General features: G+C 58.8%; 55 protein-coding genes, 1 tRNA gene and 2 pseudogenes (1 of these 58 only partly in view). 17 read left to right on the plus strand and 41 right to left on the minus strand.

What is annotated here, in order from left to right; genetic code table 11:
* Positions 1–94: 94 nt before the first annotated feature.
* The 9 genes from IU397_RS23970 to IU397_RS16355 form a co-directional block, all read right to left on the minus strand.
* Positions 95–517, minus strand: a complete 423-nt coding sequence (locus IU397_RS23970; protein ID WP_370541712.1) for a Panacea domain-containing protein — start codon at positions 515–517, stop codon at positions 95–97.
* A 123-nt stretch (positions 518–640) separates the two neighbouring features.
* Positions 641–2,836 carry an excinuclease ABC subunit UvrB gene (gene uvrB / locus IU397_RS16320; protein ID WP_204415790.1) on the minus strand — a complete coding sequence of 732 codons (2,196 nt, stop codon included), beginning with the start codon at positions 2,834–2,836 and terminating at the stop codon, positions 641–643.
* 53 nt (positions 2,837–2,889) lie between these two features.
* On the minus strand, positions 2,890–3,114 hold the full coding sequence (locus IU397_RS16325) for a hypothetical protein (RefSeq protein ID WP_204415792.1): 225 nt from the start codon (positions 3,112–3,114) through the stop codon (positions 2,890–2,892).
* 260 nt (positions 3,115–3,374) lie between these two features.
* Positions 3,375–3,998: an SCO family protein gene (locus tag IU397_RS16330; RefSeq protein ID WP_204415794.1), complete on the minus strand. Its 624-nt coding sequence runs from the start codon at positions 3,996–3,998 to the stop codon at positions 3,375–3,377.
* Complete coding sequence (locus IU397_RS16335; protein WP_204415796.1) at positions 3,995–4,561, minus strand: hypothetical protein; 567 nt, start codon at positions 4,559–4,561, stop codon at positions 3,995–3,997. Before IU397_RS16335 ends, IU397_RS16330 begins: the two co-directional genes overlap by 4 nt.
* A gap of 12 nt (positions 4,562–4,573) precedes the next feature.
* A complete protein-coding gene (locus IU397_RS16340; protein ID WP_204415798.1) occupies positions 4,574–5,044 on the minus strand; it encodes a hypothetical protein in 471 nt (156 codons plus the stop codon).
* A gap of 204 nt (positions 5,045–5,248) precedes the next feature.
* Positions 5,249–5,410, minus strand: a complete 162-nt coding sequence (locus IU397_RS16345) for a hypothetical protein (RefSeq protein WP_204415800.1) — start codon at positions 5,408–5,410, stop codon at positions 5,249–5,251.
* Positions 5,411–5,540: 130 nt separating this feature from the next.
* The gene (locus IU397_RS16350) at positions 5,541–5,909 is read right to left on the minus strand and encodes a hypothetical protein (protein WP_204415802.1); all 369 of its coding nucleotides are present in this window, start codon (positions 5,907–5,909) and stop codon (positions 5,541–5,543) included.
* Between the two features lie 6 nt (positions 5,910–5,915).
* Positions 5,916–6,191, minus strand: coding sequence for a hypothetical protein (locus tag IU397_RS16355; protein WP_204415804.1), 276 nt, complete (start codon positions 6,189–6,191; stop codon positions 5,916–5,918).
* A gap of 114 nt (positions 6,192–6,305) precedes the next feature.
* Here IU397_RS16355 and IU397_RS16360 point away from each other — a divergent pair, with 114 nt between their 5' ends.
* The 4 genes from IU397_RS16360 (at position 6,306) to IU397_RS16375 (ending at position 9,392) form a co-directional block, all read left to right on the plus strand.
* On the plus strand, positions 6,306–6,617 hold the full coding sequence (locus IU397_RS16360) for an ETC complex I subunit (protein ID WP_204415806.1): 312 nt from the start codon (positions 6,306–6,308) through the stop codon (positions 6,615–6,617).
* The gene (locus IU397_RS16365) at positions 6,574–7,428 is read left to right on the plus strand and encodes a hypothetical protein (protein ID WP_204415808.1); all 855 of its coding nucleotides are present in this window, start codon (positions 6,574–6,576) and stop codon (positions 7,426–7,428) included. Before IU397_RS16360 ends, IU397_RS16365 begins: the two co-directional genes overlap by 44 nt.
* The gene (locus IU397_RS16370) at positions 7,425–7,922 is read left to right on the plus strand and encodes a GNAT family N-acetyltransferase (protein ID WP_204415810.1); all 498 of its coding nucleotides are present in this window, start codon (positions 7,425–7,427) and stop codon (positions 7,920–7,922) included. Before IU397_RS16365 ends, IU397_RS16370 begins: the two co-directional genes overlap by 4 nt.
* Positions 7,923–8,180: 258 nt before the next feature.
* Positions 8,181–9,392, plus strand: coding sequence for an MFS transporter (locus tag IU397_RS16375; protein WP_204415812.1), 1,212 nt, complete (start codon positions 8,181–8,183; stop codon positions 9,390–9,392).
* Between the two features lie 39 nt (positions 9,393–9,431).
* Here IU397_RS16375 and IU397_RS16380 read toward each other — a convergent pair.
* The 6 genes and pseudogenes from IU397_RS16380 to IU397_RS16400 form a co-directional block, all read right to left on the minus strand.
* Positions 9,432–9,508, minus strand: a tRNA-Arg gene (locus IU397_RS16380).
* 302 nt (positions 9,509–9,810) lie between these two features.
* Positions 9,811–9,952, minus strand: a pseudogene (locus IU397_RS23975) (IS3 family transposase); the annotation flags it as partial.
* Between the two features lie 36 nt (positions 9,953–9,988).
* Positions 9,989–10,135, minus strand: a pseudogene (locus IU397_RS16385) (IS30 family transposase); the annotation flags it as partial.
* 453 nt (positions 10,136–10,588) lie between these two features.
* Positions 10,589–13,078: a heavy metal translocating P-type ATPase gene (locus tag IU397_RS16390; protein WP_204415814.1), complete on the minus strand. Its 2,490-nt coding sequence runs from the start codon at positions 13,076–13,078 to the stop codon at positions 10,589–10,591.
* Between the two features lie 83 nt (positions 13,079–13,161).
* The gene (locus IU397_RS16395; protein ID WP_204415816.1) at positions 13,162–14,238 is read right to left on the minus strand and encodes an ABC transporter ATP-binding protein; all 1,077 of its coding nucleotides are present in this window, start codon (positions 14,236–14,238) and stop codon (positions 13,162–13,164) included.
* Positions 14,239–14,250: 12 nt separating this feature from the next.
* Entirely contained in the window at positions 14,251–15,273 is a 1,023-nt protein-coding gene (locus tag IU397_RS16400) for a substrate-binding domain-containing protein (protein WP_204415823.1), read from the minus strand.
* A gap of 257 nt (positions 15,274–15,530) precedes the next feature.
* Here IU397_RS16400 and IU397_RS16405 point away from each other — a divergent pair, with 257 nt between their 5' ends.
* The 4 genes from IU397_RS16405 to malG are packed head-to-tail and all read left to right on the plus strand — an operon-like array spanning position 15,531 to position 20,871.
* Entirely contained in the window at positions 15,531–17,207 is a 1,677-nt protein-coding gene (locus IU397_RS16405) for an alpha-glucosidase (protein ID WP_239479875.1), read from the plus strand.
* A gap of 24 nt (positions 17,208–17,231) precedes the next feature.
* Complete coding sequence (malE, locus tag IU397_RS16410; protein ID WP_204415832.1) at positions 17,232–18,398, plus strand: maltose/maltodextrin ABC transporter substrate-binding protein MalE; 1,167 nt, start codon at positions 17,232–17,234, stop codon at positions 18,396–18,398.
* A gap of 50 nt (positions 18,399–18,448) precedes the next feature.
* Positions 18,449–19,984 (plus strand): maltose ABC transporter permease MalF, encoded by a 1,536-nt coding sequence (gene malF / locus IU397_RS16415; protein ID WP_370541713.1) that lies wholly within the window; start codon positions 18,449–18,451, stop codon positions 19,982–19,984.
* Positions 19,981–20,871, plus strand: a complete 891-nt coding sequence (gene malG, locus IU397_RS16420; protein ID WP_204415836.1) for a maltose ABC transporter permease MalG — start codon at positions 19,981–19,983, stop codon at positions 20,869–20,871. Before malF ends, malG begins: the two co-directional genes overlap by 4 nt.
* On the opposite strand, the gene malQ is transcribed toward malG, so the two are convergent.
* The 6 genes from malQ to IU397_RS16450 all read right to left on the minus strand — a co-directional run bounded on the left by malQ (position 20,788) and on the right by IU397_RS16450 (position 28,223).
* The gene (gene malQ / locus IU397_RS16425; protein WP_204415838.1) at positions 20,788–22,368 is read right to left on the minus strand and encodes a 4-alpha-glucanotransferase; all 1,581 of its coding nucleotides are present in this window, start codon (positions 22,366–22,368) and stop codon (positions 20,788–20,790) included. The two genes, malG and malQ, sit on opposite strands and share 84 nt — an antisense overlap.
* Positions 22,369–22,403: 35 nt before the next feature.
* Entirely contained in the window at positions 22,404–23,144 is a 741-nt protein-coding gene (locus IU397_RS16430) for a glucodextranase DOMON-like domain-containing protein (RefSeq protein ID WP_204415840.1), read from the minus strand.
* 10 nt (positions 23,145–23,154) lie between these two features.
* The gene (locus tag IU397_RS16435; protein WP_204415846.1) at positions 23,155–24,612 is read right to left on the minus strand and encodes an alpha-amylase family glycosyl hydrolase; all 1,458 of its coding nucleotides are present in this window, start codon (positions 24,610–24,612) and stop codon (positions 23,155–23,157) included.
* A gap of 73 nt (positions 24,613–24,685) precedes the next feature.
* The gene (locus IU397_RS16440) at positions 24,686–25,870 is read right to left on the minus strand and encodes a carbohydrate porin (protein ID WP_204415847.1); all 1,185 of its coding nucleotides are present in this window, start codon (positions 25,868–25,870) and stop codon (positions 24,686–24,688) included.
* Positions 25,871–26,034: 164 nt separating this feature from the next.
* Entirely contained in the window at positions 26,035–27,099 is a 1,065-nt protein-coding gene (locus tag IU397_RS16445; protein ID WP_204415848.1) for a LacI family DNA-binding transcriptional regulator, read from the minus strand.
* Positions 27,100–27,260: 161 nt separating this feature from the next.
* Complete coding sequence (locus tag IU397_RS16450; protein ID WP_204415849.1) at positions 27,261–28,223, minus strand: AraC family transcriptional regulator; 963 nt, start codon at positions 28,221–28,223, stop codon at positions 27,261–27,263.
* A gap of 136 nt (positions 28,224–28,359) precedes the next feature.
* On the opposite strand from IU397_RS16450, the gene IU397_RS16455 reads away from it, so the two are divergent.
* Positions 28,360–28,650 (plus strand): putative quinol monooxygenase, encoded by a 291-nt coding sequence (locus IU397_RS16455; RefSeq protein ID WP_204415850.1) that lies wholly within the window; start codon positions 28,360–28,362, stop codon positions 28,648–28,650.
* Positions 28,651–28,698: 48 nt separating this feature from the next.
* On the opposite strand, the gene IU397_RS16460 is transcribed toward IU397_RS16455, so the two are convergent.
* From IU397_RS16460 to IU397_RS16525, 14 genes are all read right to left on the minus strand, one after another.
* The gene (locus IU397_RS16460; RefSeq protein WP_204415851.1) at positions 28,699–29,679 is read right to left on the minus strand and encodes an AraC family ligand binding domain-containing protein; all 981 of its coding nucleotides are present in this window, start codon (positions 29,677–29,679) and stop codon (positions 28,699–28,701) included.
* A 21-nt stretch (positions 29,680–29,700) separates the two neighbouring features.
* Positions 29,701–30,477, minus strand: a complete 777-nt coding sequence (locus IU397_RS16465; protein WP_204415852.1) for an SDR family NAD(P)-dependent oxidoreductase — start codon at positions 30,475–30,477, stop codon at positions 29,701–29,703.
* Positions 30,464–31,498, minus strand: coding sequence for a LacI family DNA-binding transcriptional regulator (locus IU397_RS16470; RefSeq protein ID WP_204415854.1), 1,035 nt, complete (start codon positions 31,496–31,498; stop codon positions 30,464–30,466). Before IU397_RS16470 ends, IU397_RS16465 begins: the two co-directional genes overlap by 14 nt.
* Before the next feature lie 100 nt (positions 31,499–31,598).
* Entirely contained in the window at positions 31,599–32,918 is a 1,320-nt protein-coding gene (hisD, locus tag IU397_RS16475; protein WP_204415856.1) for a histidinol dehydrogenase, read from the minus strand.
* A gap of 60 nt (positions 32,919–32,978) precedes the next feature.
* Positions 32,979–33,221, minus strand: coding sequence for a hypothetical protein (locus IU397_RS16480; RefSeq protein ID WP_204415858.1), 243 nt, complete (start codon positions 33,219–33,221; stop codon positions 32,979–32,981).
* Positions 33,222–33,240: 19 nt separating this feature from the next.
* Complete coding sequence (locus IU397_RS16485; RefSeq protein WP_204415860.1) at positions 33,241–33,564, minus strand: hypothetical protein; 324 nt, start codon at positions 33,562–33,564, stop codon at positions 33,241–33,243.
* Positions 33,564–33,950, minus strand: a complete 387-nt coding sequence (locus IU397_RS16490; protein ID WP_204415862.1) for a hypothetical protein — start codon at positions 33,948–33,950, stop codon at positions 33,564–33,566. Before IU397_RS16490 ends, IU397_RS16485 begins: the two co-directional genes overlap by 1 nt.
* A gap of 71 nt (positions 33,951–34,021) precedes the next feature.
* Positions 34,022–35,851, minus strand: a complete 1,830-nt coding sequence (locus IU397_RS16495; protein ID WP_204415969.1) for an ABC transporter ATP-binding protein — start codon at positions 35,849–35,851, stop codon at positions 34,022–34,024.
* A 187-nt stretch (positions 35,852–36,038) separates the two neighbouring features.
* Positions 36,039–36,782, minus strand: coding sequence for an SDR family NAD(P)-dependent oxidoreductase (locus IU397_RS16500; protein ID WP_204415864.1), 744 nt, complete (start codon positions 36,780–36,782; stop codon positions 36,039–36,041).
* Positions 36,783–36,803: 21 nt separating this feature from the next.
* A complete protein-coding gene (locus IU397_RS16505; RefSeq protein WP_239479876.1) occupies positions 36,804–39,152 on the minus strand; it encodes a DUF4962 domain-containing protein in 2,349 nt (782 codons plus the stop codon).
* A gap of 50 nt (positions 39,153–39,202) precedes the next feature.
* Positions 39,203–40,753 carry an extracellular solute-binding protein gene (locus IU397_RS16510; protein ID WP_239479877.1) on the minus strand — a complete coding sequence of 517 codons (1,551 nt, stop codon included), beginning with the start codon at positions 40,751–40,753 and terminating at the stop codon, positions 39,203–39,205.
* A 32-nt stretch (positions 40,754–40,785) separates the two neighbouring features.
* A complete protein-coding gene (locus tag IU397_RS16515; RefSeq protein ID WP_239479878.1) occupies positions 40,786–41,658 on the minus strand; it encodes a carbohydrate ABC transporter permease in 873 nt (290 codons plus the stop codon).
* A gap of 22 nt (positions 41,659–41,680) precedes the next feature.
* Positions 41,681–42,637, minus strand: a complete 957-nt coding sequence (locus IU397_RS16520) for a sugar ABC transporter permease (protein ID WP_204415867.1) — start codon at positions 42,635–42,637, stop codon at positions 41,681–41,683.
* A complete protein-coding gene (locus IU397_RS16525; RefSeq protein WP_204415869.1) occupies positions 42,634–43,737 on the minus strand; it encodes an ABC transporter ATP-binding protein in 1,104 nt (367 codons plus the stop codon). Before IU397_RS16525 ends, IU397_RS16520 begins: the two co-directional genes overlap by 4 nt.
* Before the next feature lie 141 nt (positions 43,738–43,878).
* On the opposite strand from IU397_RS16525, the gene IU397_RS16530 reads away from it, so the two are divergent.
* Together IU397_RS16530 and IU397_RS16535 are read left to right on the plus strand one after the other, a co-directional pair.
* On the plus strand, positions 43,879–45,129 hold the full coding sequence (locus IU397_RS16530) for an enolase C-terminal domain-like protein (protein ID WP_204415871.1): 1,251 nt from the start codon (positions 43,879–43,881) through the stop codon (positions 45,127–45,129).
* Positions 45,130–45,216: 87 nt separating this feature from the next.
* A complete protein-coding gene (locus tag IU397_RS16535; RefSeq protein ID WP_204415873.1) occupies positions 45,217–45,900 on the plus strand; it encodes a GntR family transcriptional regulator in 684 nt (227 codons plus the stop codon).
* Between the two features lie 116 nt (positions 45,901–46,016).
* On the opposite strand, the gene IU397_RS16540 is transcribed toward IU397_RS16535, so the two are convergent.
* The 4 genes from IU397_RS16540 to IU397_RS16555 form a co-directional block, all read right to left on the minus strand.
* Positions 46,017–47,027, minus strand: a complete 1,011-nt coding sequence (locus IU397_RS16540; RefSeq protein ID WP_204415875.1) for a hypothetical protein — start codon at positions 47,025–47,027, stop codon at positions 46,017–46,019.
* A complete protein-coding gene (locus IU397_RS16545) occupies positions 47,027–47,821 on the minus strand; it encodes a hypothetical protein (protein WP_204415877.1) in 795 nt (264 codons plus the stop codon). Before IU397_RS16545 ends, IU397_RS16540 begins: the two co-directional genes overlap by 1 nt.
* Positions 47,799–48,398, minus strand: a complete 600-nt coding sequence (locus IU397_RS16550; RefSeq protein WP_204415879.1) for a hypothetical protein — start codon at positions 48,396–48,398, stop codon at positions 47,799–47,801. Before IU397_RS16550 ends, IU397_RS16545 begins: the two co-directional genes overlap by 23 nt.
* A gap of 134 nt (positions 48,399–48,532) precedes the next feature.
* Positions 48,533–49,963 (minus strand): Glu/Leu/Phe/Val dehydrogenase, encoded by a 1,431-nt coding sequence (locus IU397_RS16555; protein ID WP_204415979.1) that lies wholly within the window; start codon positions 49,961–49,963, stop codon positions 48,533–48,535.
* Between the two features lie 300 nt (positions 49,964–50,263).
* Between IU397_RS16555 and IU397_RS16560 the strand changes: the two genes are divergently transcribed.
* From IU397_RS16560 to IU397_RS16570, 3 genes are read left to right on the plus strand one after another with little or no spacing between them, the layout of a single operon-like run.
* Positions 50,264–52,054 (plus strand): Tad domain-containing protein, encoded by a 1,791-nt coding sequence (locus IU397_RS16560; RefSeq protein ID WP_204415881.1) that lies wholly within the window; start codon positions 50,264–50,266, stop codon positions 52,052–52,054.
* A 4-nt stretch (positions 52,055–52,058) separates the two neighbouring features.
* Complete coding sequence (locus IU397_RS16565) at positions 52,059–52,598, plus strand: TadE/TadG family type IV pilus assembly protein (RefSeq protein WP_204415883.1); 540 nt, start codon at positions 52,059–52,061, stop codon at positions 52,596–52,598.
* Complete coding sequence (locus IU397_RS16570) at positions 52,595–53,257, plus strand: TadE/TadG family type IV pilus assembly protein (RefSeq protein ID WP_204415884.1); 663 nt, start codon at positions 52,595–52,597, stop codon at positions 53,255–53,257. Before IU397_RS16565 ends, IU397_RS16570 begins: the two co-directional genes overlap by 4 nt.
* A 6-nt stretch (positions 53,258–53,263) precedes the next feature.
* Here IU397_RS16570 and IU397_RS16575 read toward each other — a convergent pair whose 3' ends face one another.
* Positions 53,264–53,743: a hypothetical protein gene (locus tag IU397_RS16575; RefSeq protein ID WP_204415885.1), complete on the minus strand. Its 480-nt coding sequence runs from the start codon at positions 53,741–53,743 to the stop codon at positions 53,264–53,266.
* Positions 53,744–53,871: 128 nt separating this feature from the next.
* Between IU397_RS16575 and IU397_RS16580 the strand changes: the two genes are divergently transcribed.
* The 3 genes from IU397_RS16580 to IU397_RS16590 all read left to right on the plus strand — a co-directional run bounded on the left by IU397_RS16580 (position 53,872) and on the right by IU397_RS16590 (position 56,850).
* A complete protein-coding gene (locus IU397_RS16580) occupies positions 53,872–55,698 on the plus strand; it encodes a M3 family oligoendopeptidase (protein WP_204415886.1) in 1,827 nt (608 codons plus the stop codon).
* 112 nt (positions 55,699–55,810) lie between these two features.
* Complete coding sequence (locus IU397_RS16585; RefSeq protein WP_204415887.1) at positions 55,811–55,963, plus strand: hypothetical protein; 153 nt, start codon at positions 55,811–55,813, stop codon at positions 55,961–55,963.
* A gap of 410 nt (positions 55,964–56,373) precedes the next feature.
* Complete coding sequence (locus tag IU397_RS16590; RefSeq protein WP_204415888.1) at positions 56,374–56,850, plus strand: hypothetical protein; 477 nt, start codon at positions 56,374–56,376, stop codon at positions 56,848–56,850.
* On the opposite strand, the gene IU397_RS23980 is transcribed toward IU397_RS16590, so the two are convergent.
* On the minus strand, positions 56,800–56,982 hold the 3' portion of the coding sequence (locus IU397_RS23980; RefSeq protein WP_204415981.1) for a Gfo/Idh/MocA family oxidoreductase. The gene runs 33 nt beyond the window's last position; the window shows 183 of its 216 coding nt (coding positions 34–216); its start codon lies off the right edge, out of view; it ends in the stop codon at positions 56,800–56,802. The two genes, IU397_RS16590 and IU397_RS23980, sit on opposite strands and share 51 nt — an antisense overlap.

Consider the following 56,982-nt stretch of genomic DNA (forward strand, 5'->3'; position numbering starts at 1 on the left):
ATGTTCGGCAGGCTGAAAGACTGGAGGCGAGTCGCAACACGCTATGACCGCTGTCCCAAGGTCTTCCTGTCCGCAATCGCTCTTGCCGCAACCGTCATCTATTGGTTATCAGTCCTGACCCTAGCTTGAGATAGTGTTCGGCAATTTCATCATCATGAAGCTCAGTATTTCGTCCCCACTTTACATATGCTGTCGTCCAAGGCGTCTCTGGTTCATGTGTCATATCGGATAATTGTTTAGCACTGTAATTGCCATAACGAGACCAGACGTGATCAATCAGATCGACTTCGTTCTGAGTCAAATTTGCTTCAAGCAACTGTCCACTGAGCGGCATGACCAACTGGCAATTTAGTCCTTGATACCCCCAATCCTTCACGTGTCTCCACAAAGATACATAAACTGGTCCATTGTCCCAAGCCTGAGGCCTTTCGGAAACAAGGCTCTCACCATTGATCACAAGGTTCCAACCATTTGATATACATATACGAGTTTTTGTACCAACATTTGTTGTGGTCACGTCGAAGAGTTACGGCGTTTCAAAAACTCATTCACAATCTCGGCCGGACTGTGATTTGGCATTGCCGCTATCCCCTACACTTGGAATATAATGGATGTGTTGATAAAATATAAGGATTTAGTCCTACCGCTTTTTGCGGCGTTTGACGCCGCCGCGTTGGCCGCCGCGGCCGGCTGTTGAGCGGCCGGAGGCTTTTTGGGCGTCGTCGACGGCTTTTTCGACGGCGTATTGGCGGGCCATGGGGTCGTCGGCCACGGCCAGATCGACGGCTTCGAGGCGTTTGACCTCGTCGCGCAGGCGGGCGGCTTCCTCGAATTCCAGGTTCTCGGCCGCTTTGCGCATGTCGGTGCGCAGCCCGTCGAGTACCGCTTGCAGGTTCCCCCCGGCAAGCCCCGTATCGACCTGGGCAGTGACGCGGTTCATATCGACGTCGCCTTTATAAAGGCCGGCCAGCACATCCTCTACATTCTTCTTCACGGTCTCAGGCGTGATCCCGTATGCCTCATTATAGGCGATCTGCTTGGCGCGGCGGCGATCGGTCTCGCGCATGGCGCGTTCCATACTGCCGGTGATCTTGTCGGCATACATGATCACGCGGCCATCGGCATTTCGCGCGGCACGACCGATGGTCTGGACCAGCGAGGTCTCGGATCGCAGGAACCCCTCTTTGTCCGCGTCGAGAATGGCGACCAGCCCGCATTCGGGGATGTCCAGCCCTTCCCGCAGCAGGTTGATCCCCACCAGTACGTCGAATGCGCCGAGGCGCAGGTCGCGCAGGATCTCGATCCGTTCGATCGTGTCGATGTCGCTGTGCATGTAGCGGACGCGGATGCCCTGTTCGTGCAGGTATTCGGTCAGGTCCTCGGCCATGCGCTTGGTCAGCGTGGTGACCAGGGTGCGGTAGCCCGCCTCGGCCACTTTGCGGATTTCATCCATGACGTCATCGACCTGCGTGTCGACGGGCCGGATCTCGATCACCGGGTCCAGCAAGCCGGTCGGGCGGATGACCTGTTCGGTGAAGACACCGCCCGATTGTTCGATCTCCCACGCGGCGGGCGTGGCGGAGACAAAGACGGATTGGGGCCGCATCGCATCCCATTCCTCGAACTTCAAAGGCCGGTTATCCATGCAGGAGGGCAGGCGGAACCCGTGTTCGGCCAGTGTGAATTTACGCCGGTAGTCACCTTTATACATGCCGCCGATCTGCGGGACGGAGACATGGCTTTCATCGGCAAAGACGATGGCATTGTCAGGGATGAACTCGAACAGGGTGGGGGGTGGTTCGCCCGGGGCGCGTCCTGTGAGATAGCGGGAATAGTTTTCGATCCCGTTACAAACGCCGGTGGCTTCCAGCATCTCGATGTCGAAATTGGTGCGCTGTTCCAGCCGCTGGGCCTCCAGCAACTTGCCGTCATTGACCAACTGGTCAAGCCGCATGCGCAGCTCTTTTTTGATGCTGATCACCGCCTGGTTCATCGTCGGGCGCGGGGTGACATAGTGGCTGTTGGCGTAGACGCGGATCCGGTCGAAATTGCCGGTCTTTTCGCCGGTCAATGGGTCGAATTCCGTCAGGCTTTCCAGCTCCTCCCCGAAAAATGACAGCCGCCAGGCGCGGTCTTCCAGGTGGGCGGGCCAGATCTCAAGCGCATCGCCCCGGACCCGGAATGTGCCGCGCTGGAACCCCTGGTCGTTGCGCTTGTATTGCTGGGCGATGAGGTCGGCCATGACCTTGCGCTGGTCATAGTTGCGGCCCGTATGCAGGTCTTGGGTCATGGCGCCGTATGTCTCGACCGAGCCAATGCCGTAAATGCAAGAGACCGAGGCCACGATAATCACATCGTCCCGCTCCAACAGGGCCCGGGTGGCGGAGTGGCGCATCCGGTCGATCTGTTCGTTGATCTGGCTCTCTTTCTCGATATACGTGTCGGACCGCGCGACATAGGCCTCGGGCTGGTAGTAATCGTAGTAACTGACGAAATACTCAACCGCGTTATCGGGGAAGAAGCCCTTGAATTCGCCGTATAATTGCGCGGCGAGGGTCTTGTTCGGGGCCAAGATAATTGCCGGACGCTGGGTCTCTTCGATCACCTTCGCCATCGTGAATGTCTTGCCGGTGCCAGTGGCGCCCAAAAGCACCTGGTCGCGCTCGCCGTCCCGCACCCCTTGGGACAGTTCGATAATGGCGGTAGGCTGATCGCCGGCCGGTTCGAACTCGGTCTGCATGCGAAAGGCCACACCGCCTTCCAGCTTGTCGCGGGTTTTCACATCCGGTGCGGCAGCATGCAGGACGGGCATCGCTTCTGGGGAGTTGTTGTGCATGGGCCTGCCTCGTGCAGATTTGGAAACGGAATAGCTTAGGATTGGGTGTGATGTCAGGTTGCGAAATCAACCTGCGCCGCGGTCGGATCTTTCAGAATACTCAGGGCGCAAAACCGCAGTGGATGATGCGTCGCCGTGGCCTGCTGTTTCAACCAACTCAATGCCGAACCGTCACCCAACGCATTCCGACAGATGACACTATCCTGCGGGTGCCAGGCCCGCTCCATGAATGCGCGCCCGAGCACGGTCATGAATCGTATTTGATCTGTCTGTTGCATTGCCATCCCCATGACTTCACAACATGCTGTTTTTCTCCAGGTCTTCAAGGTGCAGCGGTGCAGCTCCTGCCATGGCGGTCGACAGAGCAGATGCCAGCGCCGATATCTGCGGGCTCAGGAGGACCGACGGCTGCCACCTCCCTCCCCCAATTTGGGGGAGGGATCGAGGGAGGGGGGAGGGATCGAGGGAGGGGCACAGATCAGGGGAGCGACAATTCGGTCCCCCGCGCGATGGTCTAAACCAAAGCGCGCCTACCGTGTCAGTTCCCGGCATAGCCTGTCACAATCTCGGCGATACGCTCTTGTGACAGGATCGGAGGCAGCAGCGTCAGCACCACTCCCTCGGCATCCAAAAGATAGATATGGCTGCCATGGGCATAGATCGGGCCCGCGATCAGATCCTCAAAGACCAGCGTCTTTTCAACCGCGAAAAGCTTGTAAACATCACCCAACTCGGCTTCGGTCCCGGTCAGCCCCACGAAATCGGCGTGATGCTTGGCCAGGCCGGGCCCAATCGTCTCGACCGTGTCACGGTGCGGATCGATGGTGATCATCACCGGCTGCACCGCGATCCCGGCATCCCGCAATTGATCCGTTGTCTCGGCCATCAGGGGCAGCGCGACCGAGCATATGGCCTCGCAATTCGCATAGCCAAAGAACAGCAATTGAAAGTTGCCATTGGGGTCCACCTCGGTTCGGGTGGCACCGGTCTGGTCGGTCAGGGAAAAGGCCCCTCCCAGCTTGACAGGAAAGGGCAGGCCCGAGGGCGACGCGGGCGTTTGTGCCACCACTGCGAGGGCCGGCGCTTCCGCCGGGGTCGCCTCGTCCTGGGCGAAAGCTGGGCCAGAGAAGATAACGGCGGCGATCAAGGCGGCGCGCATCATTCCAGCCACTCTTCGATGAATGGTTTGTCGACCTCAACACCAAGCCCCAGATATCCCTCGCGTGCAATCTCGGCGAGGATACGCGGATCCCGGCGGAACCACGGGCCCTTACCCGCGGCCTTCGGGTTTGCGGCCGCCCAATCCGTGGTCCATTTGCTGGCAGTGGTCCATTCCCCGGTACCGGCGGCCCGGATCTTTTGTACCAGATAGACATTCATCGCGCCAATATCCGGGTCATCGATCATCAGGCCGTCGACCTCCACGTCCTGCGCGCAAAAGGCCAACAGCTCATTGGCGGCACCGGTAAAGGCGGGCTGGTTGTTCTTCAGCGGTAGAACCATCACGTCATCCGCCATCCGCAGCAAGGCAAGCTGACGTTTCCCGCCGCCGCAATTTTCCGGGCAATCCCCCGTCAACTCACAAAGCGGATCCACCACAGTGGCGACAAACCTGGCCGGAACTTCCGCATAAAGATTCCATGTCTTGGCCTCCGACCCTTCGGAAAAATCCTGCGCGGCGGCAGGGGCGGCAAGCAGGGCGAGTATCGCAATCAGGTGTTTCATGAGCATATCCCCCTACTCCTTGGCCGATTTCGGAATGGCAAAGCCGGGGATGACACCGTAATCATCATGGGTCGCGTTGATGATGTCGTCATCGGCCACAACCTGGGACACGACGATGTAATTGATCCCGTCGCGCTGATAGAGCATCCCATCGGCCGTGATCGTGTGACTGGCAATCTGCAACTGTGTGTCGCCGCCGTTCGAGGTATCGTCACCATCAATCTTCAGCACCATGTAGACCGTCCCATCCTCTGCCAGCAGGCCCACGGGAATGCCGCCCGCCGAACACCACAAGGCGCAAGTGTGATGGGCCGAACCCACAACAGCATCCGCACTGCCCATCACGCCGGAGAAGTAGCACCAAGTATCAATGACCTCCCCCTTGATCGTCACGCGCTCCCCCTGGGCTGCGGCATGCAGGCTTGAGGCCGCCGCGATAGTGATCAGTCCGGCGGCAAGGGTGGCTCTTCGTTTGGTAGGCATATCTGGGTCTCCCTGGTCGTTTTCACCAAGTCTGCCTCAGATTTACCTCCACCGGTTAGCTCTTTTTGGACTGATCAACAAAATTTTCTCTACCATAGCGGGTAGCCGTCACGCCTATGCAGGTCGGGCCAACACCGCGTAAAGGCGATGAAGGCGCGGGGCCATATCCATGATGTCTAGCTCCAATCGCTCCTCCATGGTCATCTACAGGTTGCGATGGGCAAAGGCACCCAACATCTCAAGATTATCCGCCTCCGACAGCGTGATCCCGTGATATTCGGCCAGACCGGTGGTGAACGCCCCGGCAAGCGCGCTGCCTGGCTGCAAGGCAGGGATCAGGGCCGCCCTGAACGCAGACAGGTCCAAATGACGAGCAGGGTAAGATCGGAGGTCATCGGCTCAACCATCACGGACCAAAGCGGCGCTTCATATCCTTTGGGCGGTGTCGCCGCGTCTGCGGGACCCTTGATCAGGTCACCATTCTGGATGGTTCCTTCTATGCCCACGATCCGCGCAGGCCCCAGCGAAAGCAGCCTATATGTGTGGTCGGCTCAATCGGGGCGCCACCGCTGCCATTGATGTCACAGACCTGCCCCAGGGCGCCGGGCGTGATCGCGCGCGCCATGAAGATCGGCGTATCGAACAGGGCAAACCTGTCGGCATCCTCTGCCACGGCCTCACCCGGCTTGCTTTCGCCTTGGCTGACAAAGACCATGCCCGTCGGTGCCACGTTGCAGGACAGACCCGCGGCAGGTGCGAATTGCAGGACGTCGTTCGGCAACGTCTCGGTGCAGGGGGCTTGTGCGCCGGGCGCGACCTCCCATTCTATGGCGGTGATGGTCGCATACCAATCGCCCGCTGGCAAATCACACTACAGGTCAGGCGGCGCTTCGGGGCCGGACCGCGATCCCCTAGGCAGTTGATCCGGGTTGTCGATCAAGACGCGCCCGTTCGACGTGAGCGCAAAGGTCCAGCTGGGGCCGGAATACATACGCTCCACTTCGGTCATGTCGCCATCGGTGGGCCTAAGTTTCCAGCCTCCATCACAGCGTGTGGACCAGGCGACAATACGGCCTGCCATGCTTTCGCGCCGCCAGATCGGGCCTTGCGCATACCAGACAAGCGGCCATGTGGCGGTATGTGCCATGTCTGCCGTCGCTAAACACCCTGTTTACCATGATCAGTCTGCGGCGGTCGGCGCCCTTGTCAATGCGTGGGCCTTGGCCGATATATGGCTGCACGGCAACCTAATGAGGCATCCATGCGCGCACGTATCTACCAACCGGCCAAGACCGCCATGCAATCCGGCACGGCCAAGACCAAGGGCTGGGTGCTTGACTATGTGGCCGATACCGCCCGCGAGGTGGATCCGTTGATGGGGTGGACCAGTTCGGACGACACACAAAGCCAGGTGCGGTTGCATTTCGACACCAAGCAGGCCGCGCTGGATTATGCCCGCGACAAAGGCCTGGAAGTCACGGTGACGGACCCCAAAAAGCGCAAACCGGTGATCCGGGCCGGAGGATATGGTGAGAACTTCGCCACCAATCGCCGCGGCGCCTGGACCCACTGACAGCCCATTCCACGCCCCCTTGATGGTGGCGGTGGGGGAGGCCTATGCGACGTTCGGTCGGGCGTATGTCTCTCGCCAGCTTGAGGTCTGTCTGGTCTGCTGCATGGAGCCCGAAACCCGCGACCGGATCATTGCAACACCGGTGCGTCAGATGCCACCTGACCTGATAGTGGCCTATTCAAACTCCGCCCACGGGGTGCCACACGATCTGGATGATCTGCGCGCGTTGATGCCTCGCTATCTTGAGCTGTTGGCAGATGATGAACTGGTCGATGATATCGGGATCGGGACAGAGCTGTTGCGTTTCGGCGATGCGGTGCGGGCAAGCGGATTTCTGAACGCCGGTCAGCTGGCGATCTATACCCGTTGGGCGCAGCAGATGGTGTTGCATTTCGGCTGGATCGACACCCAGACCGAAGGCGGGATCACATCCCCGATCCATCTGTTGGAGCTTTTGTCGTGTGGCGGTTTGCCTATGGCAGAGATCTGCGTGATGTTCGACCATCTGTTTGCGCAACCCGATTTCGGTATGGCTGCCTGTGGGGATTTCGCGATCGGTCTTGTGGCGCAGTGCAAGATGAAAAACGATCTGGTGAAGGCTGATATGTTCGCGCTCAACTACCTGCCGACAGCAGAGCGGACCGCCTTGGCCGATTGGTTGAACGGCGCGGCCCTGTCCGCCCGGATTTCCAGGATACGGGACCGTGCGGGCCATGAACCTGTGCCCTATTTTGCGCAGATCGCCTTGGGGATCTTGGCCAGCTATCGCGGGCATTTTGCCGATGCCTCTTTTCCCGAGAGAACACGATGACGAGGCCGTTAATTCGCGTGGCGGATGCGGGGGATTTTGACAAGATCTGGCCGATCTTTCGCGCCATTGTATCGGCGGGCCAAACCTACAGCTACGACCCCGAAACCGGGCGGGATGCGGCCCGCGCGATCTGGATCGATCATCCCCGCCGCACCTTTGTTGTTGAGGAAAACGGCGCCGTTCTGGGTACGTATTATATCAAGACCAACCAGGCTGGCGGCGGCGCCCATGTCTGTAATTGCGGCTACATGGTTGCCGATGCCGCCCGGGGCAAAGGCCTGGCGAACCTGATGTGCGAACATTCCCAACAGGTGGCACGCGATTTGGGCTACAAGGCCATGCAGTTCAACTTTGTCCTGGCCACCAATACCGGAGCGATCCGTCTGTGGGAGCGGTTGGGGTTCAAGACGGTCGGCCGGTTGCCCCGCGCCTTTGACCACCCCGAGGCGGGACTCGTCGATGCGTTGGTCATGTATAAGTGGCTGGCCGACTGACCGCCGGAAACCAGGGTCACACTGCATACACATTCCATGCGCAAACCATACATATCGCGTATTCATAGACCGCGCGCTGGGGTCAGCCTTTGTTCATCACTCCCCCGGATCCCCACGGCGCACAAGGTTTGAGTGGCGTTGTCAGCCGCCGGGCCGCGGATGCCCGTTGATGTTTGCGGCTGTTTCGGCATCGCGGCATTTGAAACAATTACACGGTGATTTACTTAGCCATGGAGCAGTTTCATCTGGATTTTCACCATGCGCCTGTCGATCATTTCACGCAACGGCAGCTATATCGGTTTGCTCGTGGCGAATGCCATCCTTAGCTCTGCCATGCCGATGATGATCATTCTGGGCGGGCTGGCCGGGTTGATGTTGGCCCCGTCCGCGGCTCTTGCCACGTTGCCTGCCTCCCTTTCGACGCTGGCGGCGTTGCTGGCCGCCGCGCCCTTTTCGCTGTTGATGGGCGCGCGGGGCCGAAAGACCGGGTTTGTCACGGGGGCGGCCTGTGCCGTCATCGGGTCCTTGATCGGGGTCTGGGCCCTGTTCACGGGCAGTTTTTTGCTTTTGTGCATCGCGCATCTTGCCCTTGGCGCTGCCCTCGCCTGCTACCAGTTTTTTCGATTTGCGGCGGCCGAGGTTGTCAGCACCGAATGGCAACCGGTCGCGATTTCATTGATCCTCACGTCAGGCTTGATCGCGGCTTTGGTCGGCCCGCAGATATTCATTGCCGCCAAAGATGCCCTGGTGCCGATCCCATTTGCAGGCGCATATGCGGCCCTTGCCGGTCTGTCGATTGTCGGGCTGATCCCGTTGGTCTTGACGAAGCTGCCTGCGCCCACCAATAGCGCATCACAAAGCCTCAAACAGCGGTTTGCCGCCCTGGACGTGTTGAAACGCAAACCTGTCCGCCTTGCGGTCGGTCTAGGGGCGGTGTCCCAGGGGATCATGGTTTTCTTGATGGTGCCGACCCCGCTGGCCATGATCGGATGCGGCTTTAGCGAAGCTGTGGCTGGCGATGTCATTCGCTGGCACGTCGTCGCAATGTTTGCCCCCAGTTTCTTTACCGGGTTCTTGATCAAGCGGTTCGGTGTTGGGCCGATTTCCATGATCGGGCTGCTACTGTTGATTATATCGTCGATTGGCGCGCTCAGCGGCCTGACATCCGTTCATTTTTACGGATCCCTCATTTTGCTGGGGATCGGCTGGAATTTCGGCTTTATCGGTGCGACGACGATGCTGGCGAATTCCGTGACTGATGATGAAAAGGCGCTGGTCCAGGGTGCGAATGACACCGTGATCGCATTAGTATCGACCCTGTTTGCGTTCGCAGCTGGCGCCATTATCGCCGGGTTCGGTTGGGCTGTGCTGGCAGGCGTTGCGCTGATCTTGTTGTTGGCGGCATCCGCGATCTTCGTCACGGAAACCCGCAAGATTGCCCACGTCCACGACGCCGCCAGCCGCCTTTGACGCGAAAGGAAGTGTTACCTGACGGTCGGCGAGCACATCTGGCGATCCCGGGAGGACTCGAACCCCCAACATCCTGATTAGAAGTCAGGTGCTCTATCCAGTTGAGCTACGGGACCGCTGAATTTGGCTATAGCAGCGCTGTTGACCGGAACCAATGGGCTTTCATGGTATTGTGGCGCCCATTGGCTTTGTCTTGCCCGCCACAAGAAAATGGGTTGCTGAATATCATGCGACTTTAACCTTCGCGTCTTCAACTCACCCCAGGCGGGAGGAAAAAGTGCCGTCGCGGCGGTGATGTTTGTAGCTGGGGCTCTGACATGACGGCGACAGTAGACGGGCGGCGGGCTTATCAGCTTCACACGACGGATAGCGGTGCCTCGACCGGGGTGTTCAGTCTGACCTAACGCGCTGCGCCATGCCGCCAGATAAGTTCAGCTTTGATCGTTTTGAAGAAGGTCTCGACGGCGGCATTGTCGTAACAATTCCCTTTTTCCGTTCGTGTACGCCTTGAAGCCGTGCTGGTGCAGGGTTTTCTGGCAGTCGTCCGAACGGTATTGGGCGGCTCCAAGCGGTCGTCGCAATGGCTGATGTTTATCTCAGGTCAGGATTTCTTCGAACGCCTTCGCGGGCGTTTTCCATCCGAGTGTTTTTCTGGGCCGATTGTTCAGGGTGTGTGCGACAGAATTGAGAGTGCTTTGATCATGGGTGCTGAGATCCGTGCCCTTTGGAAAGTACTGGCGCAACTCCTCTGTCCGTTTCAATCCTACAGTCCATCTCCCGAGTTACCGTAAATGCTATCAAAGAGCGCTATCAAACCGCGACAGGTCCAATCTGCGGATTTCAGTATTGATCAGGTTGATCTCGGTCGGCGTCTCGTGGGCAGATCGCCCGCTATTGCGGCAAGAGTCGAGGGGACGATCTTTTGTAAGTGCAACGCAGTCGGGTTGAAAACGGCATCGGACATGTTCATCAGATGCACGGCCATGCGGGGTAAATCGGGCCAACCTTTTTGCGTATTCCGAGTACCCGCAGCATCCACTGCGAGCATGAGTCAGTGTGGCGGCATCGATCCGTCGATAGGCCCACTATGCCCGATTAGGGTGAACGGTGTGCCGGGCTCACTTTGGACTTGCGCCCAGATCGCCATCAATGGTCCCGGCGCATCCATGGCGGGTTCGCACCGGTGCCCATGGGGCCTATTCCGCCGGGGCGGCTTGCCCCAGGAGATGCGGGTTAGGTGCGTCGGATCGGGTCAGACCAGATGTGACCCAGCGCAGGCGCAGCGCGTTTGTGATGACGAAAACGCTGGACAATGCCATGGCTCCGGCGGCCAGGATGGGGGAGAGCAGCAGACCGAAGACGGGGTAGAGCACGCCCGCCGCAACCGGGATCAACAGAACATTATAGGCAAAGGCCCAAACCAGGTTTTGCTTGATATTGGCCATGGTGCGCCGGCTGATATCCAGGGCCGACGTCACGCGGGACAGATCACCTGACATCAGCACGACATCGGCTGCCTCGATCGCGACATCCGTTCCGGCCCCGATGGCGATACCCACATCCGCCTGGGCCAGGGCAGGGGCGTCATTGATCCCGTCCCCCACAAAAGCGACGGGGCCATGGGCGCGTAAGGCGTCGATTGCGGCCACCTTACCATCTGGCATGACCTCTGCAGTGACGGTGATGATGCCCAAACGATCTGCGATGACACGAGCGGTTTGCGCATTGTCACCGGTAATCATCGCGACGTTCAAGCCCTGCGCTTTTAATGTGGCAATGGCCCCGGGAGTTGTTGGCAGAATGAGATCGGCCACGGCGATCACGGCGGCAATCTTGCCGTCGATGGCCGTAAAAAGGGGGGTCTTGCCTGCCGACGCAAGCTGTTGCCCCGCAGGTTTCAGCCCATCCAGGGAGATGCCGGATTGCGCCATCAGACGGTCAGCCCCGATCAGGACCTGCCGCCCTGCAACCTGTGCCGTCACCCCGAGCCCGGTGAGTGAGGAGAAAGCTGTCGGCTCTTCAAATGAGACGCCGCGGTCCTTCGCATGCCGGACGATGGCCTGGGCGACCGGATGTTCCGACATCGCCTCAGCACAGGCGATCAGGCGCAACACGTCATCCTCTTCAAATCCATCCGTCACGATCAGGTCGGTCAGGTCAGGGCGGCCCTGGGTCAGGGTTCCGGTCTTGTCAAAAGCGATGGTTTCAACCGTCTGAAGGCTTTGCAAGGCATCTCCACGGCGAAACAGGATCCCCAGCTCTGCCGCGCGCCCGGTGCCAACGACGATGGAGGTGGGCGTTGCCAAACCCATGGCGCAGGGGCAGGCGATGATCAACACTGCGACCCCGGCGACCAGGGCGTGGCTGAGCGCCGGATCGGGGCCAAGTATCAGCCAGACAAGCATGGTCAGTGCCGCCAGGCCCATGACGATGGGCACAAACCAAAGGGCGATCCGGTTGACCAGATCCTGTACCGGCAACTTGGCGCCTTGTGCGGCCTCAACCATGCGAATGATCTGGGCCAGCTTGGTGTTTTCGCCGACATCCGTCGCCCGCACCGTCAAGGCGCCGGTGCCGTTCACGGTTCCGCCGACAACCGCGGCCCCGTCCTGTTTCGCGGCGGGGATCGGTTCGCCTGTGATCATGCTTTCATCGACATAGGACATGCCGGATCTGACGATGCCATCGACGGGGATCTTCTCGCCCGGTCGGACATGGATGATATCGCCGCCCACGATGTGCTCGATAGGGCATTCGATGATCTCATCATCGCGCGTGACCCGTGCCGTTCTGGCCTGCAGGCCGATCAGTTTCTGGACGGCTGCGCCGGTCCGGCCCTTGGCACGGGTTTCCAGGAAGCGACCCAGCAGGATCAGTGTCACGATGACGGCGGCTGCCTCGAAATACACGGCGCGGGCGGTTGCGGGCAGCAGGGCGGGGGCAAAGACGACGATTGTGGAAAAAGTCCAGGCCGCGCCGGTGCCCAAGGCGACAAGACTGTTCATGTCAGGTGCCGCACGGGCCAGGGCAGGCAGGCCAAGGCGATAGAACTGCCACCCGGGCCAGGCCAGAACAAGCGTGGTGAGGCCAAACTGGATCAGCCAGCTTGTATCCAGGCCGATCGTCCGTGCGATCCAATGGTGGAGCGCCGGAACCATGTGAGCCCCCATTTCCAGCACAAAGACGGGTAGGGTCAACGCAGCGGCAATCAGAACCATGCGGCGCAGGTTGGCGACTTCCTCAGCGCTGCGATCTTGGGGCGATGGTGCCGACCTGTCCCCGCGGGGACGGGCGGGATAGCCCGCGGCGGTGCTGAGATGCGCCAGCGTTGCGGCTGTCACGCCGCCTTCTGCCACGCGCAGGGTGAGATGCGCGCCGTCTGGATCAATGGCGACATCCAGAACCCCGGGAACATCGCGCAACGCGGCGACGGCCGGTTCGCTCGGGTTTGAGACCGAAAGCTGGACTATGGCGGATTGCGGGGGATATCCGGCGGCTTCCAACGCGCGGATGACATCGCCGAGGATGCTTTTATCCGCCAACTGCATCTGCGCGCCATGGGTTGCCAGATTGACCTGGGGGTTCGTGACACCGGGCACAGCGGCCAATGCCCGCTCAACGCGACCGACACAGGACCCGCAATTCATGCCGGTCACCCCAATTTTGATCGCGTGGTCCTGTGTCATCCTGACGGCCTGCTGTTATTCCCGTCACATAGGGTGGTTGGCGGGCGGAAGGTCAATAGGGCGTTTGCGCCGATGCTGCCGGCCTAGCGCGCCTCGGCCAGTTGACCGTCGGGGGCAAACAGATGGGTGCGCGCTGCGTCAAAGGATAGGCCGACCATATCGCCGATGGCGATGCCGCTGCGGCGGGTGGACCGGGCCGTCAGATTTTGTTGACCTGCGTTAAGGGTGACGAAGAGGTCAGCGCCGGTATCTTCGATATCCGCAACTTGTAGAGGTTTTGAGAGGCGACCATCATCGGTGTGCACGATCTCAAGGTCTTCGGGGCGCACGCCAAAGGTCAGATCATTCTCCCCGGTCGCCAGTCCGTTCAGATCGACCGTCAGGGATGGATCCCCGGCTAGGGCCATGCCGGTCCCCGTGGCCTGCGCGGGCAGCAGATTCATGGGAGGAGAGCCGATGAAGCCCGCCACAAAAGTGTTGGCGGGGCTGTTATAGACCTGATCAGGGGTGCCGACCTGTTGGATCGCGCCGTCTTTCAGGACACAGATTTTGGTGGCCAGGGCCATCGCCTCGATCTGATCATGGGTGACATAGACGATGGAGGCGCCGAATTCGCGGTGCAGGCGCTTGATCTCTGCCCGCATCTCGACACGGAGCAGCGCGTCGAGGTTCGAGAGCGGTTCGTCGAACAAAAACAGCTTTGGGTCGCGAACCAGTGCCCGCCCTATGGCGACGCGCTGTCGTTGCCCCCCTGACAGGGCAGCGGGTTTACGCGAGAGCAGGTGGTCGATTTGGAGGACCTCGGCGACACGCTGTGCCTCCGCCTCGCGCTTTTGACGGGGCTCACCGCGCACCTTCATGCCAAAGGTGATGTTCTCTCCAACTGTCATGGTCGGATAAAGCGCATAGGACTGGAAGACCATGGCGATATCACGGTCCTTGGGTGGGACCTGCGCCACGTCGCGCCCGTCGATCTTGAGGCTGCCGGACGTAATCTCTTCAAGGCCCGCGATGCAATTCAGCAAAGTGGACTTTCCGCAGCCGGACGCGCCCAGCAGAACCAGAAAATCACCAGGCTGCATCGCGATGGACATGTCATGCAGCACCTCCAGGTCGCCGTAATTCTTGTTGAGACTTTGGATATCGAGGATGGTTGGCATGGGTTCGGTTTCCTAAGATCGCGCCTGCGGGGCGGTGCAGGTCGAAGCGCGTACGATCAGATCGACGGGGACGGTTTTTTGGATGTCGGCAATGGCCGCACCCCTCGATAGATCGATGATCAGCTTGGCGATTTCGGTCCCCGCATCGCGGATCGGCGCGCGGGTGACACTGAGCGGGACTGAGAAATTCTCGGTCTTGAGCGATGACAAGCAGTCATCATGGCTGATGATGGAGACATCTTCGGGGACGGTCAGCCCGTCCCGGCGCAAGCGGCGGGTCGCGCCCAATGCCACCAGGGTCGAGGCGCATAACAGCGCTGTTGGGGGCGACGGTTGCGCAAAAAGGGTGCCTGTTGCGCGATATCCGTATTCCTCCGTCATCATGTCATGCATGACCAGGGTGGGGTCAGGGATTAGATCATTGGTTACCAGGGCTTCGGTATAGCCCTTCAGCCGGTCGCGCGCGAAAATCGCATCACTCGGCCCGTTCAGCAGGCCAATTCGGGTATGGCCCAGGTTCAGTAGCAGGTTGGTGGCATCGCGAAAGGCCGATCGATTGCGAATGTCATAGAAGGCGTAATCCAGATCGACATCGCAACGGCCATGGACGACGAAGGGCACCTCCATCTCGGACAGGAGGCGGATGCGCGGATCGTCGGATTTGGGGCTGCTGAGGATGAAACCATCAACCTTGCCGGTATTGGCGAAGCGCTGGTAGGCCTGAATGCCCTCGGCCCCGGTCAGAACGATATCGAGGTCATGGGCCGCAAAGGCCGTGGTCAGCCCCGACAGGAAATCGACGAAATGGGGATCCATCAGCAGGTTATCCGCCTTCGGCAGGACGATCCCGTAGGCGCCTGCTCGCCCCGTGGCCAAACGGCGGGCACTGGTATTGGGGCGATAGTTCAGGTGGTTGGCGGCCTGTAGCACACGTTGTTTGGTCGTGGCATTAACCGTGCTGTAATCGTTGAGCGCGCGACTGACCGTGGCCTGTGATAAGCCGAGATGATCTGCAAGGTCTTTGAGGTTGGCCACTGCCGAGCCTTTGATCAGTTTGAAAGCGCTTTCTATGTCCGTATCACGGTTTTAGGCCCTTCGCAATCTTGGCCTGTCGCGATGGTGCGCAAATTTATGCAAACCTCAAAATTTCCCCAATAATAGAGGCATTCGGCACGTCGTGTTCGAAAGGTGCCAGAATGGCTGGTCTCAAAAATATGGTGAATGATCGAATTTGACATTGAAAGCGCTTTCATGAATCGCTACCCAGTGGATATCGGCAAGTCGGAGGTCTCATGGGGATGCAAGGTTCTGTCCAAGCTGCTTTGGTCGCTGATCGGGATGCGGACTGGTGGCGCGGGGCCGTGATCTATCAGATCTACCCACGCTCCTTTCAGGATACGACCGGCAGCGGCATTGGCGATCTGGCCGGGGTCACGCAGCGCTTGCCTTACATTGCGGGGCTTGGTGTGGATGCGATCTGGCTGTCGCCGTTTTTCGCCTCACCCATGAAGGATATGGGCTATGACGTGTCCGACTATTGCGACGTTGATCCGGTTTTTGGCACATTGGCTGATTTTGACGCTCTTGTGGCGCAGGCCCATGCCTGCGGCCTGAAGGTCATCATTGATCAGGTGCTATCCCATACCTCTGATCAGCATCCTTGGTTTATCGAGAGCCGGAACGATGCAGGGGGCGATAGGGCGGATTGGTATGTCTGGGCCGATGCGCGGTCCGACGGGACCCCGCCGACCAACTGGCAATCCGTCTTTGGTGGTGCTGCCTGGACCTGGAATGCCCGGCGCAAGCAATATTACCTGCATAACTTCCTGCCCAGCCAGCCAGATTTGAACCTGCACAATAGCGCCGTGCAGGATGCGCTGCTGGGCGCCGTGCGGTTCTGGCTGGAGCGCGGTGTGGATGGATTTCGGTTGGACACCGTCAACTTTTACTTCCACGATCAGCAATTGCGCGACAACCCTCCGGTTGCCGCCGGGGCGGGCAACGAAGTGCCGGATATGAACCCCTACGGCTATCAGGACCATATCTACGACAAGACGCGGCCGGAAAATATTGGGTTCCTAAAGAGGTTTCGTGCATTGCTGGATCAGTACCCGTGCACCACCTCGGTGGGGGAGGTCGGCGATGGCGCACGCTCCCTGCGGACGATGGCGGAATATACATCGGGCGGGGACCGGCTGCATATGTGTTATTCCTTTGACATGCTGGGCCCGGCCTTTTCGCCAGCGCATTTCCGGGGTTGTATTGCGGCGTTCAATGCGGCGTCGGACGAATTTTCTGATGGCGCATCCTGGCCGTGCTGGGCTTTCTCGAACCATGACGTGATGCGCCATGTCTCCCGCTGGGCAGACCGCTGCGATGACCCTGGGCAACTGGCCAAGCTGGCAGGCAGCGTGCTGATGTCGCTGCCGGGTTCGATCTGCCTTTATCAGGGTGAGGAATTGGGTCTGACTGAAGCGGAACTGGCCTTTGACGATCTGACGGATCCCTATGGCATCACGTTTTGGCCGGAGTTCAAGGGGCGCGACGGGTGCCGTACGCCCATGGTTTGGGAGAGGGAGGCCCCCCATGGCGGGTTTTCCACCGCCACCAAATCCTGGTTGCCCGTGGTCGGTCCGCACAGGGACCAGGCCGTCGATGTTCAATCGGGCGATCCAGCATCCGTCTTGGAGCATTACCGGGCCTTCCTAAAGCTGCGCCGCACCCATCCCGCGCTGGTCAAGGGCGCCATAGAGTTTCTGGACAGTCCGGATGATGGTCTGGCTTTCATCCGCGGTGATGGGACGGAGCGCATTTTGTGCCTGTTTAACCTTGGTCGGCATGACATCGCATTTCATGTACCGAACGGTTTGCGGGCGACGCCCCTGCCGATCGAGAGTTTCACGGCGCAGATGACGGACAACACCGTCACTTTGCGCGGGCATCACGCCTGCCTCGCCACGCTCACCTGAACCCACAACACCCGGAGGATCCCCATGAAAACCCTGTTGCTTGGCGCCGTCAGCGCGCTTGCCCTGACCGCCGCCCCCGCCTTTGCGTTCGAGGATGGCAAGCTGGTCATCTGGATCAATGGGGACAAGGGGTATAACGGCCTGGCCCAGGTGGGGGAGGTCTTTGCCGAGGAATTGGGGATCGAGGTGATCGTCGAACATCCCGAAAGCGTGACCGACAAATTTCAGCAATCGGCGGCGAACGGGCAGGGGCCCGACATTTTTATCTGGGCCCATGACCGGTTTGGCGAATGGGCGGCTGGCGGCCTGATTGTCCCCGTTGATCCGTCCGGAGAGATCAAGGCGAATACCTTTGATTTTACCTGGGATGCGGTCACGTTTGATGGTCAGATCTGGGGATACCCCGTCGCGGTGGAGGCTGTGGGGCTGATCTACAACAAGGCGCTGGTGCCCAATCCGCCAGCCACCATGGAAGAGATCGCCGCGATGAAGATCGACGGCGTCTCAACCCCCATCATGTGGGATTACAACAATACGTATTTCACCTTTCCGCTTTTCATGGCGGGTGGTGGCTATGCTTTTGAAAAGGTGGATGGTTCCTACGATCCCAGCGCTACTGGTGTTGCGAATGATGGCGCCGTTGCGGGGGCTTCGGTCGTCAAATCGCTGATCGATGATGGTGTGATGCCAAGCGGGGTGGATTACGGTGTGATGGATGCCGCGATCAACAAGGGGGAGACCGCGATGGTGATCAACGGACCCTGGGCCTGGTCGAACCTAGAGCAATCCGGCATCGATTTCGGGGTAGCCCCGATCCCGTCCGTAAACGGCCAGCCATCGAAGTCTTTCGTGGGTGTGCTGGCCGCGACGGTCAATGCTGCAAGTCCGAATAAGGATATCGCAAAAGAATTTATCGAGAATTACATGCTCACCGATGATGGGTTGAAAACGATCAATGATGACGTGCCGCTGGGCGCTGTCGCCTCCAAGTCGTTTTCAGAGCAGGTGGCCGATGACGCCAGGATCGCGGCCACGTTGGAGAATGCCAAGGTTGGTGTGCCCATGCCGTCGATCCCCGAAATGGGTAAGTTCTGGGCGGCGATGGAACCTGCCTTGCAATCGATCACTGGCGGTCAAGCCTCTGTCGAGGATGCGTTGAAGGGCGCCGAAGCGCGCATTCTGGCCAAGTAAGCGCCTTTGGGGGCACCCGATGGTGCCTTCGACCAGCCATGGACAGCACCGTGAACACCCCCGCCGACCGACCGGTCTCGCTCCTCTCGGGGTCCATCTTGCGATGGGCCGGGTTGGGCGGCATCGCCTTGATATTCCTCTATGTCGTGTGGGGATTGTACCTGGCGGGGGAGCCGGTTTTTGCAGTCGTGATGTTCACCCTTGGGTCCATCGCGACGGTTCTGTTCGGCTGGGCGCGGTTTTACACATGGCGTTTTGTCTTTCCCGCGGTGGCGGCGGTCGCCCTCTTTATCCTGTTGCCGGTGCTTTACACCTCGGCCATCGGGTTCACCAATTTCTCGGCGCGCAATCTGCTGACATTCGAGCGGGTGCAGGACTATCACCTGGCGCGCATGGACAAGGCAGAAGGCAGCGCGCGCGCCTTTGGTCTGACCGAGGATCGGCGGCTTTACTTCCCCCCAACTGCCGATCAACCCGCGCTGATCACCGACCCGCTGACCGATGCGGAGGCCGGCAACCTCACCGCAACTGTGGCGCCGGTTGAAGCGCCCGGTCTGCAAGCTGTGCGGGAGGTGATCAAGAACCGTGCCGTACTGCAAACCCTGTCGGTCACCGCGCCCGATGGCAGCGTGTTGACCATGGACGGTTTGCGGGAATTTGCGGCAGCCGAACCCTTGTATATCCTAAGCACCGATGGGGTGCTTCTGGCAAAAGATGGCGGCATCCTGACCCCCAACCATAAGACGGGTTTTTACCAGACCGCCGATGGCCAACAGATCTCCCCCGGGTGGCGGGTCGGGGTGGGCTGGCAGAATTTCAACAAGGTGCTGACCTCTGACGGGGTGCGCCAGCCGATGTTGCAGATTTTTCTATGGACGGTTGTCTTTGCCTTTCTGTCCATGGCGCTGACATTCGCCGTTGGTACGGCGCTCGCCGTCATCCTGGATTGGCAGCATCTCAGCCATAAGGGGCTCTACCGCGTCTTGTTGGTGCTGCCCTATGCGGTGCCCGGCTTCATCTCGATCCTGGTTTTCCGCGGCCTCTTCAACCAGAATTTCGGTGAGATCAATATGATCCTGACCGGCCTTTTTGGGATCAAACCCACCTGGTTTACCGATCCGGTTCTGGCCAAGACCATGCTGTTGATCGTGAATACCTGGCTTGGCTATCCCTATTGGATGCTCCTGATTGGGGGGTTCTTGCAAGCGGTCCCGCAAGATCATTACAAAGCTGCGGCCTTGGATGGATCAGGCCCTGTGCGCAACTTCTTTGCCATTACGCTGCCGCAGATCCTGCCGCCATCCGTGCCGCTGCTGATCGCCAATTTCGCGTTCAATTTCAATAATGTCGTCCTGATCCTACTGTTGACCCGGGGCGGGCCAGACATTCCCGGCACCATAATCCCGGCGGGTTCGACTGACCTTTTGGGATCGTTCACTTTTCGTCTGGCCTTTAACGATTCCGGCCAGGATTTCGGCATGGCCGGTGCGATTTCGACCATCATCTTCCTGATCACAGGGATCATCGCCTATGCCAATTTCCGCGTCATGCAGCGGGTGGCCGCCAAACGGAGTGCGCGCGGATGATGGTCGAAGACAAAACCACGCTCAGATGGCGCAAGATCGCCGCCCATGGTTTTATTATCGCCTTTATCGCGCTGATTATGTTCCCGTTCCTGATGGTGCTGTCGATCTCGTTCCGGGAGGGGAATTTCTCGACCGGGAACCTGTTGCCAGAGCGCCCGACATTGGAGCATTGGGCGTTGGCCCTGGGCTTTGACTACACGCGCGCGGATGGGACAGTCATGACACCGCCATATCCGGTGCTGCTGTGGCTGTGGAATTCGATCAAGATCGGGTTGATCGCCTCGGCTGGCGTGTTGTTGCTGTCGACGACCTCCGCCTATGCGTTTGCCCGGATGAAGTTTGCCGGAAAGTCGACGGTCCTGGACGCGCTGTTGATCATCCAGATGTTTCCAGCCGCCCTGACAGTGATTGCCATCTATGCGATTTTCGATGCGCTGGGGCAGGTCGTGCCGTGGATGGGGGTTGATCACCATGGCGCCGTGATCATCGCCTATTTATCGGCGATCACCCTGCATATCTGGACGATCAAGGGCTATTTCGAAAGCATTGATCCCGCCTTGGACAAGGCCGCGCAGATCGACGGTGCCACACCGTGGCAGGCGTTTCGCTATATCTTTCTGCCGCTGGCCTTGCCGATCCTGGCCATCGTCTTTGTGCTGTCGTTCATCTTTCTGGTGAACGAATATCCCGTGGCCTCCGTCTTGCTACGGGATACTGATCAGATGACGCTGGCTGTTGGTGCCCGGCAATATCTCTACCCCCAGAAATACCTGTGGGGGGATTTCGCGGCGGCTGCGATCCTGTCAGGCCTGCCGATCACCGTGCTGTTTCTGATCTGCCAGCGGTTTCTGATTTCCGGGCTCAGCGACGGGGGCGTCAAAGGGTAGGGCAGGGCGATATCGCGCGATAAGCGCCGCCATGTAGTCCATTGCATCGGGCAATTGATCCGCGTCCGCCACCCGCCAATCCCAGTTCCCGCCGACAGTGCCGGGTGTGTTCATCGTGCCCTCGTCACCCAGGCGCATCAGGTCTTGCAGGCACAGGATCGCGACCGCGCATCGCGACGATAGCGTGTAAGCCAGCAATCCATCCAAATCCAGTGTTTCGGCTGTTGGGACGGCTTTGCGTATCTCATCCAGAAACAGCGCGCGTTGATTGGATGACAGCGTGGTCAGCCAGGCCAGGGTGGTTGGAGTGTCGTGGTTACCCAGATACGCCCAACCAACCGCGCGATGGTTTTCCAGAAAATGGATCTGCTGGATGTCGGACTGCCCCACCAACTGCACGACATGCATGCTGGGCAAGCCAAACGCATCGCGCAGATCAAACACCTGCTTGTCTACCGCACCCAGATCTTCGATGATGATCTGTAATCCTGGGATCTGGGCATAGGCGGCTGTCAACAAGGCGGCACCGGGGCCAGGGCGCCAGGCGCCCAATTGTGGGTCGGGCGTTGCGGCAGGGATCGACCAATAGGCGGCCAGGGCGCGAAAGTGATCGATGCGGAACCGGTCATAAAGGCGTTGCGCCCGTGCCAAACGCCTGATCCACCACCCGTAATCGTCGCGGGCCAGAGTCTCCCAATCGTAAACCGGGCTGCCCCAACACTGACCATCGGCACAAAAGTAATCGGGCGGCGTACCCGACAGCTGGGCTGGCCGACCGACCCGATCCAGTGCAAAATGGCCGCGATTGGCCCAGACATCGGCGCTGTCACCATCAACGTAGATCGGGACATCGCCCACAATCTCTACCCGGTGTTGGGTTGCGAATGTGCGCAGTGCAAACCATTGCCGATGAAACAGGTATTGCTCCAACACGTACCGATCGGCGATGTCGCGATGTATCGCCATGATGTGGTTAACGCTCGCTGGATCGCGATCCCGCAGCGCATCGGGCCACTCCCACCATGGCGTGGTGCCGCCTTGCACTTCGCGGATCGTGGCAAAGGCCACGTAGTCTGTCAGCCAGTCGGCTTCTGCAGCGCGAAAGGCAGCCATCCCCTCACGGTGGGATGCCGCCGCTGGCGCGGACCGAACCCAGTTGGACAGTTGATCAAAGCAGTGCAACCGATGAGCGCGGACCGCATCAAAGTCATAGCGATCAGACGGTCCGGTATAGTCCGCCACATCGGGGAAGCCATCAGCGGCCAGGTCATCGAAATCCACAAAAGCGCTGTTCCCACCCATGGCGGATTTCGCCATATAGGGCGAGTCCTGGTCGTCCAGCGCATCGGCGGGCAGGATCTGCCAGATCGCAATGCCGCGGTCAGCCAACAGCCGAACAAACCGACGGGCTGACGCCCCCAATGTGCCACAGCCAAAGGGGCCAGGCAGACTGCTGATATGGCAGAAAATGCCGGTTGATGCTGTCTGTCTTGGCACCGGAACGTCCTTGTTTTCTGTGGTATTGGCCCGGTTTAAGGGCGCGTCATGGTGAGCGTGGCCAGCGTCGCGCCACAGTCATAGGCTAGTTGATCCGCCGGTCCGAGAACGTCAACGACATGGGGGTCACAATTGCCATCGTGCCCGCCACCAAAGCGATATTCTCCCTCGAATTCATTCACGCGGCGGGTCAACAGATCGCCGTCCTCGGGGAACCCTTCGTTTGATTGCACGACCACTTGATAGCCCCACTCAGCCGGCGTGCCGTCACCCAACGCGGCCTTCGCGACGTAACCGGTGATCCGCGTCCCATTGGCGCTGACATCCGTGGCGACCAAGATATCTGCGGCGAGATCTTTGGCCTTTGGTATCTCTGCCATGACGCGCGTCTGGGGCTGTGGTGAGACGATGATAGCCCTGTCCCAAGCGGCATCCGGGGCAAAGGTGATATTCAGCCCCGGAAGGCCAGCGACATGACCGCCGGTGCCCGTATCCACGAAGACGAAGAATAGTTGCACGTCAAAGCCACCTGCCATGTTCCATTCATTCTGAACCGGAGTCGCGATGTCGAAGTCGAGGCGCAACCGCTCCGCTTCCTCCGTGACCGAGAATGCCAGCAGATCGAACGCGCCGGGGCGGAATACCGGGTTGGTCGGGTAGATCAGCGCTCCTGCTCCTACATCGTCGCCCGCCGGATCTGTGAATGTAAGGCCATCGGCGCATGCGGGCAGCGCAAAGGCGGCCGTCAGGATAAGGCTGGCGAGGGGCCGCATCATGGTCATCTCCCTATGGTTTGGGTTTCAAAATCCAGATGGACTGGGCCGGTACCGTCAGGGGCAGCACACCGCCGGTGGCACGGAAAAGATGATTTCCCAACTGCTCCACCCATTCGGCATCATGGTCCACCGGGATTGCGGCAGAGGCGTCCTCCACCCCGCGATTGACGGCAATGATTACAGTCTCTTCGTCCTGCGAACGCGCAAAGATCAAAAGGTCACCGTCATCGGAAAGTGCCTGGAACGCCCCCATGGAGAGCGCAGGTGATGCATGTCGGATCGCGATCAGCCTTTTGTAATAATCCAGCATTTCAAGGTCTTGCGGCTGCCCCGCGCCCGGGAGGATGTCGGCCAAGCCCCAGGGCATGTCGGACCGGTTACTTGGCCATTCGCCAATGTCGCGCGCCACCTCTTCACCGTAATAGATGATTGGCATCCCGACCGAGGTCATTTGCAATCCCGCTGCCAGTTTGAACAGGGTCTTGTCGCCGTTCAATTCGTGCAGCAGGCCGGGTTCGTCATGACCGGACAAGTAATGGGCCAGCACGGCGCCAGGTGTGTGTTTATGTCGCTTTTGCAGATACCCTTGGGCAAAGGCGACGGTGCGAGACCGCCCCAACAACCAGTCCCCGACGGCCCCGCGGAAGGAGAAATCGATCCCGCCGGTCATCAATCCGGGCTCGAAATAGCGTTTGGACAGGGCGCTGGCATCGGCGCCCCAGACCTCTCCCAATGTCAGGAAGTGCGGCCCGAAACGATCTACCACCAAAGACTGGTTCTGGGCCAGCACGGCAGGCTCCACATGTTTGGCCGTATCGATCCGGTAGCCATCAAATCCGATGCGGTCGACCCAGGCAGCATGGGCGTTCAGGACATGGCGCGTGGCATCGGGACGCTCCGTTTTTAGGTCAGGCAGCCCGAACAGGCAGGTGGTCAGGTCATCCGTCCCGCAATCGTCGTTCTGCCGTATCCAATCGGGGTGTATATCGATGAAATCACTGCCATAGCCCACATGGTTGAACACCACATCAACAAGCACTTTCATATTGAGGGCATGGGCCTGATCGACGAGCGCTTTCAGATCCGCCTCGCTTCCCATGCGCGGGTCAAGCGCCGTAAAATTGTCTGCCCAATAACCGTGATAGGCCCAATCGGGAAAGCCTGCGCCTTCGACGTAACCGTCGATATTGTCGACAATCGGCGTGATCCAAAGAGCTGTCACGCCCAGTTCATCGAGGTATGGCAACTGGTTGGTCAGACCTTTCCAATCCCCGCCGTGGAAATAGCCGGGCTTGCTCGGGTCGGTTTCATGGGCATTGGGCAAGCCATCGGCAAATCGATCCGGGATGACAAAGTAAAGAACTTCTTGGTTCCAGTCATGCAAAGCGGGCTTGCCGTGCTGGTCGGCCACCACCAGCGAGGCAGATCCGAGTGTGGCGCATGTGGCGATCATCTTGGTGAATTGCATGCTGATCTCTCCAAAAGGATTATCCCGGGGCCGGATCCAAGGGATCATCCAGCCCAGGAATGCGGACCTGACTTTAAAACCAGGTCTCGAACTGGACACCGTAGGACATGCCCGAGGTTTCATCCCCGAACGCGGTTTGACTGTCGATCGCGCCAACCTCGCTCCATCCACCATGGGTCGCGAAGACGCGCAATTGCGGGCGGGACCAGAATCCCGGTTTCCCGAATGTATAGATCCCGGCAAGGGTGGTCTTGGTCAGGTCGCGCGTATTGCCGTCTTCGGTCACCTGATCATAGCCAACCTCCAACGCTACGGCGAAATTGTCGTTGATCGTGTATTGCGGGCGCACCCCGACCGACGTCCAGGCCGTCTTGTTTCCATCATCATTGTCAACTTGATGGAGGCCGACAAAGAACAACTCTGTTTTTTCTCCGACCGGAACCAGCCCATGGACCTGGGCGCGGGTCAGACTGCGATCACTACCGGCAAAGGCCGCGCCATCCCCGAAAAAGCCCCAGGCCGCCCCTTCGGAATACATCAGGCTGCCTTTCAGGAAGCCGCCGTAGAAGTTGTTCTTTTGCAGATGGGCCCGGATGGCAAAGCCTTCATCGCCGGCTTGATCCTCATCGACCATTGCGTAGGCCAGGCCAATCTCGGCGATCAGATCCTCGCCCAGTTCTATGTTCTCGATCCGTCCGTCCAGCGTGACGACCGTGTTTTCCTCGTCGGTAAAGGCCGCAACGGACAGATCACCGAAGCCCAGCTTCACATTCTCCAACCCGACGCCGTAGCCGTTAAAGTTGGAGTAATCCTCGTAATAAAAATCGATGATGTGGATGTCTTTGCGTTTGTAGTACCGCCGCCCGGCCCATAACGTGCTGTCCTTGAACGCTCCTTCGCCAAAGCCCTTATAACCGACCCATAGTTCACGCAGAACGATATCGGTCTCGATGTCACCGCTGAACCGCAGATCGTTGCTGTCGCCCGCGATATGGTAGCGGATGCCGCCCACGATCTGGCTGCCATTGGACAGGTCCGTGCTGGCGTTGAACCCGAACTCACCATAGAAATCGGCTTCGTTGCCGAGGCGGTATTTGGTCCAGGCGCCATTCAGTTGCATCTTGACGAAATCGCTGCCTTCCGTCTCACCCACACCGAGGCGAAGATACCCCGTTTGAGAGAATTTGAATTCCGCTTGTGCCGCACCGCCACTGGCAATGACCAAGGCTGCGAGTGTCCCGAGAGTTTGTTTTTTCATGGTGTCCTCCGTTGATCCGGTTGTGACCGGTTTGTTGTTTTTATGGTTGCGCGCATGGCTCATCCGGTCGCGGATGCGGGTGCGCATTCGCGTCGGGTTTTGCCCAAGGCTGTTGGATTGACCCGGCCGTGACCGGGCGGGGGTGTCAGGTTAGGATCGGTATCTCATATTTCCCCCGGACCAGCCTTTGGCCTGGCAATCGATTGTCCAAAAATCAACTCACAAGGCAGGCTGATGCCGTGCCGTTGCACGGGTGTCGTGCCAGCCTTGCTGACCGCTGCGGTCAGGTCCGCCAAGGGGCCGCTTGTATCCGTCCAGTCGAAATATGTGCGGCAAAGTTCTGGTAGGCCGGGGGGCAGGTGAGCGATCCGTCCCCCATCATCATGCGCCACGACAGACACATCACCCGGGATGGTTAGCCCCAATTCTTCAAGGATTACCGCCAGCTCAGCCGCCACCGGAACGGAGCCGCACATAATTGCTGTCGGCGCGGGGCCGAGCCGTTCTGAAAACAGCCCCAGAACGTAGGATCGCAACCGTGAGGCATTGCCACCTTCCAGAAATTCAAGATGAGTCAAAACCTCCTGCCGGGCCGCCGCCAATGTCGCGCGATAGACGGCGGAACGGTGGATGGCATGGGTCGTTGTGGCGTCATCCTGGATGATCGCAATCCTGCGATGGCCCAGATCCAAGAGCGCATGCAAGGGATCCCGCACAATCTGTGCATTATCCACAGTGACGAAGGGGACGGCACAGCCGTCGGCCGGCAATCCGTGCACGACAAAGGGAAACTTGGCGTCGGTCAGAAAATCGATCCGTGCGTCGTTCTGCATGGGTGCCCCCACGACAAACGCGTCCACGATGCCGCGTTTTATCATGTCTTTGTATTTCAGGATGACGTTCTGATGAGGTGGTTTGACCGAAAACACGAGGTCATAGCCGCGTTCCGACAATTCAAAGGAGAGTTTCGACACCAGTTCCAGAAAGTCCGGGCTGCCGTTATGGCGGGTTTGGCGGACCAGCTCCAGATCGGCGATCAGGCAAATGATGTTGGATTTGCCGGAGACGAGTGATTTGGCTGCCCGGTTGGGCACATAACCCAGTTCGCGCGCGGCGTCCTGGATCTTGGCCTTGGTATCGGGGTGAACGTCATCGAATCCGTTCAAGGCGCGGCTGACAGTGGCCGTCGAAAGGCCAAGCTTCGCGCTGATATCTTTGAGCGTTGCCAAATCACTCCTCCTAAAGAGCAATCTAATCGTTTAGATCACCATAAGTGAGATTCTGTTCCTGTAAACAGAAAAGATATAAGGAGCGTAATTTCGTTACTAAGTAGCAGAATAAAAAATCTAATCGTTTAGATTTTCACTAAGCCATGACAGCCTTGCATCGCTTACGGCCTGCCATCCGTTCCGCTTGTCTGGTCCCGTGCTCGTTTTCGGAGCTGCGACGGTGTTTCGTCAAAATGTCTGCGGAACTGCTCTATGAAGTGCGAGATGCTGTCATAGCCGACCTCCATCGCGATCTCTGTCACGCTTTTGCGGCCTTGGATCAGAAGGCTCCGCGCCCGGGCCATGCGTTGCTCCAGCAGCCACTTGGCCGGTGACGTTCCAAAAACCCGTTTGATATCCCGATTGAACGATGCGGGCGAACGGCCAGCCAAGGCAGCGAGTTCCGGCATCGTCAAAGTACCGCTACCTGCCTGCCGCATGATCTGATGCAGGTTGATGGCCGGTCCGTCCCCGCGCCCATCGCGAAGGGCGGCGACTAGCGGGCCATGATCGGCCAGAGCCGCCAAGAGGTGTAACAATTCAACGAGTTTGGCGCGCACAAGATCCTCGTCAACGGCCAGATTTTCGTAGATGTCCACAACACTGTGCATGAAAGTGGACATCCGGTGACGTGCCGGGATCCGGTAAAGGCCCGATGTCGCCTCCTCCGCCGCCGGCGGCGCATTGTGGCGCGTCAGAAAGTTATCGATCACCGTATTGGACAGGAAGATCAGGACAGCTTCCAGCGGCCCCTCCTTGGACACGAAATCTGAATGCAGGATTCGGCCCTGGGGCAGCACAATCAGCTCCTGCGGCCCCATCACGACATCCGGTCGCCCGGTCTGACTGAACCGCTCCGTGCCGCGGATCAGGAAACACAAGAACGGCATGCTGGACAGGAACGTCACAAACCGCAGGTCGCTGTGAACCGTCTTGTGCAGGATCGTGCCGTGGCGCCCCGTCAGGATCTGACGGGGCGCTGCGAAATCGGTCAGACTGTCCGGCAGCACCATCGCGGTCAGTCGGTCAGATATGTCGTTCAGCGCGCGCGCCCCGGATGTGTTGGCGATGGATAGTCCAACCATTTGGTTGCCATGACGACGATGCGTCACTTTGGCAAGTCAACCTGATTGAAACGGGGCAAGGCTGATCGGACGGGGTTAGCGCGCTTTATCCATCGCCGTCAGATTGGGCTCAGATGTCACAGGAAAGGAGACGGATATGAGTATTTGGGTCACGTTGAACCTGGAGGTCGCGACTGATAAAGCTGCGGCGCTGCAAGGCTTTCTGGAGGAAAAATTACCGACCGTCCGTGGCTTTGCCGGGGCGCTGTCGGTCACGGTTTATCAGGATCCTGAAAGCCCCAGGATGCTGATCCTGGAGGAATGGATGTCCAGACAACATCATCAGGATTATATCGCCGCCATTACGGAAAACGGGGTCATGGCGCAGTTGGCCGGTTTCATGGCCGCACCGCCGCGTATCGAGTATTTCACGCGATCGGTGATCTGATCGGCGCGGCGGGACGGTTGGCTCCGTCGGGAGCCAACCCAAGGGAAGCTATGAGTGTCCTGTCCAGGTCGGGCCCGCCGGGTCATCTGTCGCGGTCACGCGGTAAAGGCTTGCTTCACCGGTCATGGAGGGGGTCAGCGCGTGGGCCTCGTTGGGGTTGAGCAAGCAGGTATCGCCCGGATTAAGGACGGTCTCGCCCCCTTGCCAGTTCAGCTTCCAATGGCCGCGCACCGGCATCAGCACGGTATGCTTATCTCGGCTCATCATGTCAGGCGGCAGCGACCTGCGGGTCAGGAAATCCACCTCGAATCCGGGCTTGTCTGGCAGCAGTGCATCCGCGCCGATCACCTGTGCCGGGGCCGTGGCCGACAGCGCCACAAGATCCCAGTACCGGGCGACATGGCCCGGGATCACCGCATCAACCGGCAATTCCGGATAGCTGGCCAGGGCCGTGTCTGACAGGATGGGCATGGGGGAGAGGCCATCGGGCAAAACCTCACCCTTCGCGCTATCATAAAGCACGCCGTTCTCTCCCAGAACCAAGCCGTGGGCGCGAGCCTCTTCGATCACTTGCGGGGCCCAGGTCACACCGCCGCCTGCATCATCCCCGCCCAGGATGGCCATGATCATCCCGTAATCGGTGCCGACATTTTCGAACCCGCGGAAGATGCCGGTGGGAATGTTGAATATGTCGCCTTCATTGGCGATCAAAGATCCGGCATCGCCATACCGCCCCCAAAAGAAGCGCCAGCGGCCTTTCAGGACAAAAAACACCTCTGCCGTGGTGTGGGAATGCAGGCTGTTGCGACAATTGGGTGGCTGGCCCGCCGCGCCGATGTTAAATCCGGGCGTTTCGCGAATATGCACATGCTGGTCGGGGCTTTCGGACACGCCGCCGCCGATGATCGTGAAGTTTTCCTTCCGGTCGCTGCCCGGCGTATGGGCGTCGATGAAGGCGGTCTTGCAGGGCTTCAGGTCGCCATACCGCACGATCCGTGCCTCGATCCCGGTTGTGCTCTGGTCCAGCATTGTGTCTCCTTCGCGCTGCGGTCAGGCCGCCGTCCAGCCACCATCGACCATCAGGGCCGATCCGGTGATCAGGGCAGAGGCGTCAGAGGCCAGAAATTGCACGGCCCCCATGATATCTTCGACTTCACCGACCCGGCCCAGCAGGATCTTGTCTTCGATCCAGGCGCGGCGTTCGGGGTTGTCAAATGTGGGTTTGGTCAGGGCCGTCAGAATGAAGGTCGGGCAGATTGTATTGACCCGGATGCCCGCAGGACCCCATTCGATGGCCATGGATTTGGTGAAGCCTTCGACGGCGTGTTTGGTGGCGGAATAGACGGCGCGGTCGATTCCGCCGACTTGCGCCATCTGGCTGGAGATATTGATCAATGATCCCGGCTTGCCTGCCGCCGCCAGACCGCTTGCGACGGCACGGGTCATGAAATAGGCGCCCTTGAAGTTTAGATCCGACACGAGATCGAAATCCGCCTCCGTCGTTTCAACCGCAGGGCTGTGCTTGGCGACACCGGCGGAGTTCACCAGAATATCGAAGGGGCCATGTTCCGCGATCAAGGCCTCGGTCGCCGGGATGTCGGCGGCATCTAGCATCAGTGCAGTGGCCGTGTGGCCCGCCGCTGTCATTTCTGCCACCAAGGCGTTCAACTTGTCGGCTGACCGGGCCGCGGCGACCACATGGGCGCCCGCCTCCGCCAGCGCCGCAGCACAGGCCCGACCGATGCCTGAAGAGGCACCCGCCACCAGGGCGACCTTGCCGTCAAGCCGCATCGATGGGGTTCGGGGCAGGGGGTTAGGTCTGGTCATTCTGCGAGTCTTTCGTTCTGTCGCGGGTGGTGCCGCGTTCAATAAGTTCGCTGGTGATCTTGACATGGCGCACGGGCATGGCGGCTCCGCTGATCATCTGCATCAGCATATCGACGGTGGCGTCAACCATCCGGTTCGCAGGTTGGCACAGGGTTGTCATGTTGAAATCCTGCCAGGCAGCCATCTTTACGTCATCATAGCCGATGATCGAGACATCGCCGGGGATATCCAAGGCCAATTCGTGGCGCAACACCTCCATCACGGCAAAGGCCATGTGATCATTGCCCACGAAAACTGCGTCGGGGCAGTCGGGTGTTGCAAAGACCTGTCGCGTCACAACCTTGGCATGGTCCCGGTCATAATGGCTGTCGATGCAAGCCACAGGTGTTTGCCCGGGATCGGCCAGCCCGGCGAGAAATCCGTTCATGCGGTCAAGGCCCGTCAGGGATCCTTGCCAGCCCGAGACATGGGCGATCCGTTTATGTCCCCGGCGCACCAGCAGATGTGCGGTTTTGCGACCACCCTCAAAATTGGCGGCCGTCACCTTAGGGATCATCGCATCCTCTTGACCGCGGTTGAACAGGACCAGGGGGATCCCTGGGCGGTCCAACTCCCGCGTCAGAGACAAGGTGGCACTGATCGAGGCGAGGATCATCCCCGCAACCTGCAGCCCCATAATGTCTTTTACAACGCTATCGACGTTGTTTTCGTCGTTCGAAGCGGTGACCAGCAGCGCATGGTAACCGCGTGCCTTGAGGCAGGTCGAAAACCGCTCAATCGCTTCGGCATAGAACGGGTTCTCAAGGTAGGCGACGACCAGACCGATGATGTTGGACCGGCCCGTGATCATGGCGCGTACCAAGGTGTTGTGCCGATATCCCAGCGCGGTGGCGGCCTCCATCATGCGGGCCCGCATGGCCGGAGAGACCCGGGCGTCGGAGGCAAAGACACGGCCAACGGTTGGCTGGCTCACACCGGTCGCCCGTGCCACATCCACCGATGTCACCTTACCGCATGTCATGATCTGCCCTATTCCGTCTCCATCGCGTAAGCTGTGCCTAAGCGTAAGCTACCGGTCGCAAAATCCGGTCTGAGCTGCCTGACACACATCGCCGTCCTCCTCAGCCTGGCAGCGTGGCCGCCCCTGCATAGGGAACATTCACCCCGCCATAGCGGCGCACCCGCACATTGCATTGCTCGGCATGGCCGGCAAACCCTTCCAGCAAGCACAGGCGGGAGCCATAGGCGCCGATCTTTGCCGCCGCCTCATCCGTCGTGATCTTTTGATAACTGTGGGTTTTCAGGAATTTGCCGACCCAAAGACCACCTGTGTAGCGTCCGGCCTTCTTGGTCGGCAGCGTGTGGTTGGTGCCGATCACCTTGTCCCCGTTGGCGACATTGGTGCGTGGGCCCAGGAACAGTGCGCCGTAGCAGGTCATCTTCTTCAGGAACCAGTCATCGCGGTCGGTCATCACCTGCACATGCTCGCTGGCGATGTCATCGGCAACGGCCAGCATGTCGTCATAACCATTGCAAAGGATGACCTCCCCGTAATCCCGCCAACTCACTTTTGCCGTGTCGGCGGTTGGCAGGATCTCCAACAGGCGGTCAATCTCAGCCAATGCGCCCTCGGCCAGTTTGCGCGAGTTCGTCACCAGAACGGCGGGGCTGTTATAGCCATGCTCGGCCTGGCCCAGCAGATCGGTCGCCACCATCTCGGCATCGACGGTGTCATCGGCGATGACCATGGTTTCGGTCGGCCCGGCGAACAGATCGATGCCAACGCGCCCAAATAGCTGCCGCTTTGCTTCGGCCACGAAGGCATTGCCAGGACCGACCAGCAAATGCACCGGATCAATCGTTTCCGTCCCCAGAGCCATCGCGCCCACAGCCTGAATGCCGCCCAGAACATGGATCTCATGCGCGCCGCCCAGATGCATGGCGGCGATCACGGCGGGGTTTGGCTCTCCGTTGAACGGCGGGGTACAGGCCACGATCCGCGGCACACCGGCGACCTGCGCCGTTGCGACCGACATATGGGCCGAGGCGACCATGGGGAACTTGCCCCCGGGTACGTAGCAGCCCACCGACTGTACGGGGATGTTCTTGTGTCCCAGGATCACGCCCGGCATCGTTTCCACCTCGATATCGGTCATCGAATCCCGCTGGGCCTGGGCAAAGACCCGCACCTGTTGCTGGGCGAACCGGATATCGGCCATGTCACTGTCCGACACCTTGGCCATCAGGGCCGCAATCTCATCCGCGCTCAGCCGGTAGCTGTCCCGGTCGTAGCTGTCGAACTTGTTGGCGAGTTCGCGCACCGCCGCATCGCCGCGCGTTTCGATATCTTTGAGGGTCCCGGCCACGATTTGCGCCGTCTTGGCATCGTCTGCCGCTCGGTCAGCCTCGGGTTTGCCGGATTTGAGATATTCGATGGTCATGTCCGTCACAGCCTTTCGAAAGGTACAAGTTTGTGGAGGGCTGCCTTGGCCGACCCGAATTCAGCCGTCATAGACCGGCGAGATCCGGGGCAAGGCGAGCGAGAGAATGGGGATATAGGCGACGATCAACAATGCCACGATCATCTTGCTTTGCGTGGGGGGCAACACGATCTGCACCAGCGCAGGCGGGATCTGTTCCAACGCGATACCTGTCCAGGAAATGGCGGTAAGGACCAGCAAGATTATCGCCCCCAATATGGTGACGATGACCGTAGGCTCGAACCACTCTTCCAGAAATTGCATCGTTTCGCCCCGAATCTGACTACGATACGGCGGTTATGAACATGTCGTAAAAGCCATCCGCGACCTTGGTGCGGATATTGGCTGTAATCGCGCCGTCCATGCTATCGCAGGAGCGCTTTTTGTCCGCGACCGGTCGCTCGTTGAGGACCAGACCTGCCTCTTTCAACTCACGCTGCTTTGCCATCGTCTCTGCCGGTATCTCATCAACCAGCGCGCGGCTTTTATTGCCGAGGCCATCGTACCAGTTCAAATCGGCCATCCACAGTTCGGGCCAATAGACATGACCGGTCAGGGAACCATATTTCTGCGCCTCACGGCACCGCTGGATCACCATGGAACTCATCACGCTTTCTGCCTATCGATCAGGCTTTGCCGGAGCGAGGAGTAGATCTCCCCCCAGGTCTGCGGCAAAGGCACCGCATCAATGGAGTGCCCGGCTTTGCGGCTATCAATCGGCGCCCGGTCATTGATGCACCTGCGGCCCCCCAGTTCCATGAAGCGCATATTGTTGATGCAGCCATCCGACCGCGTCTCAAGCTGCTCTTCGAAATAGCCGAATGCCTGGTACAGGGGGCAGTTTTCAGGCGTTGCATGCCCAATTCGGGTCGTCGTGTCCGCCAGGGCCGAAGATGCCACGACAGCGCCAAGCGCCAATCCAAGAATGGGCATGTGCTTGATGATTTTCGCCTCCCACGGATCCGCAGCTTTGCGCGTTGTATAGGTATGCAAGTACGTACACGTGAATATTTTCTGAAATCAATCCCTTTTTGAATTCCTATGCAAAACCCAGGTAGGGGTTGTTAGGTGACGATCAGTCCAGCGGATTGGCGATGCCACAATCGGGCATAGAGGCCGTCCTGCGCTAACAGATCGGCATGGACGCCATTTTGGACAATCGCGCCATCATCCAGCACGAGTATCCTGTCCATCTGAGCAATGGTCGAAAGACGGTGCGCGATGGCGATGACCGTCTTACCCTTCATCATACCATAAAGCGTTTGCTGGATCTGGGCCTCGACCTCGCTATCCAGTGCGCTTGTCGCCTCGTCGAGTATCAAGATCGGCGCATCTTTCAGGATCACGCGGGCCAAGGCGATACGTTGACGCTGCCCACCCGACAGCTTTACGCCGCGCTCTCCGACATGGGCATCGTAGCCGGATTTGCCGAAACTGTCCCGCAGGTCATCGATGAAATCATGGGCTTTGGCCTGGCGGGCCGCGGCTATCATTTGCGCCTCACTCGCATCGGGGCGGCCATACATGATGTTGTCGCGGATCGACCGGTGCAGCAGCATGCTATCTTGTTGCACCATGCCGATCTGCGCGCGCAGGCTGTCCTGGCTGACGGTGGCGATGTCGCGTCCATCGATCAGGATTTGACCACCCTCGGGATCGTAAAGACGCAAGATCGCCTTGACCAAGGTGGACTTTCCGGCGCCGGAGCGACCCACTAGCCCGACCCGTTCACCGGGGGCAATTGTGAAACTGATATTCTGGATCCCGCCACCGGTGCGCCCGTAATTGTGGGTCAGATTGCAGACCTCGATCCGGCCGCCGGACAGCGGCAAGGTTCCAGCGGTTGGCGCATCGATCAGGCCAATGGGCTGAGCTACGGTCTCCATCCCCTCGGATATGATGCCAAGCGCGCGGAAGAATGCGGACAAGGCCGCCAAGATCCAGCCGGTCATCGCATTGATCCGAAGGGCCAGCGCCCCGGCAGCGGCGACGACGCCGACAGTGGCGGTGCCGTTGGTCCACATCACCAGGGACCAACCGATGATGCCTGCGATCAGCACACCGTTCAGCACGACAAGACCCGCATCCATAGCTGTGACGATGCGATTTTCGGCCATGTAGGTCCTGCGATGATTTTCGAGGATGCCAACGGCTGTATCCGTCTCCCGGCTGGTATGGGAAAACAGTTTGACCGAATTGATGTTGGCATAGCTGTCAACGACAAAGCCAAGGGTGCGGCTGCGCGCGGCGGAACTGGCACGGGCAGCGGGCCGTATCCGTTTCAATGACCAGCGCAGCAGTACAGCGTAAAGGATCAGCCAAAGGCCTAGCGGGATCAGCAACATCGGATGGGCATTGGCCAGCAACACACCAGCGCCGACCAAATAGGCCACGGTGAAGGCCAGCGCGTTCATGATCTGAAACACGAGGTCACCCGTTGCAGCGGGCATCTGCACCACGCGGTTGGCGATGCGGCCCGCAAAATCGGCTTCGAACCAGCCGACGGGTTGGCGCAGGACATGGCAATGCGACCGCCACCGTCCCAAAGCGGCAACATTGGGCTGGATGGCGTTTTTGATCAGCGCGGTATCCAGGGTTTGGATCGCGGGCCGCATGATCAGGACAAAGATCAACACCGCGATCAGTTCCCAGCTGTGGTTGGCCCAGAATGTGGCAGGGGAGGCTCCGGCCAGCAGGTCGACCAAACGGCCCAGATAAAAGATCAAGACCAACTCTGCCGCGGCAGTGGCAAAGGCGGTGCAGGCATTCAGCGCAAGCAGCCTGCGAAAGGGGCGCATCATCGACCAGATGAACGGGCCGATCCGGTTGGGAGGGACGTCATGCTGCGGCTCGGCCGTGTACGGATCAACGAGGTTCTCGAAGAATTGGAATATCCGCGTCACCGGGGGAGGCTCACTTCAATGGTCCGGGGGGCCGTGCGTTAGATAGCCATATTAGAATGCCGCGGCCGGTTTTGCCACCAAGGGACGGCTGCTCAATTGGTCGCGCCATTCCCGCCCAGCTTCTGAAATCGCCGCCGCTAACCTGCGCTCAGACGCAGGCTAACGGGCAAGCTTGGTGTCAGGAGAAGAGCAGGCCGCCATTGATATCCACATTCGCCCCCGTGATGTAGGAACCGTCACTTGAGGCAAGGAACGCGACCAGATTGGCAACCTCATCCGACTGGCCTTCGCGCTTTAGTGGCGTGTTGCCGGCCACTGCGGTGCGCACTTCAGGCTTAGTGAAAACGTTGTGAAAATCGGTGTCGATCATGCCGGGGCAGACGCCGTTCACGCGGATATCGGGGGCCAGTTCCTTGGCCAGGCCACGCGTCCAGGTCAGCAACGCCCCCTTGGATGCCGCATAGACCGAGGCACCAGGACCGCCGCCATCCCGTGCTGCCTGGCTGACGATGTTGACGATTGCACCATCTGTCATGTGTTGCAGTACGGCATTTGTCAGCAGGAAAGTCGAGGTCACGTTCAGATCCATGACCGTGTTCCAATGTTCCAGCGACATTTCCGTCACCTTGACCCGGGCGACAAGTCCGCCGGTATTATTGACCAGCACGTCGATTCCGCCGAATTCCGCTGCGGTGCGGTCCGCAAGGGCGCGGGCCTCATCAGCCTTGGTCATGTCACCCTGCATTGCGAAAGCCCGCCCACCTGCGGCCTTGATCTCGGCCACTGTCGCGTCGGCTCCGTCAGAGGATGAGAAGTAGTTGACCGCAACCGCAGCCCCGGCCGCCGCCAATTTCAGGGCGCAGGCCCGCCCGATATCGCGGCCAGCCCCGGTGACGATTGCTGTTTTGCCTTTAAGGTTCATTCTTTTTCCTTTGGTCTCAATCTAGCGGCCGACATCGAATGTCTTGGGCACGGTTACTTTGAAGGTTTGTTCGTCGGCGTCCGTGAAATACAGATCGCAGTCATATCCCTGATCATCGAGGAAGCTGAAAATTCGGCGCGGTTTATCGGCGGGGTAGGGCACCAGCAGGGTCGCGATCCGGTGGCGCAGCGCGCGCGGAAACTTGGCATGCAGACAGGTGCTGACGGGCAGGCCGTCATAGTCTGCCGGATCCACGTCCGGAAAGCCCGTGACCTGTGACAGAGTCGGCGCGCCGGCTTCCGACATCAGGACCTGGCCGTAAAAGCCCGCCTTTTCACCGGAATACCGGAAGGTCGTATCGCCCAGCTTCATCGGTGCATTGGCATGAAGCAGGAAGTCGACCTCCACCGGCTCCGTCGCGTCGACAGCGTCCACGATGACGAAATAGCTATTGCTGACGAAATAGACGTCGCGCAGCACCGAACTCACTTCTGGCGTCAGCGATTGATAGGCCGCCGTCGCATCCCCTTGAATATAAATGTGATCGCCCCGATCCTCGGCCACCGTGATCCGCCCGGTGGCGCGCATGGCCTTTGCCTTATCCTTGCCCGCATATTGGCCCTGGCCCTTGATCAGGATCGCGTTCTTGGACCGGGTCTGGCGCCGCCAGTTCTGATGCATCGAGGAGTTGAAGGCCACATAGTGACCGGACTGGATCGCGAGATCCTCTCCAAAACCTGCCAGGCAGAATGCATTCTGGTCGCCGTGGCTGTGGCTGATCGACCCGAACGGCGAGGATTTCATGACGAACTGAATATGCGCGCCGGGGTCGTCCATCTTGTGCTGCAGCGCGACCCAGCCGATGCCCTTGAAATAGCGCAAGGTGGGCATGTCAGAGGGTGACGTGGCGGCGACCGCCCCGAAATCATGCAGGTACACCATCTCGTCAAAATTGAAATCCCACCAGCCCCAGTTGTAGAACGCCATCTCGGTCCCGGGATCGTTGCGTTTGACCTCCTCATGGTACCAGGCATAGGCACCATTGCTGGTTACCCCTGCATATTGGCGCAGGTTATAGCCGATCTTGAGGCAGGGCAGATCGCCCATCGTGCTGTCATCGCCGAACGTGGCGCGGCGAGTATCCGGTGCTTTGGTGTAAAGTGGAAAGTCCCCGGTCTTTTGAAAGAAGGGACGCCGGTAGATATCGATCCCGCAAAAGGATTTCAGCTGGTTGGCTGCATCGATCAGATAGGCCATTCCCGTCATCCAGTAATGTGGCCCCTCAGCCCAGCCGCCATCGCTGTCACCCCAGGGAGAATAGACGGTCGACAGGAACTCCACCGCATAATCCAACCAACCGCGCGCCTCCTCCGCTTCATCTAACAGCGCGATGGAGGCAGGGATCAGCACGGCCGAAACCGCGCGCACGGCATGGCTGTCAAACGGAAAAAGATGAATGTTGGCATGTTTGATAATGTGGTCCGCAGTCTCCCGCGTGCGCACCAACAGTGCCTGCCGCACCGTGTCGCGCTCCTCGGGCGACATCTCATCCTGCAGCCAATCGTATCCCCAGGCGAGTGCCAGGTTCACGCGAAACGCCCATTCATCCGTATACCCGCGCGACGTTGTGCCCGCCGGATCCCAATCCGCGACGGCCAGCAACCACGCCTTGGCGCGGGCGGTCATCGCAGCGTCACCTGTGATCTGGCCGCCAATGGCCAGATGGCGGACGGCATACATGGCTTCCTGGCAATCGATGTAGGTCTGCCGCCAGATTGGCGCGACACGCTTGTGATTAGGGTAACCCCCCGGTTCGGGTATAATATCCCGATCCATCCAGGGCTTGACCGATTTGTCGTAAAAGACCTCCCAGGCGCAATGGCTGGGATCCTCGGTCACGGCTTTGGCAAAGGCGTCGCGCTTGGCCCGCGATAGCCACAGCCTGGGATGCGCCATATCGGCAGCGTCATAGCGGGTTGCGCGGTTGGCTAGGGGTGTTTCCGGCAGATCTGCGGCAATTGTGAAGTGGCGCACCACGGACCAATCCGATTGCGGCACCCCTCGTGCATCACACACGCAATAGGACCAGTGATGCTCCCCGGCAGGTAAAACGATATCCGGCGTGAAAAAGTTCAGTGGAATCGGGCCAAAGCGTATCGTTCTGCCCGCGGGAAAACTGGCATCGGTTGAAATGCGCAAGGCATAAAGAGCCTCGCTTTCGATGACGGGTAGCCAGGAAAACCGCGGCGGGTTTTCCGTGATCTCGGTCGCCTGATCCGGCGCATACTGGATATTCAACCGCCCAGCTTTAGGCGCATCCAGTTGGGGCAAGGCAGAGAGGGTGCCAACGGTCATCACACGTTCTTTCATGGAAAGGGGTCCGTGGGGGGCGCAGCGCACCGCGCCCCCGAAAGGCTGGATTAGTTTCCGTATTGACGGGCATAGGCGGACTGCATCGCCTTGATCACTTGGCTGTAGCCCATCTTGTCGAGGGTGGCGACATAGTCGTCCCAGTCGGTTTCGATATCACCGGTGCCCAGGATCCAAGCCTGCTGACGCTCTTTCATATACGTTAGGATCGACGACCAGTACTTGTCATAGATCTTTTGTTCATCAGCATTCATCGCAACGCCCAGGAACTGATCGATCAGGTAATCGCCTTCGTCATAAAGGGCGATGCCTTCCAGGGCGAACGCGTTCGACCACTGTTCTTCATAGGCGTAGTCTTGGTAATAGCCCCGGGCATGGAGCTGCGCACCGATCTCATAGAGTTGGGAGTTCACGGGGCGACCGTTGGTCAGGAACTCCTCGGTGAATGTGGGTTTGCCATCGACCATGGTCCACTGCTCGCCCTCGACCCCGAAATTGACCAGGTTGCGGCCTTCCTCGGTAAACCAAAAGTCGAAATACTTGATCGTCTCGACCGGATGATCGTTGGAATAACCGATGGCCCATCCGTCGGGTTTGATCGGGATGCGGCGGTGTTCTGCGATCCGCTTGCCTGAGATCGAGGCCGGAGGAGCGAACGCCTTGAACGAGAAACCCTCAACCTTGTCCGCGAGCGCAGTGTTGTAACCGGCGGTGGAGGCAAACCAGTCATGGGTCATCCCGCCCAGGTCTTCGGACAACAGGTATTCGCGTGCGGATGATCCGCGGGTAAAGACCTCCGCATCGACCAGACCTTCGGCATACCACTGGGCCAGGTTCTTCATGCCTTCGCGGTAACCTTCCTGGGCATAGGGGTGCTTGATCTGGCCGTCATCCACGAAAAAGTCGTGGTAAGTATCGGACCCGGATGAGCGACCGTCCCACAATGTCACCAAGCGGATCAGCTCTTCCCACTGGCGGGCAAAATAGGGGATCTCGTCTTTTTTGCCGTTGCCGTTGGGGTCGTTGTCGCGGAACGCTTCCAGAACGGCCTTCACCTCCTCAACGGTTTCTGGCAGCTCTAACCCCAAGGTCTCCAGCCAGTCATAGCGGATGAAATAGGCCCGACCGTATTTCCCGTCGGGCAGATAGGGGATGTAATACAGATTGCCGTCCGAGGCCTGCAAAGCCGCCTTTACCTCGGGCCGCTCATCAAAGAATGCTTTGATGTTGGGGGCATGCTCGTCAATCAGGTCGTTCAACGGCAGGAACGCGCCTTCGGGCCCGTATTGGAACACGACATCCTTGATCCGCGAGGTGCCGACGATATCGGGCATCTTGCCCGTGGCCAGCAAAAGGTTCATCGCCTCTTCGCTGTTATCGGTGTTCGAGCCGACGGTGACATCCTTTAAGTGGATATTCGTCATCTTGCGCGCGGCCTGTTCAACCGGCCAGCTTTCATCGTAGCTGGTATAGCGCTTGTGGTGCATATGCACCGTCAGCTCCAGCGTCTCCTCCGCGATGGGCAGATGCCCCTCGGCAAAGGCGGGTACGGTCAGGGTCGTCCCCATCAGCAGGGCCGCCGTCAGTGTCAGGTGTTTCATGGTCTTCCTCCCTTTTTCGTGCTGGCATATCGTCATTCTTTGACACCCCCCAGAAGGATGCCCTTGTTGAAATATTTCTGCAGGAATGGGTAAACGAGCAGGACGGGGATGATCGAACAGACGATGATCGCGGCCGTAACGGTCTCCACCGAATAGGTCTGGTTGATCAGCGTTGATGAAAACTCTTCATCATCCGACAAATACGCGATGGTCTGGCGCAAATAGACCTGTAGCGGGATCTTTTGTTCGTCCTGCAACAGAACCATCGCCCAGAAAAAGCCGTTCCAGCGCGAGACCAGACAGAACAAGGCAACCGTCGCAATGGCCGGTTTCGACAACGGGACGTAGACCTTCCACAGGATCTGAAACTCGCTGGCACCGTCCATACGTGCGGCTTCCTCGAAACTCTGCGGTATGTTCTCAAAGAAGTTGCGCAGCAGAATAATGTTGAACCCGTTGACCGCGAACCCGATGATGATGCCAAAATAGCTGTCCAGCAGGCCCAGATCGCGCATGTTCAGGAAAAACGGGATCATCCCCGCGTGAAACCACATGGTGAAGGCCACCATCAGGTTCCAGAAGCGCCGCCCGTAAAGCTGTGGACGCGATAGCGCATAGGCTCCTGGGATGATGAGGATCAGGCTCATCAGCGTGCCGCCAATCGTGTAGATGAACGTATTGCGGTACGAAATCCAGAACATCGGCTCTGACAGGACCCACCGATAGGCGTCGAGTGTCAAACCAACCGGGCCCAAAACCACATTGCCAGCCCGAGCCTCGAACCCCGCACTCATCGACAGGGATGCGATATAGATAAAGGGGTAGAGCGTTGACAGCGTGAACATCCCCACCAGGAACATGTTCAGGATGACAAAGGTTTTGTCGCCGCGGCTGTATAATCTCATATTTGCCATCGTCCGCCCTTTCTCACCAAAGCGATGTGCGCGAATAGCGCTTGGAGATCGCATTGGCGCTCATCACCAGAACGAAGGCGACAACCGCGTTGAACAGACCGGCGGCAGCGGCCAAGTCGTACTGCCCCCCTTGCAGGCCTTGGCGGTAGATGAAGGTGTTGACCACGTCGGCTGTTTCATAGGTGGCCGGCTGGTACAGCAGGATGATCATCTCAAAACTGACCTCCAGCATATTGCCAATGCGGATGATCAACATGATGATGATCGTGGTCATGATCGACGGGATTGTGATCTTCCACATCATCTGCCAGCGCGAGGCCCCATCGATCACCGCACTTTCGTAAAGCGTGGGGGAAACCCCCGCGATGGCCGCCAGATAAACGATCGAAGAGAACCCGGCCTCCTGCCAGATATTCGTACCGATGAAGATCGGTCTGAACCATTCGGGTTTGGTCAGAAAGTAAACGGGATCCGCCCCGAACCATCCCAAAAACGTGTTCACCACTCCCGAGGAGGGGGAGAAGGACGCGATCACGATCCCCGCAATGATCACGGATGATATGAAATGCGGCAGATAAACAATTGTTTGGGCGGTTTTCTTGAACGTCTGGTTCAAGATCTCGTTGAACATCAACGCCAGCAGAATGGGCACCGGAAAGCCCACCAAAAGACTCCAGAAACTGATGACAATCGTGTTTTTTAACGCGCGTAAAAATTGGTCATTGTCGAACAGGGTCTGAAAATGTTCAAAGCCTACCCAGGGGCTGCCTGCGATGCCGCGGAAGACGCTGTAATCCTTGAACGCGATCTGCAGCCCGTACATAGGTTTGTACAAAAACAGCAGCAGCCAGATGATCGTCGGCGCCAGCATCAGGTAAAGCTGCCAATCCCGCTTTAACGCTTCGATCACCCGCTGGGTTCGGGATGGCTGAAAGACAACCGATTGCTTGCGATCCGAGATATCCGTCATGCCGCGCGATCCTGTCCGCCGAGGGCCAGGCCGGTCTCTCCATCAAAGACGCGGATCAGATCCGGCTGGATGGTGAAACCGGTCACGGTCTCCAGGGATCTGACATTTCCAATGGTCTCTGCCTTGATCACAAAGGGTTCGTCGGCGAGGGAGGCATGGAGCAGTGCCTCCGATCCCAGCGTCTCGATCAGATCCATGTCGATGTTCACCTGATCGGCCGTATCCGCCGTGACCGCGGTCACATATTCCGGACGGATACCCAGAACAACCTCGGCACCGACCCGGCTTTTCAGGTCCGGCAGCGGAGCAAGCGGTAGCTTTTGCCCCCCAAAGGACGCGACCGGCCCAACCCCGTTTTCCTCGACCACCGCGCGCACCTGGTTCATAGGCGGTGATCCCAGAAATCCGGCCACAAAGGTGTTGACCGGGTTCAGGAACAATTCCATCGGCGTGCCGATCTGTTCAATCCGGCCATCATGCATCACGACGATCCGATCAGCGAGCGTCATCGCCTCGACCTGATCATGGGTCACATAGATGCTGGTGGCGCCCAGGCGTTTGTGCAGGCGCTTGATCTCGGCCCGCATTTGGGTGCGCAGCTTGGCATCCAGGTTCGACAGAGGTTCGTCAAACAGAAACACCTTCGGATTGCGCACAATGGCGCGACCCATGGCGACCCGTTGGCGCTGACCCCCGGACAGGTCTGCGGGTCGTCGTTCCAGGTAGGGTGTCAGGCCCAGGATCTCCGCAACTTCGGTGATGCTTTCGGCAATGCGCTGTTTGGCCTCCCGGCGGATGCGCAAACCGAATGCGATGTTTTCAGCCACGTCCAGATGGGGATAAAGCGCATAGTTCTGGAAAACCATGGCGACATCGCGGTCCTTGGGCGCCACCGCGTTCATGACTTTTCCGTCGATTGTCAGTGTCCCGCCCGAGATTTCCTCCAGCCCCGCAATCATGCGCAAGGTCGTCGACTTGCCGCATCCAGAAGGGCCGACCAGCACCACGAATTCCTGCTCGGCCACGGCGAGGTCGATACCATGGACGACTTCGACAGCGCCATAGGCCTTGACGATGCTGTCTAGCTGAACACCGGACATATATCCTCCCCAGTTCGATTCTGCTGACTAAGCGCCTGTGCAGAAAGGAAATCCCTGACTTTTATCTCGCTTTTTAAAAATTGGTATACTAGTATTAAAAACGAGGCAACAGATTTCGCGCCCCCAATTGGAAGACCCTGAATGAGGATCACTGACGTCAAGATCACCCCTATCGCGGTTCCGGACGTGCCTCTTGCCAACACCAAAGGCGTGCATCAGCAGGTGTTTTTACGCGCCATACTCGAACTTACTACAGATACCGGTCTGACGGGACTGAGTGAGACCTATGGTGCAACACGAACGCTCACCGGTCTCGAAAACGTGGCGTCAACTTTGGAGGGGCTCGATCCCTATGATCTGTCTGACTTGCGGCGCCGGGTCGAAGCGGCACTACCTGATGTGGGCGGGGTCAATGGGCCAACGGCCTTGGCCGATCACAAACTGGTCGATGTGGTCTACGGCGCGTTTGAGATCGCAATGCTGGACATTCGCGGCAAGGAGGTGGGGCGACCGCTCTACGATCTGCTGGGAGGGGCTGTTCGAAAACAGATCCGCTTTGGCGGCTACCTCTTTTACAAATTTGCCAAGCAGGACCTCACTTTTGGCCCGGATATCATGGGTGAGGTCATGACACCGGATGCGCTGGTGGGGCAGGCCAGAGACTTTTCGGACCGGTACGGATTTCAGTCCTGGAAGCTCAAAGGCGGTGTGCTTGACCCCGATCTAGAGGTCGAGACCATGCTGAAACTGCGGGAGGCTTTCCCGGACCATCCCCTCCGCATCGACCCGATGGGCGCCTGGACTGTGTCCACCGCAAAGCGGGTCGTGACGCAGCTGGATGGCGTGCTGGAATACCTCGAAGATCCGTGCCGTGGCATGGAGGCCATGGCCGCGCTTTCGGCGCAGATCGATATGCCGCTGGCGACCAATCTGGTGGTCGTGGAGTTCGAGCAGATTATTCAGGCCGTCAAGGCAGACGCCATCCAGATTATCCTGTCCGATCACCATTATTGGCGTGGGGCGACGGGGGCGATCCAGTTGGGCGCGATGTGCCGGGCGGCAGGGCTCGGCGTGTCCATGCATTCAAACTCGCATCTGGGCATCTCGCTCGCGGCCATGTGCCATGTCGCAGCGGCCACGCCCAATCTGACCTATGACTGCGACACGCATTATCCCTGGTCGACCAAGGACATCGTAACGGGCGGGCGTCCGCAATTCCAAGACGGCGCCTTGCCTGTTCCCGATGGTCCAGGCCTGGGGGTGGAGCTTGACCATGGGGCAGTGGCCGACCTACATGATCTGTACAATCAAGCTATGGTTGTGGATCGCGATGACACGGATGAAATGTTGAAATACATTCCCGATTATGTCCGCAAGGTCCCCCGATGGTAGGTCGTACCCAGATGTATAAAAGATGGCCCGGCTTGCCGAAATCTGGCCATATCTTTGGAACTGTGCGTGTAATCAAGGTTGGATGATATGGCACCGATAACCCAAGTCAGAGAACGCCGGACCAGTGTCGACGTGATATTCGACCACCTTTATGATGCGATCGTGTCCTTGCAACTGCTGCCCGGTGACAAGATCTCAGAGGCGGAGGTCGCGTCGCAGTTCAACGTTTCCCGCCAGCCCGTTCGCGATGCGTTCAGTCGGTTGGAGAACCTCGACCTTTTGCTGATCCGGCCCCAGCGGGCGACCGAGGTTAAGCGGTTTTCATCCAGGGAAATCACCAAGTCCCGGTTCGTGCGCGCCGCCGTCGAGGCCGAGGTTTTGCGGCGTGCTGCGCGGGCCTGCGACGCGGCGGGTGTGGCGCTGATGCAGGCGGCGCTGGCGCAGCAGAAGCTGGCGGTCGAGGCCCCCGATTATGAACGGTTCGGCGCGCTGGATTATGAGTTTCACCGCACCCTGTGCCAGGTCGCGCAGGTGGATTTCGCGTTCGAGGTGATCTCCTCCGAAAAGGCGAATGTTGATCGGTTGTGCCTGCTGAGCCTGTCCAAGGAGGACCGGATGGAGCAACTGCTTGAAGATCATACGGAAATCAGTCGCTGCATTCAAAACCACGATGAAGACGGCGCGGTTACCGCGGGTATGCTGCATCTATCGCGGCTGGATTCGACGATCGAGGCGATCTCGACCCTTAACCCCAACTATTTTGATCCGTAACCGGGGACCATGGCCGCTCGAACATCGCCCAAAGCGGTCATCACAGGCGATGCAGAAAGCATGCACATCCCATACACACACCATACATACGATCTGCGCGCCGCTGTAACGATCCGTTAAAGATTGTCTTCCTCGTCTTCGACGTCCGGTAGCGCCAGATCGACGGGCACCAGCCTCGCATTGTCGTCGCGGCGGTAACCGCTTAACCGTCCCGATACGGCATCGAAGGCCACCTCCACCACCAGACAGAGGCCAAAGGCGGCGGCGAGCTCCCGGACGGCCGGATCAAAGACCTGGGTTGTTTCCGGATCGACATCGTCAAAGGCCGCGAAGGATTGCGAGACCTCGACCAGTGCCTTGGCTGGGAAATCGAGATAGGGCCAGTCGCCGAGATCTGACCCTTCGATGTCAAGCGTCATGTCGCCGGTGCTGTATTGCGCGGCCACGAATCCCCCAGATTTGTCGTCGCGCATAACCTCAAAATTTTTAGCTCCGTTCCGGGCCATTATCAGGTCGACCAGGGCGGCAATATCACCCTCGGACGTGCCCACCAGATAGGTGTAGCCCAGCGCCACCGGCACGGGTTCCGCGGCCGTCAATTGCAATGGAGCCGGCACGGCGCGGGTTGTGCTGCTGACATCATTGCCGTCGCTGAACATGGCGTCTTCTTGCTCCACTGCGATTTGTAGGCCGTCCGTCTTCATCGCCGATACTGTGGTGAGAAATCCCGAACTATCGGTTATCATCGCGTCCCGCACGGCAAAGGCCGTAAAGCCGGCTGCCCGCATTTCTGAGATGAGGCCTTCATCATCCGTCAGCGCGATGACCGTGTCGCGTCCCATGGTATCAGGGTCGGATGTCAGCATCAGCCCACCATAGCGTTGGGTCATTTTCCCAAGATGTGCGGCCATCGCCTCGGGCGTAGGATAAGCAAAAAGGTAGGGTCGTTGTTCAGTCACGACGTTCAACGGTACGATCGTCAGGTCATAGCCTTGATCGGAGCGCCAGACCGAGGGCGCGACCTCCTCCAATTGCTCACGTTCCTGAAGTTCAGGCAGAATCGTGTGCGCCGGATCTTCATGCGCTTCATCTTCGATAATGACGTAAATCGCGGTTGCAAAGGCCACTAGCTTATCCAGTTCTCGGCGCCCAGCGGGCTATGGGCGACCAGGCCGGGCCCGGGTGTGATCGGCAAAAAGTAACTGCGTACAAAAGACCGCTGGCCGCAGATAACGACAAAGATGTTGTAGGGATTATCCGGGCTTCGGCAAAAGGCGGCATAGGCGGCCAGTTGGGCGACGGCTTTGACGCGTGCCGCATACCATTTGCGACCCGCATAGGCCGCGAACGTCATGGGACGGCGCGGTTTTCGCAACGTGCGGCGGCGCAGGAAGTTTTGGAGCATGATCCCATCGCGGTAGCGTTGATACGCGGCGCGCAGCCACCATTTTTGCTGCCGTGTACTGACAAAAGTGCGGCGGCTGATGTAGAGTGCCTGTCCTGCGACAGGTTGGGAGTATTTGGCTTCAAGCAGACAGCAACCGAACCGGTATTGTTGCCTGGCGGCAGGGGGTGGCCCGACCGTCAGACCGTCCGCCCAAATGGAGCTGCGCGGATCCATCTCGTAGGTGAGGTGTTGCACAGCCCAACCGATCCATCCCGGATCATAGATATTGTATTCGAGCGGGCCGCATTTCTGGGTCTGATATGTCACCCAGCCTTGTTTGTTGCGGGTGTCACTGGGAGCGATTTGAACCCGGACTCGCTTTGTCGGCAGGCCGGCCCGGAAGGGGGCCACAACAGCTGGGTCACAATAGATATTGCAGGCCTCGCAGAGCTCTTCATTAGTGCTCAGATTTGCGGCAGTATCCGCTTGAGCCTGAGCCGTAGCAAAGCCGCTAGGGGCGACCGGTGTGTTCATCCTGTGTCTCCGCGAGACTTACCTGGTGTGATAGATATTCGTGAAGTGTCTCAGGTTCAATCGGGGCCCTCTCAACTTTGCAAATCAGCCAGCTATTGAGCGGATTTTGGTGCCAAAAGGGTCCTTGCAACACGGCAAGGAGGCGGTGGCTTGGCGCTGTTGGATATGGCATACTGGCTTGATGCGCGGCGTTTAGTATCTCCGCCAAGTCGCAATCGATAGGGGACAGGCTGAGTAGATCAGCCAAAAGAATATCGGTGTCATCGGGATTGGGATTTGCCAGGATGTTGCGCGCGACGTTGAGCCGGATCGACTGGTCGGGCGCGGTTTCGAGATAGGTTTGGTAGACCTCGCTGGCCAGAGTCCCCCACGGATCAGGGTCATCTTGGTACAGCTTCCTGATCCGGCTTGGACCCAAAACATCAGCGAAACGCGGGTCGGCATCCGGGTGGACGCCAAGCCATGCCCATAAAATAGCGATGCGCCTGACATCGCGCGGCCCTTTGACATCGACGCTCCATGCCCACTGACGTGCGCGAGTGCACAGGTCGCGCAAGTCCTGTATTTCTGCATGCATGACATCAAGTATCGTAGGCGCTGCAGCCAGGATCGCCGCGGCGTTGTGTTGGTCGTCACGCTCTGCAGCGCGTTCAGCGAGGGCGCTTTGACCTTTGCGTAGATCAAAGCGGGGCAGACCCTGGCTGCGTCGGGTCATAGACCTTTGGCTTGGTAGCTTGTGGCGACGCGGTCGATGGCGACAAGGTAGGCCGCGGTGCGCAGGTCGGTGACATCGTCGCGTCCGCGCCAGACCTCCCGCATGGATTGGTAGGCCGTGCGCATGGTGTCATCGAGGCCGGAGCGGACCAGTTCAAGCTCGCCCGCGCCCTTCAGGTATTTGTCCTTGAAGTTCGGGGTCAGCTGCCAGCCGATGCCGGTATCGGCGCTCAGGCGTTCAAGCTCGTCCACGATCAGCTGGTGGCGGGCTTCTTCCTGGCGGCGCTGCATCCGGCCAAACCGGATATGGCTGAGGTTCTTGACCCATTCGAAATAGCTGACCGTCACACCGCCCGCATTGGCATACATGTCAGGGATGATGATTGTGCCCTTGTTGCGCAGGATCTCATCTGCGCCGGCCGTGACGGGGCCATTTGCGGCCTCGATAATCAGGGGTGCCTTGACCTGGTCGGCATTGCCGCGATGGATGACGCCTTCAAGTGCGGCGGGAACCAGAATGTCGCAATCATGCTCCAGCACCGCGGCCCCGTTTTCAACATAGGTACCGTCGGGAAACCCTTTGACGCCGCCATGGCGCCCGATCCAGTTACGCAAGGCGTCGACATCCAGCCCGGTGTCATCGACCACTGCGCCATCGCGTTCGATGATGCCGGTGACCTTGCAGCCATCCTCTTCCGATAGGAACTTGGCGGCGTGATATCCCACATTGCCAAGGCCCTGGACAACGACACGCTTGCCATGGAGCGAGCCGTCCAGCCCCGCCTCGTGCACGTCATCGATATTGCGGAAAAATTCCTGCAAGGCGTACTGGACGCCGCGGCCCGTCGCCTCGACCCGGCCAGCGATACCTCCGGCATTCAGGGGTTTGCCGGTGACGCATGCCCGCGCGTTGATGTCGGTTGTGTTCATGCGCATGTACTGATCGACCATCCATGCCATTTCGCGCTCGCCCGTGCCCATGTCGGGGGCAGGGACGTTCTGGGACGGATTGATCAGATCGCGCTTGATCAGCTCATAGGCAAATCGGCGGGTGATCTGCTCCATCTCATGTTCGTCATATTCGCGCGGGTCGATGCACAGACCCCCTTTGGAGCCGCCAAACGGTGTCTCAACAAGGGCGCATTTGAAGGTCATGAGGGCCGCGAGCGCCTCTACCTCGTCCTGGTTAACGCCCGTAGCAAAACGAATGCCGCCTTTGACGGGTTCCATATGTTCGGAATGGACAGAGCGATATCCGGTGAATGTCTTGAGTTCACCGCGCAACCGGACGCCAAAGCGCACGGTATATGTGGCGTTGCACACGCGTATCTTTTCTTCGAGGCCCGGGGGCAGCTCCATCAGCGCGACGGCCCGGTTGAACATCAGTTCAACACTCTCCCGAAAGCTCGGCTCCTGAATGGCTTGCATCTGCATCGGTGTGCTCCCTTTTTTGGCACTGTCCCTGGCGCGGTGCGGGTCACCGCCCTTTGGACCGTAGTGAGCACGTTGATTCGTTGCTAAGTAATTAAGCAGAGATGAGATCGTGGCCGTGACTGTTGCGGCAAATTGAACGGTACTTCGAAAACACGGTAAATGCGTTTGCCATCGCGACAATACCGGTGGGTTGACCCACCCCGGCCCCAATTCCGCCCTATTTTTCTGGCCTTGATCAAGCCAACCGGATTATCTGTCCGGGCTGGGATCACGAAATACAATAAGGGTGTCTGCATGACCATCCGGTTAAAAGAGTTTAAGCGCTTAAGCGCTCAAGACGCGCGTTTTTTCGCACGCGATGAAGACGGCGGTATGATCGTATTCAGCCTGTATATGCTGATCGCCATGTTAATGATTGGTGGTATCGCATTCGATTTGATGCGCTATGAGAACTTGCGCACACAATTGCAGAATACAACGGACGCTGCGACGTTGGCTGCTGCCAACCTGAACAACAGTCAGGATCCTGAATTCGTCGTAAATGACTATTTCAAGAAGGCGATCGTCTCCCAGTTTCTGAAAGATGTTAAGGTAACGCCGACGGCAACCAGCCGGACGGTGTCGGCCAAGGCTGAGGCACGGGTGGTCACCACCTTCATGCAGTGGTCTGGCGTCGATGAGTTGGAGCTGACCACGCTCGGCACGGCCCGTCAGGACGTGGGCGAGATCGAGATCGCGATGGTGCTTGACATGTCAGGGTCGATGACCCGGAACGGTCGGGAGGGCAAGCTCAAGGAAGCGGCAAAGATCTTCATCGACACGGTTTACCCAGAGCCCTTGGCCCCCCCGTCAGAGCGCCCGACGATTTCCATGATCCCCTACAATGACCAGGTTAACCTTGGTCCAAACTTCGGCCCCTACTTCAATGTTGAAGACACCCACAACTTTTCATGGTGTGTTCGTCTGCCCAGCTCTGTTTTCGAGACGGTCACATGGGATGAAGACTTGGAGTTGGAGCGGATTGCCCACTATGACCGCGTCACACATTCTGGCAATCGGCGGAAGTACCGGTCCTACAACGACCTTCCGCAGCCGCAATGCCCGACAGACAATACAAATGCGATCCTGATGCACGAATATGATCCCGTAAAACTGCGGACATATATCGAAGATGATCTGGAAGCTGATCCGTATAGCTGGACGGCCATTTCCTTGGGCGCAAAGTTTGGTGTGGCAATGCTGGACCCATCCACGAATGGTATTGTCCAGGACATCATCACCGATGATAGCACGCCCGGCGTTCCAAACCTGCTCGACGTGAATGCGGCAGATCTGCCAAAGCCGTATGACTACTTCCCGTATCCAAGTGCGACGAAGAAGGTGAAGAACATCAAAATCATGGTTTTGATGACGGATGGTCGCAATACACGCCAGTTTGACCTGAGGAATGGTGATGCAACGGGTGAACTTGACCTCAAGCGCGGCCCGTCCCCCGTCTATTTTTCCGAGCGGATCTTGAACGATGGCAATGGTGGTACGGGTGACGACATCAAAGCCTATGCCGTTAACATCAGAGAGATGTTTCCTGAGATTGCGGACGAGGATTACACCTTCTATGACTGGTACTATGCGCCCGGTATCAACGTGCCTGGTGACGGCATCAATGAGCGTATCTACTATTTCTTCGAAGAGGATCTGGGTGGAAAGTCACCTTTGGAATTCCTAGAAGAAGACGCCAATCAGACACGGCTGTCTTATCCCACGCTCTACGGAAGCCGCACAGTTTCCTACATCTCGAACGAAATCTTCCCAAGCGACCGTTGGGCCAATGGCTACCGGTCACCTGTAGAGACCTACAACCTCTACGGCGAGTTGGACGATCAGACCGAGGACCTGTGTAAAGAGGCGCAGGACGCCGGGATCGTGATCTACGCGGTCGCCTTTGAAGCTCCGCCAGACGGTAAAGACCTGATGCGGAAATGTGCTTCGCCTGCCACGAACTTTTTCGAGGTGGAAGGTGACGAAGTGAAGGTCGCGTTCGAAACGATCGCCCGTAATATCAACCAATTGAAGTTGACACAGTAAACCCATGTTTAAATCGTTTGCACGGCATCTGCGCCGGTTCGGGCGGCAGACAAAGGGATCGGCCTCGATTGAGTTCGTGATCGTATTCCCGGCCTTCATGCTCTTGTTTGTCTCTGCGTTCGAGGCTGGTCTCATGCAGATCCGTGCGACGATGTTGGAGCGCGGTCTGGACCTTGCGGTTCGGGAAGTGCGCCTGAGCACGGGGAGCACGCCAAGCTATGATGAATTGAAGGTGATGATTTGCGATGGTGCAGGTCTGATCCCCAATTGTCTCTCGAGCTTGCGGCTTGAAATGAAACGCATCGATCCGCGCGTCGGATTGTCTGGCGGCGAACAGGCGCAATGCATCGACCGTAGATTGGATGTCCAGCCGGTTGTCCGCTACGACGTGGGGGCTGAGAATGACCTGATGTTGTTGCGGGCGTGTGTCTTGTTCACGCCGCTTGCGCCAACCACGGGGTTGGGTTTTCAGTTGGCAGGTGGGGATGCTGATGGTGAATACGCTTTGATTTCCATGTCTGCTTATGTGAGCGAACCGCTATGATCCGCTGCCTTAAATACTTGTCCGGTTTCTGCAAATCCACCCAGGGTTCCATCTCCGTTGAGTCGGTCTTGATGTTCCCGATGTTGGCGCTCGCGATGATGTCGACTTACATCTATTTCGATGCGTTCAAGGCCAAGAATACCAACCTCAAGGCCGTTTACACGATTGCGGATGCCATTGGCCGTGAAGGTGCAATCAACGACACGTATCTTGATACGATGCACCGGTTGCTGAATTTCCTGACCAACTCAAACCATCCTACAAGATTGCGGGTCACGTTGGTTCAATGCGCGGAAGCGGCGACATGCAAGGACTCTGAACCCGGATCAATGGTGTATGACGTGGTCTGGTCGCAGGTTCGGGGCAACAATATCAATGCCTGGACTGACGCAAACATCAACGATTTGCGGAGCCGCCTTCCGGTTTTCCCAAAAGGCGACTCGCTATTGGTGGTGGAAATCGCGATGGCCTATGAACCGATCTTCAATGTTGGGTTCCCCGCGCTGAGCATCGACAACCTGGCTGTTACCCGGGCACGGTTCATCCCCCCCTACATTTGCTGGGAACAGGGTCCGGGCGAATTTGAATGCCCGTTCGGTATGCCGCCACCGGCCGACGCCCCCAGCGATGACGACCCCGATCGCGACACGCCGGGCTAAGTTTGATCAGGCGCTGGGGTCGTCTGCAATCTCTGCAGCAAGAATGTCGGCCATGGCTTTGGTCTGGCCGGCACCGCAGACACCACCCACCCCAATCCGTCGGCCGAACCGCCACCACAGGCCTGGAGCCCAAACAGATGGTGCGGTTGTGTTGGTCACAACCAGAAAACCGTTCGACGGTTTGAAGGCAAAGGCGCCACGTTCCACCCTTTTAATCTGTTGGACCTGCGCCAGGACGTCGCCGTTTGTGGTGATCAACGCGTCCTTTGTCAGAACCAACCCCTGCCGCGTCGCGGCCCACAGCCGGTACCCAAAGGCTAGGACGGCACAGCCAAACAATGCCAGCACACTGCGCTGTATCAGGCCAGCCTCCCCCAGATCCAAGGCCAGCCACAGGATCAACCCGCCCAACGACCCCAAGACGGCAATGGCAAACCATCGCCGCGCCGGGGCGGGCGAAACGCGGGCCAGCACTGTTTCAGTCATTCCGGGCTCCCGTCATGTGATCCCCTTGCATTAGGCCCGTTGCTACGGCGTGTTCAAGCACCGCTTGAACCAACCCCCACCCACATCCTATGTGTTGCTGTACCGTGACCCAACCAAAGGCGATCCCGATGATTTTGTCCCCCGATATCCGCACCTTTGACGCTCAACCCGGGGGAGGGGCCGACAGTCTGGGCGATTTGCCGGAATGGGATCTGACAGATTTGTATTCCGGGCCGGATGCGCCGGAATTGAAGCGCGATCTGGATTGGCTGGAAAAGGCCTGTTCGGATTTCGCCCGCGATTTCGAAGGCAAGCTGGCGGATCTGGACGCAAAGGGCATGTTGGATTGTGTGCTGCGCTACGAAAAGATCGATATGATTGCCGGGCGTGTCATGTCGTTTGCGGGGTTACGCTATTATCAAGATACCGCTGATGGGGAACGCGCGCAGTTCATGGGCAATTGTCAGGAACGGTTGACCGTTTTTACGACTGCGCTGGTGTTCTTCAGCCTTGAGATCAATCGGATCGAGGATGATCATCTGATGGGTCTGTTCCGGGCCGATGATGATCTGGCGCGCTATAAACCGATTTTTGATAAATTGCGGGCGCTAAAGCCCTATCAATTGTCGGATGAACTTGAAAAATTCCTACACGACCAAAGCACCGTGGGATCCGCCGCGTGGAACCGATTGTTCGATGAAACGGTCGCCGCGCTGACCTTTGACGTCAACGGTGAAACGTTGAGCCTTGAGGCGGCAACGACCTTGTTGACCGACAAGGACCGCGACGTGCGAGAGGCTGCCGCCCGCGAACTCGCGCGTGTCTTTGGGGAGAATGTGCGCCTGTTCAGCCGCGTGCATAACACATTGGCCAAGGAGAAAGAGATCGAGGATCGTTGGCGCGGCATGCCCACACCCCAGACCGGTCGCCACCTGTCCAACCAGGTCGAGCCGGAAGTGGTCGAGGCGCTGCGGGATGCCGTGGTCGCCGCCTATCCCAAACTGTCGCATCGCTATTACGCGCTGAAGGCCAAATGGATGGGGCTGGACGAGCTGCAAGTTTGGGACCGCAACGCGCCGCTGCCCATGGATGACGATACCATCGTCGGTTGGGAAGATGCGCAAAAGACCGTGTTGGAAGCTTATTCGGCATTTTCACCACAGATGGCCGACATCGCGCAGCCTTTCTTTACCAAAGGGTGGATCGATGCGGGCGTGAAGCCGGGTAAAGCCCCCGGGGCCTTTGCCCATCCGACCGTGGCCGATGTTCATCCCTACGTGATGCTCAACTACCTGGGCAAACCACGCGACGTGATGACCCTGGCCCATGAGCTGGGCCATGGTGTGCATCAGGTGTTGGCGGCAGGGCAAGGCGAATTGCTGAGCTCAACCCCGCTGACCCTGGCCGAAACGGCCAGCGTGTTTGGTGAAATGCTGACCTTCCGCAAGCTGCTCGACAACGCCGCCGATGATGACCAGCGCAAGGTCCTGTTGGCGGGCAAGGTTGAGGATATGATCAACACGGTCGTGCGCCAGATCGCATTCTATGATTTCGAATGCAAGTTGCATGAGGCCCGCGGCAAATCCGAACTGACGGTCGAGGATATCAACGCTCTGTGGATGAGTGTGCAGGCCGAAAGCCTTGGCCCCGTCTTTACCTTCATGGAAGGGTATGAGACGTTTTGGTCCTACATACCGCATTTCGTCCATTCGCCGTTCTATGTGTACGCCTATGCATTTGGCGATGGATTGGTGAATGCGCTTTACGCGGTCTATGAAGAGGGCGATCCGGATTTTCAGGACAAGTATTTCGAGATGCTGAAAGCCGGTGGATCCAAGCACCACAAAGAACTGTTGGCCCCCTTTGGCCTGGATGCCAGTGATCCCAAGTTCTGGGACAAGGGCCTGTCCATGATCTCTGGCTTCATTGACGAGCTTGAGGCGATGGAGCGCTGATCCCTCGCAATGGTAGTTTTTAAGATAAACAACTGAGCAGGTTGTATAGTTTGCCCATCCTTGTAGTTCGCTTCCAATAGATTTTGCCACAATTTTTTCTTTGGAGACACCCATGGCCAATAAGGCAATAACCACCGACTCGACCGGCTGGCTGCGCGTAAAGCTGTCCGGCGGCACGATCATTTCGCTTCCTAAACACCTGAAGGTAGACTTCACCGGGCGCAGTGGCGGACGCGACCATTTCAAGATCATGGAGAAGGCGTAAACGAGGGTAAGGTAGCCTCGGTTTCGCAGAAATCCGGCACCACGTCCTGGTTGGGGAGTCGGCCAAGTTATAGTCCGGCTGCCAGCCTGGTTTTCGATATCGCGAAATCCGAGCTGAAATTTGGTTCCGATGTCATCGGGTCCATCACCGACCTAACAAACCCGATCCCCAACGGGGTCCATGATGTGCAGATACCGGATTTTCCCCATTCGCTGGGCCAGTCCTATCTGTCAAAAATGCCAGGCTGGCGCTGACTTGGTTCCATATCGGTAAGGGCGAGGCCAGGCCGGGCAATGACAGATATCTTGATGTGGGCAGGGTGAGCGCTGGTTGCGTCACAGTGAACGCGCAGGCGAAATAGGATGGGCTATGTGCAGCGCTGATGCTGTGCCGTGCGGGAGGGACCAAGAATGTCGGGACGATTGAAGTTAAGTAGCGTTGCCTTGGGTCTGGCAGTTTTGGCAGCCCCGCTGGCGGCCCAAGCGCTGGGTGATCTGCGCAATTCAATCATCATTGCGGGCACTGAACCTGCCAGCGATGTCCAAGCTGCGGCGCAGATGACCGAGCAGGCGAAGGCGGGCGCTGACGGTCCGTTTGGCCCACAGGTCAAGCTTTGGTGCGAGGCTGCCCTGTTCGCCGCCACTCTGGAGCGCGTTCATAACTGCGCACGCGCCCGTATTGGCGCTGTGGCCGATGCATCGAACCCGCAGCCTTCAAGAGGGGAGGCTGATGCCATCGCCCGCGCCATGGGCCGCGATATTCTAATTGCTGCAACAGGTCTGACTGCGGCGGCACCCGACGACGTGCGTGCAGCCTATGAAACGGATCTGGCTTGCCTAGATGGGCGGGACGACGCCTGCACCGGGCCGCTGACGATCCAACCTTAACGATCCACTTTCAGCCTGGCTGCAAAGCCCATGACATTGTTCGGAGGCGGAACGCGCCTCCAGCCGCGATGCCTCCAGGGCGACCGGTTTTTCGCAAAGCACGTGTTTGCCTGCCTCCAGCGCCTTGAACGT

Origin of the sequence: Actibacterium sp. 188UL27-1, from assembly GCF_016901225.1 — a bacterium.
Taxonomy (GTDB): Bacteria; Pseudomonadota; Alphaproteobacteria; order Rhodobacterales; family Rhodobacteraceae; genus 188UL27-1.

Excerpts from the sequence above, each read along its gene's own strand:
- uvrB (WP_204415790.1), bottom strand. The coding sequence starts at position 2,836 with ATGCACAACAACTCCCCAGAAGCGATGCCCGTCCTGCATGCTGCCGCA.
- IU397_RS16325 (WP_204415792.1), bottom strand. The coding sequence starts at position 3,114 with ATGCAACAGACAGATCAAATACGATTCATGACCGTGCTCGGGCGCGCA.
- IU397_RS16330 (WP_204415794.1), bottom strand. The coding sequence starts at position 3,998 with ATGATGCGCGCCGCCTTGATCGCCGCCGTTATCTTCTCTGGCCCAGCT.
- IU397_RS16335 (WP_204415796.1), bottom strand. The coding sequence starts at position 4,561 with ATGAAACACCTGATTGCGATACTCGCCCTGCTTGCCGCCCCTGCCGCC.
- IU397_RS16340 (WP_204415798.1), bottom strand. The coding sequence starts at position 5,044 with ATGCCTACCAAACGAAGAGCCACCCTTGCCGCCGGACTGATCACTATC.
- IU397_RS16355 (WP_204415804.1), bottom strand. The coding sequence starts at position 6,191 with ATGGCACATACCGCCACATGGCCGCTTGTCTGGTATGCGCAAGGCCCG.
- IU397_RS16360 (WP_204415806.1), top strand. The coding sequence starts at position 6,306 with ATGCGCGCACGTATCTACCAACCGGCCAAGACCGCCATGCAATCCGGC.
- IU397_RS16370 (WP_204415810.1), top strand. The coding sequence starts at position 7,425 with ATGACGAGGCCGTTAATTCGCGTGGCGGATGCGGGGGATTTTGACAAG.
- IU397_RS16375 (WP_204415812.1), top strand. The coding sequence starts at position 8,181 with ATGCGCCTGTCGATCATTTCACGCAACGGCAGCTATATCGGTTTGCTC.
- IU397_RS16390 (WP_204415814.1), bottom strand. The coding sequence starts at position 13,078 with ATGACACAGGACCACGCGATCAAAATTGGGGTGACCGGCATGAATTGC.
- IU397_RS16395 (WP_204415816.1), bottom strand. The coding sequence starts at position 14,238 with ATGCCAACCATCCTCGATATCCAAAGTCTCAACAAGAATTACGGCGAC.
- IU397_RS16405 (WP_239479875.1), top strand. The coding sequence starts at position 15,531 with ATGGGGATGCAAGGTTCTGTCCAAGCTGCTTTGGTCGCTGATCGGGAT.
- malE (WP_204415832.1), top strand. The coding sequence starts at position 17,232 with ATGAAAACCCTGTTGCTTGGCGCCGTCAGCGCGCTTGCCCTGACCGCC.
- malG (WP_204415836.1), top strand. The coding sequence starts at position 19,981 with ATGATGGTCGAAGACAAAACCACGCTCAGATGGCGCAAGATCGCCGCC.
- IU397_RS16430 (WP_204415840.1), bottom strand. The coding sequence starts at position 23,144 with ATGATGCGGCCCCTCGCCAGCCTTATCCTGACGGCCGCCTTTGCGCTG.
- IU397_RS16435 (WP_204415846.1), bottom strand. The coding sequence starts at position 24,612 with ATGCAATTCACCAAGATGATCGCCACATGCGCCACACTCGGATCTGCC.
- IU397_RS16440 (WP_204415847.1), bottom strand. The coding sequence starts at position 25,870 with ATGAAAAAACAAACTCTCGGGACACTCGCAGCCTTGGTCATTGCCAGT.
- IU397_RS16450 (WP_204415849.1), bottom strand. The coding sequence starts at position 28,223 with ATGGTTGGACTATCCATCGCCAACACATCCGGGGCGCGCGCGCTGAAC.
- IU397_RS16455 (WP_204415850.1), top strand. The coding sequence starts at position 28,360 with ATGAGTATTTGGGTCACGTTGAACCTGGAGGTCGCGACTGATAAAGCT.
- IU397_RS16460 (WP_204415851.1), bottom strand. The coding sequence starts at position 29,679 with ATGCTGGACCAGAGCACAACCGGGATCGAGGCACGGATCGTGCGGTAT.
- IU397_RS16465 (WP_204415852.1), bottom strand. The coding sequence starts at position 30,477 with ATGACCAGACCTAACCCCCTGCCCCGAACCCCATCGATGCGGCTTGAC.
- IU397_RS16470 (WP_204415854.1), bottom strand. The coding sequence starts at position 31,498 with ATGACATGCGGTAAGGTGACATCGGTGGATGTGGCACGGGCGACCGGT.
- hisD (WP_204415856.1), bottom strand. The coding sequence starts at position 32,918 with ATGACCATCGAATATCTCAAATCCGGCAAACCCGAGGCTGACCGAGCG.
- IU397_RS16480 (WP_204415858.1), bottom strand. The coding sequence starts at position 33,221 with ATGCAATTTCTGGAAGAGTGGTTCGAGCCTACGGTCATCGTCACCATA.
- IU397_RS16485 (WP_204415860.1), bottom strand. The coding sequence starts at position 33,564 with ATGAGTTCCATGGTGATCCAGCGGTGCCGTGAGGCGCAGAAATATGGT.
- IU397_RS16500 (WP_204415864.1), bottom strand. The coding sequence starts at position 36,782 with ATGAACCTTAAAGGCAAAACAGCAATCGTCACCGGGGCTGGCCGCGAT.
- IU397_RS16505 (WP_239479876.1), bottom strand. The coding sequence starts at position 39,152 with ATGAAAGAACGTGTGATGACCGTTGGCACCCTCTCTGCCTTGCCCCAA.
- IU397_RS16510 (WP_239479877.1), bottom strand. The coding sequence starts at position 40,753 with ATGAAACACCTGACACTGACGGCGGCCCTGCTGATGGGGACGACCCTG.
- IU397_RS16515 (WP_239479878.1), bottom strand. The coding sequence starts at position 41,658 with ATGAGATTATACAGCCGCGGCGACAAAACCTTTGTCATCCTGAACATG.
- IU397_RS16520 (WP_204415867.1), bottom strand. The coding sequence starts at position 42,637 with ATGACGGATATCTCGGATCGCAAGCAATCGGTTGTCTTTCAGCCATCC.
- IU397_RS16525 (WP_204415869.1), bottom strand. The coding sequence starts at position 43,737 with ATGTCCGGTGTTCAGCTAGACAGCATCGTCAAGGCCTATGGCGCTGTC.
- IU397_RS16530 (WP_204415871.1), top strand. The coding sequence starts at position 43,879 with ATGAGGATCACTGACGTCAAGATCACCCCTATCGCGGTTCCGGACGTG.
- IU397_RS16535 (WP_204415873.1), top strand. The coding sequence starts at position 45,217 with ATGGCACCGATAACCCAAGTCAGAGAACGCCGGACCAGTGTCGACGTG.
- IU397_RS16545 (WP_204415877.1), bottom strand. The coding sequence starts at position 47,821 with ATGAACACACCGGTCGCCCCTAGCGGCTTTGCTACGGCTCAGGCTCAA.
- IU397_RS16550 (WP_204415879.1), bottom strand. The coding sequence starts at position 48,398 with ATGCATGCAGAAATACAGGACTTGCGCGACCTGTGCACTCGCGCACGT.
- IU397_RS16555 (WP_204415979.1), bottom strand. The coding sequence starts at position 49,963 with ATGCAAGCCATTCAGGAGCCGAGCTTTCGGGAGAGTGTTGAACTGATG.
- IU397_RS16560 (WP_204415881.1), top strand. The coding sequence starts at position 50,264 with ATGACCATCCGGTTAAAAGAGTTTAAGCGCTTAAGCGCTCAAGACGCG.
- IU397_RS16565 (WP_204415883.1), top strand. The coding sequence starts at position 52,059 with ATGTTTAAATCGTTTGCACGGCATCTGCGCCGGTTCGGGCGGCAGACA.
- IU397_RS16570 (WP_204415884.1), top strand. The coding sequence starts at position 52,595 with ATGATCCGCTGCCTTAAATACTTGTCCGGTTTCTGCAAATCCACCCAG.
- IU397_RS16575 (WP_204415885.1), bottom strand. The coding sequence starts at position 53,743 with ATGACTGAAACAGTGCTGGCCCGCGTTTCGCCCGCCCCGGCGCGGCGA.
- IU397_RS16580 (WP_204415886.1), top strand. The coding sequence starts at position 53,872 with ATGATTTTGTCCCCCGATATCCGCACCTTTGACGCTCAACCCGGGGGA.
- IU397_RS16585 (WP_204415887.1), top strand. The coding sequence starts at position 55,811 with ATGGCCAATAAGGCAATAACCACCGACTCGACCGGCTGGCTGCGCGTA.
- IU397_RS16590 (WP_204415888.1), top strand. The coding sequence starts at position 56,374 with ATGTCGGGACGATTGAAGTTAAGTAGCGTTGCCTTGGGTCTGGCAGTT.